Annotated in this window: 52 protein-coding genes and 2 tRNA genes (2 of these 54 only partly in view); 32 read left to right on the top strand and 22 right to left on the bottom strand. The window is 59.4% G+C overall.

The features are described 5' to 3' along the window. Positions 1-86, top strand: the 3' portion of a protein-coding gene (locus QBL02_RS03550; protein ID WP_282724977.1) for an HTTM domain-containing protein. 970 nt of this gene lie to the left of the window's left edge; the window shows 86 of its 1,056 coding nt (coding positions 971-1,056); its start codon lies off the left edge, out of view; it ends in the stop codon at positions 84-86. A gap of 32 nt (positions 87-118) precedes the next feature. Here the strand turns inward: QBL02_RS03550 and QBL02_RS03545 are convergent, their stop codons facing one another. After that, positions 119-409, bottom strand: coding sequence for a hypothetical protein (locus QBL02_RS03545; protein ID WP_282724976.1), 291 nt, complete (start codon positions 407-409; stop codon positions 119-121). Positions 410-720: 311 nt separating this feature from the next. Between QBL02_RS03545 and QBL02_RS03540 the strand changes: the two genes are divergently transcribed. The 3 genes from QBL02_RS03540 to QBL02_RS03530 are packed head-to-tail and all read left to right on the top strand — an operon-like array spanning position 721 to position 2,892. Next, positions 721-1,461 (top strand): ABC transporter ATP-binding protein, encoded by a 741-nt coding sequence (locus QBL02_RS03540; RefSeq protein WP_282724975.1) that lies wholly within the window; start codon positions 721-723, stop codon positions 1,459-1,461. Next, entirely contained in the window at positions 1,458-2,192 is a 735-nt protein-coding gene (locus QBL02_RS03535) for an ABC transporter permease (RefSeq protein WP_282724974.1), read from the top strand. The genes QBL02_RS03540 and QBL02_RS03535 overlap by 4 nt, the downstream gene beginning before the upstream one ends. A 58-nt stretch (positions 2,193-2,250) precedes the next feature. Beyond that, entirely contained in the window at positions 2,251-2,892 is a 642-nt protein-coding gene (locus tag QBL02_RS03530; protein WP_282724973.1) for a nucleoside triphosphate pyrophosphatase, read from the top strand. Between the two features lie 75 nt (positions 2,893-2,967). Here QBL02_RS03530 and aztD read toward each other — a convergent pair whose 3' ends face one another. The 4 genes from aztD to aztB are packed head-to-tail and all read right to left on the bottom strand — an operon-like array spanning position 2,968 to position 7,225. Continuing rightward, positions 2,968-4,167, bottom strand: a complete 1,200-nt coding sequence (gene aztD / locus QBL02_RS03525) for a zinc metallochaperone AztD (protein WP_282724972.1) — start codon at positions 4,165-4,167, stop codon at positions 2,968-2,970. 21 nt (positions 4,168-4,188) lie between these two features. Further along, on the bottom strand, positions 4,189-5,097 hold the full coding sequence (gene aztC / locus QBL02_RS03520) for a zinc ABC transporter substrate-binding protein AztC (protein WP_282724971.1): 909 nt from the start codon (positions 5,095-5,097) through the stop codon (positions 4,189-4,191). A 41-nt stretch (positions 5,098-5,138) separates the two neighbouring features. Then, on the bottom strand, positions 5,139-6,353 hold the full coding sequence (locus tag QBL02_RS03515) for an ABC transporter (RefSeq protein WP_282724970.1): 1,215 nt from the start codon (positions 6,351-6,353) through the stop codon (positions 5,139-5,141). Further along, on the bottom strand, positions 6,350-7,225 hold the full coding sequence (gene aztB, locus QBL02_RS03510; protein WP_282724969.1) for a zinc ABC transporter permease AztB: 876 nt from the start codon (positions 7,223-7,225) through the stop codon (positions 6,350-6,352). Before aztB ends, QBL02_RS03515 begins: the two co-directional genes overlap by 4 nt. Positions 7,226-7,284: 59 nt before the next feature. Here aztB and QBL02_RS03505 point away from each other — a divergent pair, with 59 nt between their 5' ends. Continuing rightward, positions 7,285-7,905 carry a metal ABC transporter ATP-binding protein gene (locus tag QBL02_RS03505; RefSeq protein ID WP_282724968.1) on the top strand — a complete coding sequence of 207 codons (621 nt, stop codon included), beginning with the start codon at positions 7,285-7,287 and terminating at the stop codon, positions 7,903-7,905. A 109-nt stretch (positions 7,906-8,014) separates the two neighbouring features. Here the strand turns inward: QBL02_RS03505 and QBL02_RS03500 are convergent, their stop codons facing one another. The 10 genes from QBL02_RS03500 to QBL02_RS03455 form a co-directional block, all read right to left on the bottom strand. Further along, a complete protein-coding gene (locus QBL02_RS03500; protein WP_282724967.1) occupies positions 8,015-8,845 on the bottom strand; it encodes an aldolase/citrate lyase family protein in 831 nt (276 codons plus the stop codon). Further along, positions 8,830-9,615: a fumarylacetoacetate hydrolase family protein gene (locus QBL02_RS03495; protein ID WP_282724966.1), complete on the bottom strand. Its 786-nt coding sequence runs from the start codon at positions 9,613-9,615 to the stop codon at positions 8,830-8,832. Before QBL02_RS03495 ends, QBL02_RS03500 begins: the two co-directional genes overlap by 16 nt. A 12-nt stretch (positions 9,616-9,627) precedes the next feature. Next, positions 9,628-10,875, bottom strand: a complete 1,248-nt coding sequence (locus QBL02_RS03490) for an aminotransferase class V-fold PLP-dependent enzyme (RefSeq protein WP_282724965.1) — start codon at positions 10,873-10,875, stop codon at positions 9,628-9,630. A 37-nt stretch (positions 10,876-10,912) separates the two neighbouring features. Then, positions 10,913-11,704: an amino acid ABC transporter permease gene (locus QBL02_RS03485; protein WP_282724964.1), complete on the bottom strand. Its 792-nt coding sequence runs from the start codon at positions 11,702-11,704 to the stop codon at positions 10,913-10,915. Then, the gene (locus tag QBL02_RS03480) at positions 11,701-12,363 is read right to left on the bottom strand and encodes an amino acid ABC transporter permease (protein ID WP_282724963.1); all 663 of its coding nucleotides are present in this window, start codon (positions 12,361-12,363) and stop codon (positions 11,701-11,703) included. The genes QBL02_RS03485 and QBL02_RS03480 overlap by 4 nt, the downstream gene beginning before the upstream one ends. A gap of 91 nt (positions 12,364-12,454) precedes the next feature. After that, positions 12,455-13,351 carry a glutamate ABC transporter substrate-binding protein gene (locus tag QBL02_RS03475; RefSeq protein ID WP_282724962.1) on the bottom strand — a complete coding sequence of 299 codons (897 nt, stop codon included), beginning with the start codon at positions 13,349-13,351 and terminating at the stop codon, positions 12,455-12,457. Positions 13,352-13,482: 131 nt separating this feature from the next. Beyond that, positions 13,483-14,211 carry an amino acid ABC transporter ATP-binding protein gene (locus tag QBL02_RS03470; protein ID WP_282725276.1) on the bottom strand — a complete coding sequence of 243 codons (729 nt, stop codon included), beginning with the start codon at positions 14,209-14,211 and terminating at the stop codon, positions 13,483-13,485. Positions 14,212-14,403: 192 nt separating this feature from the next. After that, positions 14,404-15,318 carry a LysR substrate-binding domain-containing protein gene (locus QBL02_RS03465; RefSeq protein WP_282724961.1) on the bottom strand — a complete coding sequence of 305 codons (915 nt, stop codon included), beginning with the start codon at positions 15,316-15,318 and terminating at the stop codon, positions 14,404-14,406. Between the two features lie 224 nt (positions 15,319-15,542). Continuing rightward, complete coding sequence (locus QBL02_RS03460) at positions 15,543-16,169, bottom strand: trimeric intracellular cation channel family protein (RefSeq protein WP_282724960.1); 627 nt, start codon at positions 16,167-16,169, stop codon at positions 15,543-15,545. Between the two features lie 65 nt (positions 16,170-16,234). Next, a tRNA-Arg gene (locus QBL02_RS03455) sits at positions 16,235-16,308 on the bottom strand. A 154-nt stretch (positions 16,309-16,462) separates the two neighbouring features. Between QBL02_RS03455 and QBL02_RS03450 the strand changes: the two genes are divergently transcribed. Further along, positions 16,463-16,999: an adenine phosphoribosyltransferase gene (locus QBL02_RS03450; protein ID WP_282724959.1), complete on the top strand. Its 537-nt coding sequence runs from the start codon at positions 16,463-16,465 to the stop codon at positions 16,997-16,999. Positions 17,000-17,082: 83 nt separating this feature from the next. Then, complete coding sequence (locus QBL02_RS03445) at positions 17,083-18,834, top strand: AMP-binding protein (protein WP_282724958.1); 1,752 nt, start codon at positions 17,083-17,085, stop codon at positions 18,832-18,834. 19 nt (positions 18,835-18,853) lie between these two features. Here QBL02_RS03445 and QBL02_RS03440 read toward each other — a convergent pair whose 3' ends face one another. Next, positions 18,854-19,864, bottom strand: coding sequence for an o-succinylbenzoate synthase (locus tag QBL02_RS03440; RefSeq protein WP_282724957.1), 1,011 nt, complete (start codon positions 19,862-19,864; stop codon positions 18,854-18,856). Positions 19,865-19,898: 34 nt separating this feature from the next. Here QBL02_RS03440 and QBL02_RS03435 point away from each other — a divergent pair, with 34 nt between their 5' ends. The 4 genes from QBL02_RS03435 (at position 19,899) to nusG (ending at position 22,217) form a co-directional block, all read left to right on the top strand. Next, a complete protein-coding gene (locus QBL02_RS03435; RefSeq protein ID WP_282724956.1) occupies positions 19,899-20,825 on the top strand; it encodes a 1,4-dihydroxy-2-naphthoyl-CoA synthase in 927 nt (308 codons plus the stop codon). A 158-nt stretch (positions 20,826-20,983) separates the two neighbouring features. Further along, positions 20,984-21,059, top strand: a tRNA-Trp gene (locus QBL02_RS03430). A gap of 49 nt (positions 21,060-21,108) precedes the next feature. After that, positions 21,109-21,384, top strand: coding sequence for a preprotein translocase subunit SecE (gene secE, locus QBL02_RS03425; RefSeq protein ID WP_282724955.1), 276 nt, complete (start codon positions 21,109-21,111; stop codon positions 21,382-21,384). 65 nt (positions 21,385-21,449) lie between these two features. Then, complete coding sequence (nusG, locus tag QBL02_RS03420; RefSeq protein ID WP_282724954.1) at positions 21,450-22,217, top strand: transcription termination/antitermination protein NusG; 768 nt, start codon at positions 21,450-21,452, stop codon at positions 22,215-22,217. Between the two features lie 115 nt (positions 22,218-22,332). Here the strand turns inward: nusG and QBL02_RS03415 are convergent, their stop codons facing one another. Together QBL02_RS03415 and QBL02_RS03410 are read right to left on the bottom strand one after the other, a co-directional pair. Further along, positions 22,333-23,199 carry a MurR/RpiR family transcriptional regulator gene (locus tag QBL02_RS03415; RefSeq protein WP_282724953.1) on the bottom strand — a complete coding sequence of 289 codons (867 nt, stop codon included), beginning with the start codon at positions 23,197-23,199 and terminating at the stop codon, positions 22,333-22,335. Positions 23,200-23,242: 43 nt separating this feature from the next. Next, a complete protein-coding gene (locus QBL02_RS03410) occupies positions 23,243-24,295 on the bottom strand; it encodes a serine hydrolase domain-containing protein (RefSeq protein WP_282724952.1) in 1,053 nt (350 codons plus the stop codon). Positions 24,296-24,392: 97 nt separating this feature from the next. On the opposite strand from QBL02_RS03410, the gene QBL02_RS03405 reads away from it, so the two are divergent. The 18 genes from QBL02_RS03405 (at position 24,393) to QBL02_RS03320 (ending at position 48,945) form a co-directional block, all read left to right on the top strand. Further along, on the top strand, positions 24,393-25,328 hold the full coding sequence (locus QBL02_RS03405) for an N-acetylmuramic acid 6-phosphate etherase (RefSeq protein ID WP_282724951.1): 936 nt from the start codon (positions 24,393-24,395) through the stop codon (positions 25,326-25,328). A 50-nt stretch (positions 25,329-25,378) separates the two neighbouring features. After that, the gene (locus tag QBL02_RS03400) at positions 25,379-26,665 is read left to right on the top strand and encodes an extracellular solute-binding protein (RefSeq protein WP_282724950.1); all 1,287 of its coding nucleotides are present in this window, start codon (positions 25,379-25,381) and stop codon (positions 26,663-26,665) included. Positions 26,666-26,718: 53 nt separating this feature from the next. Further along, on the top strand, positions 26,719-27,669 hold the full coding sequence (locus QBL02_RS03395; RefSeq protein WP_282724949.1) for a sugar ABC transporter permease: 951 nt from the start codon (positions 26,719-26,721) through the stop codon (positions 27,667-27,669). Further along, the gene (locus QBL02_RS03390; protein ID WP_282724948.1) at positions 27,669-28,586 is read left to right on the top strand and encodes a carbohydrate ABC transporter permease; all 918 of its coding nucleotides are present in this window, start codon (positions 27,669-27,671) and stop codon (positions 28,584-28,586) included. Before QBL02_RS03395 ends, QBL02_RS03390 begins: the two co-directional genes overlap by 1 nt. Beyond that, entirely contained in the window at positions 28,583-29,563 is a 981-nt protein-coding gene (locus QBL02_RS03385) for a BadF/BadG/BcrA/BcrD ATPase family protein (protein ID WP_282724947.1), read from the top strand. Before QBL02_RS03390 ends, QBL02_RS03385 begins: the two co-directional genes overlap by 4 nt. Positions 29,564-29,593: 30 nt before the next feature. Continuing rightward, positions 29,594-31,009, top strand: coding sequence for a carboxylesterase family protein (locus QBL02_RS03380; protein ID WP_282724946.1), 1,416 nt, complete (start codon positions 29,594-29,596; stop codon positions 31,007-31,009). Between the two features lie 219 nt (positions 31,010-31,228). Further along, entirely contained in the window at positions 31,229-31,657 is a 429-nt protein-coding gene (gene rplK / locus QBL02_RS03375) for a 50S ribosomal protein L11 (protein ID WP_282724945.1), read from the top strand. Positions 31,658-31,669: 12 nt separating this feature from the next. Next, positions 31,670-32,359, top strand: a complete 690-nt coding sequence (gene rplA / locus QBL02_RS03370; protein ID WP_282724944.1) for a 50S ribosomal protein L1 — start codon at positions 31,670-31,672, stop codon at positions 32,357-32,359. 143 nt (positions 32,360-32,502) lie between these two features. Continuing rightward, positions 32,503-33,627, top strand: a complete 1,125-nt coding sequence (locus QBL02_RS03365) for a serine/threonine-protein kinase (RefSeq protein WP_282724943.1) — start codon at positions 32,503-32,505, stop codon at positions 33,625-33,627. After that, positions 33,624-39,542, top strand: coding sequence for an Ig-like domain-containing protein (locus QBL02_RS03360; protein WP_282724942.1), 5,919 nt, complete (start codon positions 33,624-33,626; stop codon positions 39,540-39,542). The genes QBL02_RS03365 and QBL02_RS03360 overlap by 4 nt, the downstream gene beginning before the upstream one ends. Before the next feature lie 46 nt (positions 39,543-39,588). Then, on the top strand, positions 39,589-40,575 hold the full coding sequence (locus QBL02_RS03355) for a MoxR family ATPase (RefSeq protein ID WP_282724941.1): 987 nt from the start codon (positions 39,589-39,591) through the stop codon (positions 40,573-40,575). Positions 40,576-40,739: 164 nt separating this feature from the next. After that, positions 40,740-41,933 carry a DUF58 domain-containing protein gene (locus QBL02_RS03350; RefSeq protein WP_282724940.1) on the top strand — a complete coding sequence of 398 codons (1,194 nt, stop codon included), beginning with the start codon at positions 40,740-40,742 and terminating at the stop codon, positions 41,931-41,933. Beyond that, positions 41,930-44,407, top strand: coding sequence for a transglutaminase domain-containing protein (locus QBL02_RS03345; protein ID WP_282724939.1), 2,478 nt, complete (start codon positions 41,930-41,932; stop codon positions 44,405-44,407). The genes QBL02_RS03350 and QBL02_RS03345 overlap by 4 nt, the downstream gene beginning before the upstream one ends. Further along, positions 44,400-46,016 carry a DUF5684 domain-containing protein gene (locus QBL02_RS03340; protein ID WP_282724938.1) on the top strand — a complete coding sequence of 539 codons (1,617 nt, stop codon included), beginning with the start codon at positions 44,400-44,402 and terminating at the stop codon, positions 46,014-46,016. The genes QBL02_RS03345 and QBL02_RS03340 overlap by 8 nt, the downstream gene beginning before the upstream one ends. A 23-nt stretch (positions 46,017-46,039) precedes the next feature. After that, positions 46,040-46,825: a protein phosphatase 2C domain-containing protein gene (locus QBL02_RS03335; protein ID WP_282724937.1), complete on the top strand. Its 786-nt coding sequence runs from the start codon at positions 46,040-46,042 to the stop codon at positions 46,823-46,825. Continuing rightward, the gene (locus tag QBL02_RS03330) at positions 46,822-47,418 is read left to right on the top strand and encodes a hypothetical protein (protein WP_282724936.1); all 597 of its coding nucleotides are present in this window, start codon (positions 46,822-46,824) and stop codon (positions 47,416-47,418) included. Before QBL02_RS03335 ends, QBL02_RS03330 begins: the two co-directional genes overlap by 4 nt. 74 nt (positions 47,419-47,492) lie before the next feature. Next, positions 47,493-48,323, top strand: a complete 831-nt coding sequence (locus QBL02_RS03325; protein WP_282724935.1) for an NAD(P)-dependent oxidoreductase — start codon at positions 47,493-47,495, stop codon at positions 48,321-48,323. 31 nt (positions 48,324-48,354) lie between these two features. Continuing rightward, positions 48,355-48,945 (top strand): TetR/AcrR family transcriptional regulator, encoded by a 591-nt coding sequence (locus QBL02_RS03320; protein WP_282724934.1) that lies wholly within the window; start codon positions 48,355-48,357, stop codon positions 48,943-48,945. Positions 48,946-49,019: 74 nt separating this feature from the next. Here the strand turns inward: QBL02_RS03320 and QBL02_RS03315 are convergent, their stop codons facing one another. From QBL02_RS03315 to QBL02_RS03300, 4 genes are read right to left on the bottom strand one after another with little or no spacing between them, the layout of a single operon-like run. Next, the gene (locus QBL02_RS03315; protein WP_282724933.1) at positions 49,020-49,880 is read right to left on the bottom strand and encodes a CoA ester lyase; all 861 of its coding nucleotides are present in this window, start codon (positions 49,878-49,880) and stop codon (positions 49,020-49,022) included. 2 nt (positions 49,881-49,882) lie between these two features. Next, positions 49,883-50,380: a MaoC family dehydratase gene (locus tag QBL02_RS03310; RefSeq protein WP_282724932.1), complete on the bottom strand. Its 498-nt coding sequence runs from the start codon at positions 50,378-50,380 to the stop codon at positions 49,883-49,885. Beyond that, entirely contained in the window at positions 50,377-52,428 is a 2,052-nt protein-coding gene (locus QBL02_RS03305) for an acetyl/propionyl/methylcrotonyl-CoA carboxylase subunit alpha (RefSeq protein ID WP_349238628.1), read from the bottom strand. Before QBL02_RS03305 ends, QBL02_RS03310 begins: the two co-directional genes overlap by 4 nt. 5 nt (positions 52,429-52,433) lie before the next feature. After that, positions 52,434-54,029 (bottom strand): carboxyl transferase domain-containing protein, encoded by a 1,596-nt coding sequence (locus QBL02_RS03300; RefSeq protein ID WP_282724930.1) that lies wholly within the window; start codon positions 54,027-54,029, stop codon positions 52,434-52,436. Positions 54,030-54,176: 147 nt separating this feature from the next. Here QBL02_RS03300 and QBL02_RS03295 point away from each other — a divergent pair, with 147 nt between their 5' ends. The 3 genes from QBL02_RS03295 to QBL02_RS03285 form a co-directional block, all read left to right on the top strand. Next, positions 54,177-55,328: an acyl-CoA dehydrogenase family protein gene (locus QBL02_RS03295; RefSeq protein WP_282724929.1), complete on the top strand. Its 1,152-nt coding sequence runs from the start codon at positions 54,177-54,179 to the stop codon at positions 55,326-55,328. Between the two features lie 292 nt (positions 55,329-55,620). Continuing rightward, positions 55,621-57,558, top strand: coding sequence for a DUF3556 domain-containing protein (locus QBL02_RS03290; RefSeq protein WP_282724928.1), 1,938 nt, complete (start codon positions 55,621-55,623; stop codon positions 57,556-57,558). Positions 57,559-57,569: 11 nt separating this feature from the next. Further along, positions 57,570-57,671, top strand: partial view of an NAD(P)/FAD-dependent oxidoreductase gene (locus tag QBL02_RS03285; RefSeq protein ID WP_282724927.1) — the beginning only. Its footprint extends 1,308 nt past the window's final position; 102 of the gene's 1,410 nt are visible here — the first part of the coding sequence; its start codon is at positions 57,570-57,572; its stop codon lies off the right edge, out of view.

The following is a 57,671-nucleotide window of genomic DNA, read 5'->3' as shown; positions in this document are numbered from 1 at the left end:
TCATTCGGGACCGAAGTTGGAAACGACTCACCAGCGGTTTTAGCCGGCGCTGGAACGACGCCATGCGGGCGCCTGAGCCCGCGTAGCGATCTTGTCGCGCAGGAATGCTGGTGCAGCGTTATCGTCGAGGTTCGATTTCTTCGGAGAGGGAGCTTTGCAGCAACAAGATGAAGGCGTCAACCCGTTTTGCTAGGTATCCGATGTGAAAGCTTGCGGTCCGAAACTTTGCTGTTTTGAGGAGTTCTAGGAGTTCAGCCTTTGGCGCGTCGTGTTGTAGTTTCTGCACGATGAGGTCGAGAAAATCATCGACATCGTCAACGTTGTATCTCTCTCGGAACTTCGTGATAGAGAATTTTGACTGCTGAATCTGCGCGATGAGATCATCACGAGATGGAACCACATTTGACATAGGAGAGCCTTTCGCTGCTGGGCACTCATCGTAAGTCATCTAGCGGCCGATCCTGACAACCAGCAACGGGTTGCCGCGGATCGAAACACACTGTTTCTATCGAGATCGTCTCTTTCAGCACCGAAAAACCAGTGTGTTTCGCGAGAAGCAGTGTGTCTCGCCAAAGCGTGCCCGCCTCACGCTGGGGCACCCACCACCGCCCAATGTGCCGATCCCGCCGAAAACAAGCGATATTTGCGGCAAGTATCTGTTGTTTTCGACGGGATCGGTACTTCTCGACGATTGCGGGGTCGCGGGCTTATGCTGATGCCGTGAACGCTAATGAGGCCGTTATCTCGGCCAAGGCTCTTACGGTGCGGCGCGGTCGCCACACCGTGTTTGACGGTGTCGACCTTGAGATTCCGCGTGGCCAGGTGACCGGCTTGCTCGGTCCCTCCGGCTGCGGCAAAACCACCCTGATGCGCAGCATCGTCGGAGTGCAAGCCGGAGTCGATGGCGAGGTGCTGGTGCTTGGCGAATCGGCGGGTTCGCCCAAACTGCGAAAACGCGTCGCCTACGCCACCCAGGCAGCTTCGGTCTATGACGATCTCACTGTCGCACAGAATCTGCGCTATTTTGCGCGGGTGCTCGGTGCCTCCAAACAGGACGCCGCGCGGGCGATGAGTCTGGTCGGCCTTGAAGCTCAGGCGAAGCAGCGGGTCGAAGCCCTCTCGGGCGGTCAACGTGGCAGGGTTTCGCTTGCCGTTGCGCTGCTGGGCAATCCGGAACTCATCGTGCTCGATGAGCCAACGGTGGGTCTTGACCCAGTGTTGCGGGCCGAGCTCTGGCAGCTCTTTCGAGAGCTCGCCGATAATGGAGCGTCACTCCTGGTGAGCAGCCATGTGATGGACGAGGCGCTACGCTGCGACCGCCTATTGCTGATGCGTGCCGGTCAGATCGTGGCAGACACCACGCCGCAAGAACTTCTGCAAAGCACCGCTACGAACGACCCAGAGCAAGCGTTCCTTGCGCTTATTGCCGCGCACGAGCGCTCAGGCGGTGACTCGCGATGAATATCAACCGAAGTTTCGCAACCGCCGGTCGTGTACTGCGACAGCTCAGCCATGATCCGCGCTCCATTGCACTCATGCTGCTCATGCCGAGCCTGCTCGTGGGGCTCTTCGCCTGGTTATTCAGTGACCAAGAGGGTGCCTTTGACCAATTCGGCGGCCCGATCCTCGCGCTCTTCCCCTTCATTTTGATGTTCGTGGTGACCTCGGTAACCACTCTGCGCGAACGTCGATCGGGCACACTCGAACGACTCATGACGACGCCGCTTGCAAAGTCAGATTTTATTGTGGGCTATGCGATTGCTTTCGGACTGATGGCGATTTTGCAGGCACTCATCACCGTAGGGTTTGCGGTATGGGTGTGTGGGCTGCAAATTGATGGGCCGAGTTGGCAATTGGGCGCGGTAGCGGTGCTTGATGCCTTGCTTGGCACGGGGCTTGGACTATTTGCGAGCGCTTTTGCGCGCACAGAATTTCAAGCGGTGCAGTTTATGCCGGTGTTCGTGTTTCCGCAGATTCTGCTCGGTGGCCTGCTGATGCCGCGCGATCAGATGCCAGATATTTTGCAGCGTATTTCAGACTGGTTGCCACTGAGCTATGCCATCGATGCGGTAAACGCGGTTTCGGCCGGCGACGAGGGCTGGGATCTTGGCAAACCACTCGTTGTTATTGCCGCGGTCACCCTGGTCGCGTTGATTCTTGCTTCGCTTACGCTGCGTAGACGCACGCCGTAGCCCTCCTTTTTTTCATCGTTGGATCGCTTCGTCAAAGCGGGGTGAATATGCTGGGGGCATGCGCCTCTATCTCGCCTCGACCTCGCCCGCTCGACTCGCAGTGCTGCGCGCTGCAGGGATCGAACCAGTGTGCTTCTCGCCTGAAGTTGATGAAGAAGCTGAAGTTGCTGCTCGTGAGGCGCAGATCGGTCGCGCGCTTACCGCGCCAGAGCTCACTGAGTACCTTGGCAGGTTGAAAGCGGAAGATGTGGTGCGCCGCCACGGCCATGAAATCGACGGCTTGGTGCTCGGTGGCGACTCCGCTTTTTTGCTTGACGGTGAAATTCTGGGCAAACCGCACGAGCCAGAAATCGCGTTGGCCCGGGCAAAACAACATCGCGGGCAGACCGGTGTGCTGCACTCAGGTCACTGGGTGATCGACCACAGCGGGGGATCGGTGCGGGGTGCGCAGGGTGCAGTGGATACTGCAACCGTTTCACTCGCCGCAGATGTGAGCGACGCCGAACTCGAAGCTTATGTTGCTACGGGAGAACCGCTCGAGCTCGCGGGCGGGTTTGCGATTGACGGTCTCGCCGGTGCGTTCATCGAACACATCGAGGGCGCGCCAAGCTGCGTGATCGGGCTTTCGTTGCCAGCTCTTCGCCGGCTGGTGGTAGCGCTGGGTCACGACTATTCGAAGCTCTGGAACCTCAGCGCCTAGCCGGGTGACAGCACCCGGGGCGCCCTGCGATCCAACGTAAAACGTGAGCGCAGGACACCCCAAGGTGAGAGGCACTTATCCCATCGCTACCGCGAGCTCATTTGGCGTGAAGTCGAACTCAGAACTCGCAAGGATTTTGCCGCTCTTGAGGTCAACCGCATGCACTGAGTTCGTGGCCGGTTCGGTGATGTAAGCGATGTCGCCGTTTACCTTAATCGCGGGGTGAGCGTCTTGCCACTCGGCTGGGCCCTGCCAAGGATCGACCACAGGGTACGAATCGGTCAGCTTGCCGCTTGCCGGATCGAGCACATGGATTTGGCCGTCGTTTGACAAAATGTAGGCCAGATCGCCGGGCCCGCGCGCGATATCGCGGAAGGTGTAGCGCACCTCGGCAGGAAGATTCACGACCTCGTAGCTCTGCTTCTCGGTGTCGATCAGGGTGACCGCGCTCAGCAAGTAACCTTCAGCGTCTGGATCATTCTTGTAGTCACCAACCACGAGCGGGCTAGTTTCTGAAACAAAGGCGTTGCCCATGCGGCCGTAGCTATCCGGTGCGGTGAGCTTCGTGAACTCGCCGTTGGCGTAGAGCAGTGCGCCGTTTTCGCAGCCGAACACCACTACCTCGTTGGCGGCGGTACCCTCGCCGTGGATTCCGGGGCACTCATTGCTGACGGCCTCTTCGTGCCAGTGGTCATCATGCGGGTGCAGGGCGGCGGCACCACTTCGACCATTTGAGTCGCCAACGGTGGTGAGCAGGGTGCCATCGCGAAGCACAATTGATACGCCGTGGTGCGGTGCCGCAGCGGTGTACGTCGAAGTTTCAGCTGGCGCCTGGTATCCACCCGCGAAAGCAGCGGTATCGAGCACGGTCGTGGTGCCGGTGCCATCGTCGTAGAGTACGGTCTTGCCCTCGTGGGCGACTACGTGGCCAGCGGTTTTGGCATCAAAAACCAGATCGGTGAGTTTCAGGTCGGCGGTATCAAGCATCTGGAACCCGGCTGAGGTGGTGACCGCAACCGTGCGCTTATCGCCGAAGGTGTTCAGGCGAGTGAATTCTTCGGTCGAGAATTCTTGGAGCACCTCTAGGGTTTCGGGATCGAGCACGGCGATACCGCCCTCGTACGAAACTGCGACGCGGCCCTCGGCAGCTCCCTGGCTGCTGCTCGGGTCGTCCGCGGTAGTGCTTGCGGCGGTGCCACTAGCGCACGCGGTCGCGAGCAGCGTGATTCCTGCGAACGCCGCGGTGGTGGCGATCACTCGGAAGTGTGATTTCATTGTGTTCCTTTCGGGTGGTGCTCAGCTGTTGAGCCCGTTGGTAATGCGCTCCGTATTGGCTCGCATCATGGTCAGATAGCTGTCGGCGCCCTCTCCGGGCTCTGTCAGCGATTCGGTAAAGAGTTCTACGACACTCACGTGCACTCCGGCCTCGCTTGCGAGCACCTGCACCAAGCGATCGGACTGTGAAGCTTCAGCAAAAATTGTTGGCACTCCGGCTTGCTCAATCGCGATACTCAGTTCGCGCAAGTCCGCGGCGCTCGGCGATGCGAGCGTGGTGCCGCCTGGAATCACCGCGCCGACTATCGTGAAGCCGAAACGCTCGGCGAGATAACCAAAGACGTGGTGGTTTGTGACGAGGGACCGGCGCTCGCGCGGTATCGAATCAAATGATTGCTGCATCTGCGTGTCAAGCTGCTGCACTTCGTTTCGATAGCGCTCAGCGTTGGATCGTATGGCTGCGGCGTCAACGCCAACAATTTCAGAAAGAGCAGCCTCAAGGCCGTTGACCACGTCGAGCATGCGTGCTGGGTCAGTCCAAAAATGGGGGTCGGGTGTGCCTGCGGCGTCCGCGCTGCGGTAATTCAGCACTGAGATGTGTTCACCAGCCACAAATTGCTTCACATCTTGAGCGGCGGCCCGGTCGAGGTGCTGTTGTAAACCTTCTTCGAGACCGAGGCCGTTTGACACAATCAGATCGGCCGAGCTGAGAAGGGCAGCCTCCTGCGCCGAAATCTCGAAGGAGTGCGGGTCGGCATTCGGCTTCATCAGTGTGGTGACGTGAGCCTCATCACCGGCGATCTCCTCAACCACATCGCCGAGGATGTTGGTAGTCACTACGATCTGGGGAACATCGTTTGTGCTGACCGTCGCGCAAGCGGTGAGACTTACGCTCAGCAAGAGCGCGGCGAGTGCGCTGAAAGAAGTCATGGCTGCGACGGCGCCGCTTCTTTGACGGAGAGATCCTTGGTTCACCGGCCAACCTCCATCAGCCAAAATGGTGTGGTCGGAGTCTCGAGCGTTCGGGCAACCCGGACCTCACCCGAATAGGCAATCTCGTGTACCAGGCCTGCGTTCGGGTCATTGACGTAGGCCCGCTGATCGTCGACCAGGAGTGAGGTGCTCTCGGTTACCTCAGTTAGGAGTGCGTCAGTTGAGCCAACGAGTTCTCCGGTGCTCGCAAGATAGACCTGTACACGCCCGTCGGCACTGAGCGCGAGCACGTGACCTTCGGCATCATCAACAGCGGTGACTCGCGTTAGTGCGGTGTCGCTGGCCACAAATTGCCAGCTTTGCTCGCGAGTGTTCAGCAGCCAGAAACCATCGTCTCCGGCAAGAGCAGCAACGCTGGGCCGGCCTTTTCTCGCTTGAAACTCACCTGCTCTTGGTGCGGCGATATCGGCAGGATAGGGCAACATTTCGATCGAGGGATCGGTGTTCTGTCCGGTCCCGAGGTTTGCCAATACGGCTCCCTCGGCGCAGCCAATGATGAGGGCCGCTCGGGTCGTGATTGATCCTTTCGGCTCAGTGCAAGCAATGGCGTGATCGCTTTCGCTACCGTCTGCTGAGTGCCAGATCAGTTGGTTGCCGTGGCTTACGAGGGCGCCGTCGCCAAGTGGGGCGGTGACGCCGATGCCTGATCCCACGTGTACTCGAAATTTCTCGTCGAGGCGTCCTTCGGCAAGCGCTGAGTTGTCGAGCAACACCGCATCGCCCGAACCGGCGAAGTAGATTCCGGTGCCGCCAGCTGTAGAAAGCATGCTGGTTGTGACGGTGGCGGGGCCTTCGCCCGCCAGGTTGCCGAGTGGTTGAAAGTCGGCGCGGTAGTAGTGAAAATGGTCCACGTGATCCCAGGTCCACCGGCCGGAGTCGATTACTGCAATCCCGTTGGCGGTGGTGATAAATCCGTAGCGTCCATCACTCGCGAGGGCGAGGGGCTGCTGCTGCTCGCCAACTTGTTCGGCTTCATCGTTGAGTAGGTCGAGTAAGCCGATCTTTCCGGTGGAATCTATCGAGACAAGGGCGAGGGGCGGCTCGGCAACTTCTTCGGCACCACTGATCTTGCCGTGACCACTGCCGACAGAGTCGGAAGCGGGGTCGGTGGTGTGGGCGTGGGGCTGTGAGGTGCAGCCAGCTAGCGCAACGATCACTAGCGGTAGTGCAATGAGCGAGTGTCGCAAGTTCATTGTGATGCCCTTTCTGGGGTTGGAGTGGGTGAGCCGATGTTTGCGAAGCGCACGGTCAGGTGCCGGGCAAACGAGGAGGCTGCGGCAATAAGGATCGCCGCGCCTGCGATAGACGCCCCAGCTGCGGTGCTGAAGTGCCACGAAACAAGCAGTCCGATCGTCACCGCGACAGTGCCTGCGACCGCGGCAAGCAGCATGATTGCCGGGATTCGCTTGGTCCATGGCCTTGCGGCGACTGCTGGTGCGAGCAGTAGGCCGACCACGAGCAGCGTGCCGACCGCTTGGAATGAAGCGACCACGGCAAGGGTGACGAGTCCGACGAGCACTGTTTGTGCCAGACGGGGTGTGAGGCCGAGAGTGCTGGCGATCCGCGTATCGAATGCTGCGGCGACAAATGCGCGATGAAACATTGTGGCCACAACGATGGTCACGGCAAGCGCGATTGTCAGCATGATCACTTCGCTGTCTCGGATGGCCAGGATGTCACCAAATAGCAGGGCGGTGGCATCGGTCGCAAAACTGCGTGAGTGCGAGACGATGATCACGCCGAGCGAGAGCATGGCGACAAACAGTAGGCCGATGCTGGTGTCGTAGGAGAGTTTGCCTCGTCGCTGTAGCAGGCCAATGGCCGCGCTCATCACGATGGCGCTTGCTGCGGCTCCAAGAATTAGTGGAGCGCCGGTGACTGTGGCAATGGCGACTCCGGGGAGCATGCCGTGACCGATTGCTTCGCCGAGAAATGCCATTCCGCGAATGACGACCCAGGTGCCAACGATGCTGCAGATGGCAGCGACGAGTATGCCGCCAGTTAGGGCACGCGCAAAAAAGTCGGCTTCGAATGGCGCGAACCAGGCGTCGAATATCGGGGTCATGAGAAATCACTATAGAGTAAAAATGAGAATCATTATCAATTAAGGAGCGAAAGAAAACTATGCCAGAGGTGCTTTTCCTAAACGGAGTGAGCTTTGCCTACGCCGAAACTGACGTGCTGCACGAAGTATCGCTCGCCGTGCGCGGCGGAGAAATAACCGCGTTGACCGGGCATAACGGATCAGGCAAGTCGACGCTGCTCGAGATTATTGCTGGCGTACTCAAGCCGAAATGCGGCACGGTCTCACAACACGAAGATCTTGCCCTGGTGCTGCAACGACCGAGTGCGCCAGAAAGTCTGCCGCTCACCGCGCGCGAAGTCGTAGCCATGGGCACCTGGAAGCGTGGCGCACGACTGAGTCGCGCCGCCGCGCGGACCGCCGTTGACCGTGCGCTTGAGCGCGTCGACATGTCACAGTACGCAAACCGGCCGCTGGCAGACCTCTCTGGCGGTCAACGCCAACGAATTTTCCTGGCGCAAGGAATAGTGCGACAACCTGGCGCTCTGCTACTTGACGAACCAGCCACCGGTCTTGACCGAATGAGCTCTGCTCGCACACAGAAGATTCTGCGCGAAGAAGCTCATCGCGGCGCGATAGTGCTGTGCGCCACGCACCACGATGAAGCCATCGAGCAGGCTGACCGAACGATCAGGCTTGAGGAGGGTCGCGTAGTGGGTTAATTGAGCATTCCGAGAAAAGCCACGTCGTCGATGAAAGCTCCGCGCTGAGCCTTGAAAGAGTCATCGTCCTCGGTAGATTTGCTCACGAACTCAAGAAATCTTGAGGAGCCTAGTAGCTCGCCCGAGCTGCCACGGAGGTATCGCCTGGGGATCCAGCGCTCTGTTTCACAAAACGTTCTGCGAGAGCCTCCGTGCCACGCGCCAGCAAGGCAACATCGGCACCGACGAGAATGAAATCGACACCTGCCTCAATGTAGTTGTCGGCCCGTGCCGGGTTGAACGCATTCACGCCCACCGGCTTGCCCTCTGCGTGCACAAGCTCAATCGTTCGCTCAACAGCCGCAACAACTTCTGGGTGTTCCTGGTGACCGAGCAACCCCATCGAAGCGGCCAAATCACTGGGGCCAATGAACACGCCGTCAACGCCCTCAACTGCGGCGATTTCGGCGGCATTGGCCACGCCCTCAGCAGTTTCAATCTGCACAAGCACGGTCAGGCCCGCTCTCGCCTCGGCAAGATAATTGTCGATTCTGTTCCAGCGGGCCGCGCGAGCTAACGCGCTACCAACGCCGCGGATTCCGTCAGGAGGGTACGCAGCAGAAGCGGCAACCGCCTTTGCCTCGGCAGCCGTATTCACCATAGGCACCAACACAGATTCAGCGCCGAGATCGAGCACCTGTTTCATGATCACCGGATCTTTACCCGGCAGCCGAACCACCGAGTGCACGGGGTACGCGGCGCTCGCCTGCAATTGTGCGAGCACCGATTCGAGGCCGTTCGGAGCGTGCTCGGTATCAATCAACACCCAGTCAAGACCCGCACCCGCGCAGATCTCGGCGGCGATGGGGCTACCGGAGCACACCCAAACGCCGACTTTCGCTGCACCGTCTTCGTTGAGTTCGGCCCGAAAAGAGGCAGCAGGGGCTATACGAAGCGACACGTGACAGCACCCATTCCGTGAAACTCTGCATGCATCACATCGCCAACTTCGGCCCACACCGGCCTGGTGAACGAACCACTGAGAATGACCTGACCGGCCTCAAGGCGCTCACCATGCGGGGCGAGGCGGTTCGCAAGCCATGCGACGCCGGCGGCGGGGTGACCGAGCACCCCACCAGAGAGTCCAGTTTCTTCGATCACTTCATTGCGGTACAACATGGCGCCCTGCCAGCGCAGATCGATTGACTCAGGAGCAACCGGGGTTCCGCCGAGAATCATCGAGCCAAGAGCCGCGTTGTCGCAAATTGTGTCGACAATGGTGCGCCCCTCCATCTCGATGCGAGAATCAAGAATCTCGAGAGCTGGCACCACGAACTCCGTTGCGCGAAGCACATCGTGTGTGGTCACCCCCGGGCCGGAAAGATCTTCCCTCAGCACAAAAGCCAGCTCGACCTCGACTCGGGCTCCCGTATACTCCTCATGCTTGAGCACCACGCCTGACTCGTACGCTTGATCAGCGAAAATAACACCGTAGTCGGGCTCGGTGATTCCGGTCGCCACCTGCATAGCGCGCGACGTCAAACCGATCTTGTGCCCGATGACCCGGCCACCAGCAGCAACCCGAGCGTCGCGCCAAGCGCGCTGTACCGCGTAGGAATCTTCGACGGTCATTCCCTCGAAACGGGGCACGAAGCGCGCTGCCGGCACGCGGGTACGGGCGGCCTCTGCGAGTTCTTGGGCGATTTGCTGGTGCACGGCGGCGTCAAGCATGGGGTGTTCCTCTCAGGCTGCTGGGGTGGTGAGCAAGTGCGCGGCTGTTGAACGAGCCGATGAAGGGTGCGCGTCGATGGTGTCCCAGAACACGCCAAGTGCGTCGCTCGGGTGCTCCACGCCGTGCCGACGAAGCGCGTCAACGAGCGCAGAAAGTGCGGTCTCGGCAACTCGTTCGCGAGCGGTTTCGGCCATGTGGCCAAAGCGAATGACCTTCCCAGCCCAGGCTGCGCCGAGCCCGCCAGCAGCCGCAATACCGTGGTCATTGCTGAGCACGGCGAGCACCTCTGCTGCCGAGATACCCTCTGGCGGAGTGAGCACCGTCACCGTTTCTGAGCGGCGATCTTCGGCATCGAGAAAACCAAACCCTAGCCGTGCTGCGGCGGCCTGAAACGCGCGGGCAACCCGCTCGTGACGTGCCTGACGTTCGGTGAGCCCTTCTTCGAGCGCCAGTTCGCATGCTCGTTGCAGCGCAAATACGCCGTGAGTGTTCATCGACCAGTTCATTCGGCGTGCGCCGAGTGCCTGTGCGCCGCCGCGTTCGCGCGGAAGCCAGGTGTTCCACCAGCGAGCGAGGTCAAGGAAGTATGAGCGAGCAATGCCGGTCGGGCGAGCGTGCAGTGCCTCAATCGCCCTGTGCCCGAGACCAATAATTGCGAGACCGGTCATCCCGCCAAGGGCCTTTTGCGAACCCGAGACCACGACATCGATATCTTGTGTGGCCATATCGAGTGGTGCGGCACCGAGCGAGGCAACAGCATCGACCATCAGGAGTGCACCGTGCGCGTGACAGCGTGCTGCCAGTTCGGTGAGATCTTCTGGGGCAAAGCGCAACCCTGTGCTGGTCTCGGTTTGTGCCACCGAAACCATAAATGGCTGGTGCTGCACGATTGCCGCCTCGATCGTGTCGAGGCTTGATCGATCACCGGGCAGCGCGCAAACGGTAGCCGTGGGGATCGCTTGCGACGCCATAACGTCAAGAAACATGCCACTGAATACGCCGGTGTCAACAACCAAGACAGGCCGTTCGCCATCGGTGAGGCTCGTTGCAACAGACTCGAGCCCGCCACGCCCGCTTACCGGCAGCACGACAACCTCGCCATCGGCTGGCACCCCGAGAATGGTGCGCAGCATGTCGCAGGTGCGATCAAACTCAACCGTGAATTCTGGGTCGGAGTGGTGGATCACTGGCCGCATGGTGGCCTGCAACACCCGAGGGTCAATCTGTGTTGGGCCTGGCTGCAGCATGAAGCGGGACATCGGACTTCTTTCGTAGCAGAGTAAAAGGGGCGGTGGATCAGCGGCGGCCGCGTGCGAGCCGGCGTTCGAGCCAGACCGCAAACGCGTTGACCGCGAGGTTGATCACGATAAAGATGGCGGCACCAACGATGAAGGTCGGCAACAGGTTGTGGTAGGCGCGGCCCACCTGGTTGATGGCGTACACCAGCTCGTGGAACGACACGATGTAGCCGAGGGCAGAATCCTTCAGCAGCACAATCACCTGGGACACGATCGTGGGCAGCATGGTGCGGAACGCTTGCGGCAACAGGATGAACCACATGGTGCGGAATGAGCTGAGCCCGATGGAGAGGCCGGCTTCGCGTTGACCGCGAGGTACTGCGTTAATGCCGGCACGAATAACTTCGGCGAGCACCATGCCGTTGAAGAGTGCGAGTCCGCCAGCCACCGCAACAAACGCCGAGACGTCGAAGATCATGAAAATGGCAAACATGATCAGCAGCACGGGGAGGCCACGGAAGAACTCAATGCACACGACGGCGATGGTCCTGATCCAGCGTTTATGCGAGAGCCGCATGAGCGCGAACACGACACCAATCACCAGTGCAAAGAAAGCGCCAACGAGTGCTGACTTCAGCGTGTTCAGGAGGCCTTCGAGAAGCACTCGCTGAATGTCGCCGTAGAGAAAGGGTGTCCATTTTTCGGGAGCGAGTTGCCCGGTTACCTGGAAGCGATACACCACATAGGCGATTACCGCGGCCAGGCCAACCCAGACAACTGCTGAAACGATGCGGTTGCGCCGACGACCGAGTGGGCCAGGCGTCTCGTAGAGTGCGCTGAGGTCGCTCATCGCTGCACCGCCATTCTGCGTTCGAGTACGGAGGAGAGCCAGCCGAGGCTCAGGGTAAGAATCAGGTAGGCGGCCGCAGTTGCCACCAAGAGGGTGAGCACGAGGTCACCTCTGATCTCGACGGCATTGCGCATAGCCGAGATGAGTTCTTTGTTGTTGAATGCCGACGCGATCGACGTGTTTTTCACCATCGCGATCACATGGTTTGCAATTGGGGGCACGACCGCACGGATCGCCTGGGGCAGAATCACGAGGGTAACGCTTTGCGAAAAGGTAAGCCCGATGGATCGCGCAGCCTCAGCCTGGCCTACCGGAATGGTGGCAAAGCCAGAGCGGATCGCTTCGCTAATAAAGGCTGCGGTGTAGCAGGAGAGGCCGATCACCGCGTAGATGAATGAGCGAGTCGCGGTGTCGTCACCGAACTTTACGTCAAGGTAGGGCAGGCCGAACGCGCAAAAGAAGAGTACGAGTGTCGACGGAGTGTTTCGCATGACAGTGACGTATGCGCCAGCTGCTCCACGCAGAACGGGAATCGGCGAAATACGCATGATCCCAAGTAGGGTGCCAAGCAGCATCGAGAAGACGAAGGTCCATGACGCGAGTTTGACTGTCCCCCAGAATCCGGAGACGAATAGCTGCACGATAGTTGCGGTATCCATGGGGTTCACTTCCTCTCACCGGTGGTGGTGGCCGGGGCCCGAAGGCCGGGTTGTTTCCGTGGGCGGGCACTGCCCGCCCACGGTCCGGTCGCTAGTAGCGATCGATTTCTGGGATGTTTACGATCGTGGTGTCGCCGAGGGTCGCCTCGAACATCTTCTTCCAGGTGCCGTCTTCGGTGGCTGCCTGGATGGCATCGTTTACCGCATTGCGGAACGCGTCGTCACCCTTTGGTACGCCGAGGCCCAGCAGTTCGGTGCTGAAGCGCTCACCCACTACGCGGAACTGGTCGCCGTACTCTGCAGCGAAGCCGCGCAGCATAACGTCGTCGTGGGTAACCGCGTCAACGTTGCCCGACTCGAGGTCGATCATGCACTTCGAGAGTGCGTCGTAGGTGACCAGCTCGATCTCTGGGTGGTCTGCCTGCATTCGCTGAGCTGGGGTTGCGCCGTCGACTGAGCAGACCTTTTTGTCTTTGAGGTCTGCAACGCCGGTGATGTCGCTGTCGTTGGCTACGAGCAGATCCTGGCCTGCTTCGAGGTATGGCCCAGCGAAGTCAACAACCTTCTTGCGCTCGTCGTTGATGGTGTAGATCGCGGCGACCATGTCGACCTTGCCCTGCTGCAGGAAGAGCTCGCGGTTCGGTGCGGTGATCTCCATAAAGGTGATCTCTTCAGGTGCGAAGCCAAGGTGAGCCGCGATCATGCGGGTCATCTCGATATCGAATCCTTCAGGGGTTTGCTGGCCTGGCTTCTTGTTGCCAACGCCTGGGTAGTCGAACTTCACGCCAACGGTCAGCTGACCCTTTTCTTTCGCGCGGGTCCACGTTGGTGAGTCGGCAAGATCGAAGTCGGTGTTGACGTCGTAGCTCAGTGCTGCGGTCTCTCCAGTGGCTGGCTTGCTTGGGTCGTTCGGTGAGCCTGCTGCGCAGCCGCTGAGCGCCAGCGCGCCAGCTGCAACAATTGCGGCCAGCGAAATGAGCTTCTTCATAGGGGGTTTCCTTTGTTCGGTTGGCGCCCGTCGGTGGACAGCCAAATGAGTGCGCCAGGGCGCAGGTCCAGTCCGGTGTGTGCCGGTGGGTCTTGGTGCTCTCGCCTATGCGAGGGGCCGCTTTGTTGCGGTTAGTGGGTCAGGATCTTCGAGAGGAAGTCGCGTGCGCGCTCGGTCTTTGGTGCGGTGAAGAACGGCTCTGGCTCTTGAATCTCGTGGATCACGCCGTCTGCCATGAAGACAACGCGGTTCGCCGCCTTACGAGCAAAGCCCATTTCGTGGGTGACCGCGATCATGGTCATGCCGTCTCGTGCGAGACCTTCCATGACGTCGAGCACCTCATTGATCATTTCTGGGTCGAGCGCGCTGGTTGGCTCGTCGAAAAGCATGATCTTCGGGCGCATTGCGAGCGAGCGGGCGATAGCTACTCGCTGCTGTTGCCCGCCTGAAAGCTGTGCGGGGTATTTGTCGGCTTGCGCTGCAATACCTACTCGTTCGAGCAGGGTCAAAGCTTCTGTCTTGGCGTCTGCGGCTTTGGCGCCGCGCACCTTGATCGGGCCGAGCATGACGTTTTCAAGAATCGTCTTGTGCGCAAAGAGGTTGAACGATTGGAAGACCATGCCGACGTCTGCCCGAAGCTTGGCGAGTGCGCGGCCCTCTTCGGGGAGTTCCTGACCGTCAATGGTGATCGAACCTGAATCGATGGTTTCGAGCCGGTTGATTGTGCGGCAGAGGGTTGATTTGCCCGATCCTGAAGGCCCAACGACCACAACGACCTCGCCCTTAGCGACCTCGAGGTTGATGTCTTGCAATACGTGCAGCGAACCAAAGTGCTTGTTCACATCGGTGAGCTTCACCAGCGGTTGTTGGCTGTTCGTAGCGTTCGTCATTGAAAGATCCAGTCGTTGAGAAAGCAGTGGAGTGGCACCGCGAGTGGCTGCGGTGCCCTGTGTCGTTCGGCGGGGTATTGCCGCGAACGGTACTGAGCCAAACTAAATGACTAATTGTTGATCTTGCAAGTTTTGAACGCTTTAAATGATGCCTAAAAGGTATCAATCTTCGTCGAGAGAGGGCAGCTCAGGTGCCTGATAGCTGCTCAGAATGTCTACAACGTGCTCAAGCGCGGGGTTTCGATTGTCGCGATGCCAGAGCGCGTGCAGTTCAAGAGGCTCACCGCGATACGCGGGATCGAGTGGCAGGTAAGTTACGCCGTCCACCTGAATTCGACGGGTTGATCCAGTGACCAGCGCCACTCCTCTCGCCGCTCCGACAAGCGATACGACAGTGACGTTCTGGGTGACCTGCTGCGTTGATCTCGTCGCGGTTTGACCGAGAAACTGGCGCACGTGATCGGTGAAATAGCGAGCGCCCGCAGGGTCGTAATTGATGAGGTCTTCGCCCTCGAAATCTTGGGGAACGAGCGGGCGGCCAAGGCTCGCCAGTGGGTGATGCTTAGGCACCGCGGCCACCATGACATCGCGCTGCACAATGATCGATTCGTGATCAAAGCGGTTCGGTGTGGGCCTTGCTAGGCCAAGATCAAGCTCTACCTGCAGGCGCTCTTGGATACCTTCTGACGAGTCCTGCTCTTTCAGGATCACCTCAACATTTGGCAGAACGGTGTTTATTCGGGCGAGCAGGTCGCCCAGAATGCTGACACCCGTTACTGGCGTGAAACCGAGTTGCACAATGCCGTAGGAGCCGCTTCCGGCCCGCCTGGTGAGTGTCGAAGCGTCTTCGGCGTACGCGATCAGTCGCCGGGCTTCAGTGAGAAACACCTTGCCCGAATACGAAAGCTGGACATTGCGGTTGTCTCGATCGAAGAGCCTTGCGCCGACATCGCCTTCGAGTCGCTGAATGAGACGGGTGAGCGGTGGCTGCGACATGTGTAAGCGCTCTGCTGCACGGCCAAAGTGCAGCTCCTCAGCAACAGCAATAAACGCTTTGAGCTGATCGAACGTGAACATGGTTCCCCTTGCCGCGCCCCTGGCGCACGTTGGCTTCTTTGCGACGCGGCTAGCGCGAACCTCCTCAGCGTAGGGGAGGGGCGCACTGCCCGGGGCTCACACCCGGCATGCTTTTACTCATTGTTACCTAAATTGGCATCAATCACCACGATCAACACCCCGGATAGGCGCTCGAATGCTGCCGGTCTCGTTGAAATCGTTCTCCGGCGAGTGAACGGTGCGCACTAATTGCTGCGGCGAGGTTTTGGCAGGTGCCAACCTCGCGCGTAAGAGGTGAGCCTGAGCGCAATGGCCAGCACTCCGCCGACTGTCGCGGCGATGAGGAGATGACCGGTGAATTGAGTAATCACTGTCGCAACCGTCGCGCCCAGTATTGCCGAGACGGCATAGAGCTCACGAGTGAGGACACCCGGCACGTCATTTACTAATACGTCCCGAATCAGACCTCCGCCGATCGAGACGACGGTGCCGACAAACACTGCGGTAATAAAGCCGACCCCACTCTGTGAAGCGATCGCGGCACCATAGGCAGAGAAAATTCCGAGCCCCAGCGCATCAAACACAATTTCGAAAGTGCGAATCTTCGAGAGTCTGGGGTGAAAGAAGAACACTGCGAGAGAGCCGACGAGTGCTGTTGTCCAGTACGGCCAGTGAGTGAATGACACCGGTGGGTGAACCCCAAGGATCATGTCACGAATAACGCCGCCGCCGATTCCCGTGGCGAGTCCGACTACGAGCACTCCCAAAAGGTCGAGATTGTGGCGAACGCCGACGAGTGCTCCTGAGATGGCAAACGCAAGAATTCCAGCGATCCATAGACCTTCAAAGACCCATGTTCCAATTTCAACCATGTGAAAATTTTATCTCCAGCAAGAAAACAAAAAGACCCTCACCGCGAACGGTGAGGGTCTAGCTGTGCGCCCCAAGGGATTCGAACCCCTGACCTTCTGATCCGTAGTCAGATGCTCTATCCAGCTGAGCTAGGGGCGCTCTGTTGATCTCTCAACTCGTAAAACATTACCCGATGAATTTGTGAATGTGAAATCGAGGTAACTCCGCGTGTCGCCAAAGTCTGCGCCGCGCCAAAACTGGTCAGTAATGCCACAGTGCAACGACAGTCCGGCCGAAGAGGTACCCTTGCAAGGTGCCAAGCAATGCATTGACCCCTGCCCTTGCCCGCGCTGAGAAGTTGATCCGCGAGATCCCTGACTACCCGAGCCCGGGAATTCTCTTTCGCGACATCACTCCACTGCTCGCAGACGGCGAAGCGTACAAAGCGACGATCGAAGAATTGATCGCACCCTTTGAAGGACAGTACGACGTTATTGCCGGCCTCGAAGCACGCGGTTTCCTGCTCGCGAGCGCGGCGGCCTACGCCTCGGGCAAGGGTCTCGTGCCGGTGCGTAAAGCGGGCAAGCTGCCACAGCCTGCGATGAGCATCGACTATTCGCTCGAATACGGCACCGCAACCATCGAAATGCACGCCGACCTCGAGCCTGGCGCACGTGTATTGGTGATCGACGATGTGCTCGCCACCGGCGGCACCGTCGCTGCAACACTCGAAATGCTGGAGCACCTCGGCTACCCAGTCTGTGGCACCGCAGTGCTCTTTGAAATCGCCGGTCTCGGCGGCCGCGAACGGGTCAGCGACCACAAGCTACACACCGTTTTTAGTTCTTAAGCCACCCGGTTTTCGTGAAGGCTCGCTGCAAATAGCGAAGCGGATCACCGGGCGGTATACCCCGCGGTGCGAGAATGGTCAGCATGACGTTTTCGCAAAACGACCACCAAAGTGCCGCAAGCCAGGCGTTTTTTGACGCCCGCGATCAGTTGCTCGAACTCGCGAGTGATCCGGTTGCGGCGAGGCGCGACTTCATCTGGCCAGACGTCGGCGCGCACTTCAACTGGGCGCACGATGTATTTGACGTGATCGCCGAAGGCAACGATACGACGGCTCTCTGGATCGCAGAGGCTGGTCGCGAAGAAGTGAAGCGTAGTTTTGCCGAGCTGAAGCGTCGCAGCGACCAGCTTGCGCACTGGCTGCTTGCGCAGGGCGCACGCAAGGGTGATGTTGCGATGCTGATGCTCAGCAACCGCCTGGAGCTATGGGAAATCATGCTTGCCTCGCTCAAGATCGGCGTCGTGATCCTGCCCACATCGGTGGTGCTTGGCCCGCACGAACTCGTTGACCGCGTTGAGCGCGGCAAAGTGAAGTGGGTATTTGCGGCACCAGACGACGCTGTGAAGTTCACGCAGGTGCCAGGCAGCTACCGTGGTATTGCGGTCGGCTTTGACGAGGCGAGCCAAGATCAGCGGGCTGCGCTCTATGATTGGGCGAACTTCGAGGAATCGCGATCCGCTTCGCTCGCACCTGTGCCAAAACTCACCAAGAGCAGCGACCCATCACTGATCTACTTCACCTCTGGCACTACGAGCTTGCCGAAAATTGTTGAGCACTCGCATACGAGTTACCCACTCGGGCATCTCAGCACCACCGCGTGGATTGGGGTGCGGCCTGGCGATGTGCACTCAGTGGTGAGCGCACCAGGCTGGGGCAAGCACGCTTGGTCAAGTTTCTTCTCGCCGTGGAATGTGGGCGCGACGATCTTTGTGCTGAACTACACCCGCTTCGACGCCGACGAATTCGTCGCCGAGCTTGACCGTGCTGGCGTGAACACGTTCTGTGCCCCACCTACAGTCTGGCGCATGCTGATTCAGCATCAATTGCAGCAAAAGCCGCACGGCCTTCGTGAGTTGCTCTCGGCGGGCGAACCGCTAAACCCCGAGGTGATTGCCCGCATTCGCGAGTGGTGGGGCCTTGAAATTCGCGATGGGTACGGGCAAACCGAGACCACCGCACTGATCGGTACTTTGCCCGGTGAAGCCGTGGTGCCTGGTGCAATGGGCCGCCCGCTGCCTGGAGTGCAGGTGCGGTTGCTCGACCCGCTCACCGGTGCCGAAACCGAAGAGGGCGAAATTTGTTTGCCGCTCGATCCAGCGCCCCCAACAAACCTGATGCCGGGCTATTTCGGCAATGCAGAGGCGACCGAAAAAGCAATGCGCGGGGGAGTGTTCCACACCGGAGATGTTGCGCAGCGCGATGAGTCGGGCGTGCTCACTTTTGTTGGGCGCACCGACGACATTTTTAAATCAAGCGATTTCAAGGTGTCACCATTTGAGGTCGAAAGCGCATTGCTTGAACACCCGCTGGTAGCCGAAGCTGCGGTCGTGGGCGCACCAGATGACACTCGTTTGAATGTGACGAAGGCATATGTGGCTCTCTCGTCTGGGGCTGTCGCCGATGGCGAAACTGCCCGCGAGATTCTGGCGCACGCACGTGTGGCTATGCCCGCCTATATGCGTGTGCGCCGTGTCGAATTCTATGAGCTGCCCAAAACCGCTTCGGGCAAGATTCGCCGTGTTGAACTGCGTCAGCGCGAGGTGGCTGCGTTCAACGAGGGCACTCGAATCGATACCGAGTGGCGCGAAGAGGATTTTCCGAATCTAAAAAAGTAGTCGGAGCGCGTGGTGGGTGTTATCCCGGGCACTCTTCGGCGAGCACCCGGTGGCACGCAGAGATTCTCTCGTGCCACCACTTTGTGCGCCCGGGGGCGGCTTCGTAGTGCTCGAGTTTTTTAGGGTCGAGGATCGCTCGGCGTGCGTCGATTGAGCCGTGCCTGGCAAGCAGCGGCTCGGCAGCGACATCGCCCTCAAGCAGTGCAACAGTGCCGAGGCCGCAGGCGCCCGCAAGCACGCCTTCCGGTAGCGCAGCAGCAAGATGCAGGCCCATGCCGATGCCAACTGAGGTGTCGAGCGCACTCGAAACCACGACGGGTAGTCCCGCTGCATCAATAATGTTGAGAGCGCGGTGAAGGCCACCGAGTGGTTGAGCTTTCACGATGAGCAGGTCTGCCGCGCCCGATCGCGCAACAGCGAGCGGATCATCGGCTTTGCGCACGCTCTCGTCAGCGGCGATCCGTACGAGACCGCTCAAGCGTTCGCGTACAACGATGAGATCCTCGACGCTCATGCACGGCTGTTCGGCGTAATCAAGCTCGAAGGGAGCGAGCGCTTGCAGCCCCGAAATTGCTTGCTCGGTGTTCCAGCCGCCATTGGCGTCGATGCGAATGAGGGCGCCATCTCCCATTGCTTCGCGTACGGCGCGCACTCGGGCAATATCGTCGGCGAGGCTTTGGCCACGTTCGGCCACTTTCACCTTTGCTGTGGTGCAGCCCTCGAAACGCGTGAGGATCGCAGGCACCTGTTCAGCCGAAATGGCAGGCACTGTCGCATTGATCTGAATTCGCTCGCGGCGCATGGCAGGGAGCGTGCCCCAGCCATACTCAATAGCTGCCGCGAGCCAAGAACTTGCCTCTGCCGTTTCGTACTCAAGAAAGGGCGAAAATTCGCTGGCACCATTCGGGGCGTCAAAGATCGCAGCCTCACGAACGCTTACGCCGCGAAATCTTGTTCGGGTTGGAATCGAAACGACCCGCACGCTATCGAGCAGTTCATGCAGCGGCGGCAGATTGATCGTGCTCTCCATGTTTCGATGATGCCATGAGCAATAGGCTGGGGTCATGAGCGACAACGGCACAGTGCAGGTTTCAGACCTCTTTGACCCCACCGAATGGCAAACCGCGCCCGGTGCGGAACAGTACACAGACATTACTGCGCACCTGAGCCGTGACGGGCGAATTGCGCGTATCGCTTTTGATCGACCAGAGGTGCGCAATGCTTTTCGGCCGCACACTGTCGACGAGCTTTATGATGCGCTTGAGCGGGCGCGAGTCAACCCTCGTGTCGGTGTCGTGCTGCTCACCGGTAACGGACCGTCGCCGAAAGATGGCGGCTGGGCCTTCTGCTCTGGTGGGGACCAGCGTATTCGCGGGCGCGATGGATACAAATACAGTGATGATGAGACGAGTGTCGGGCCAGAGGGTCTGGCTCGGGCCGGTCGCCTGCACATCCTTGAGGTGCAGCGCCTGATCCGCTTTATGCCAAAGGTCGTCATTGCTCTCGTGCCTGGTTGGGCGGCCGGCGGTGGGCACTCGCTCAACGTGGTCTGTGACCTGACGATCGCCAGCCGTGAGCATGCCATGTTCAAGCAAACCGATGCCGACGTCGGCTCATTTGACGCTGGTTATGGCAGTGCTTATTTTGCGCGCCAGGTTGGCCAAAAGAATGCGCGTGAGATTTTTTTCCTTGCGAACGAATACGACGCTGAACGAGCTCGCGAGATGGGCGCCGTAAACGCTGTGGTTCCTCACGACGAGCTTGAGCGCACGGGTATTGAGTGGGCGCGCACGATTCTCGGCAAGTCGCCAACTGCCATCCGAATGCTGAAGTTTGCAATGAATGCTGTCGACGACGGCATTGTTGGCCAGCAGATTTTTGCTGGTGAAACGACTCGTCTGGCCTATGGCACCGATGAAGCAGTTGAGGGGCGTGACTCTTTCTTGGAGAAGCGTGATCCCGACTGGAGCCCGTTCCCCTACCACTATTGAGCGCGACGCGCGCGGGTGCATCGCAAATCTCTCCTCAGTTTTACAAGCATCACTCGATCGCGTACACTCATTCAAGGTAGTTGACTTCTGCCATACTTTTTTATGCCTGAACACTCCGGTGAGAGGGTGAAAAAGTAAGCACGGCAGAGCTGCTCCATAGGGCGGTGGCGCAATTGGTAGCGCAACGGTCTCCAAAACCGTCGGTTGCAGGTTCGAGTCCTGTCCGCCCTGCCAGGCCTGGTTCCCCCGCGAGGGGGCGCCAGGGCAGATGAAAGGAACGCCAATGAGTAGCAACGAAATCGACGGAAACGTCGGCGGCGACCTCGTTGAGCGCGCTAAGGCTGATCGCGCCGCGAAAAAGTCGTGGATTGGCCGCGTTGTGCTGTTCATTCAGCAGGTGATTTCCGAGCTGAAGAAGGTTGTGACTCCAACCCGCAAGGAGCTCATCAACTACACCCTCGTGGTACTTGGCTTCGTTGTTGTGATGATGGCACTGGTTTGGGCTCTCGACCAGCTCTTTGGTTGGGCCACACTCTTTACTTTCGGCACTCCGCTTTAAGCCTTAGGTAGTGTCGACGCGCTCGGCGCGTGAATCATAATCGACCTCAATCGAAAGAAAGTCAGATGACGAGCGAACAGAGCAACACTCCAGAAGCCGAGCTCGACGCTGCCCTCGACGCGCTGATTGCGCCTGCCGAAGGCGAAGAGAGCGTTGCAGACGAGCAGGCTCCCGCTGTTGAAGGTGAGCAGGCCGAGGCCGGCGAAGACGAGCAGGCAGCGAGCGACCCGTACGCTGAGTTCAAGCGTGAGCTTCGCACCAAGCCTGGCAAGTGGTACGTCGTGCACAGCTACGCCGGCTACGAGCGCAAGGTGAAGTCAAACCTGTGGAACCGTCGCGAGACGATGGGCGCGGTTGACGACATCTACGAGATTCAGGTCCCCATGGAAGAAGTCATGGAGGTCAAGAACGGCCAGCGCAAGATGGTGACTCGCGTGCGTATCCCGGGTTACGTTCTCGTGCGTATGCACCTCAATGAGAACACCTGGTCGGTTGTTCGTCACACTCCTGGTGTGACCGGCTTCGTTGGTAACGCGCACAATCCTGTGCCACTGCGCTTCAACGAGGCGTTTGAGATGCTGAAGAGCACCGTTGAGCTTGAGCCAGTTCTGGCAAAGTCGAAGGCTGCGGTTACCGCAACCGAGGCTGGCAACATCGAGATCGACTTCGAAATCGGCGAGACTATTACGATCAAGTCGGGTTCGTTCGAGGGTCTGCCAGGCACGATCAGCGAGATCAACCCTGCGGCTGGCAAGCTCACCGTGCTGGTGTCGCTCTTCGAGCGCGAGACTCCAGTGGAGCTCAGCTTCGACCAGGTCACCAAGATGATCTAGTTCTGCTTTCTAAAAAGCCCCGGTTCTTCCGAGAGTCGGGGCTTTTTTGTGTTTGGATGTCGCGACTACGACTACGACTACGACTGCGATCGCTGCTGCGCAGCAGGCCGGGGCGCTAGTGAGAAACCCGGTGCGACTTCACCGCATCGTAGCTGGCTCGCAGCAGAGACTCGGTCGCTGCCATATCCCGCTGCACAAGCCGCACCAGCAGGAAGTCGATCACGGCCATTTGCGCGATACGGCTTGGCATGGCGCCAACGCGCATGCCGTCATCGTGCGCCCAAGTGGTAAGCACATGGTCTGCGCGCTCAGCCAGCGGCGACTCGGGAAAGTTGGTGATTGCGGCTGTTTGGGCGCCTCTTGACTTTGCAATCTCAAGAAACTGCACCGCCTCAAGGGTGGTACCGGTGTGCGAGATTGCGAGCGCAAAACCGCCGGGCTCTGTAATGCCGATCGAGGTGAGAGCCAAGTGGGTGTCGGCCCACCAGAAACTCGGCACACCAATACGGTGCAATTTAAGCTGCAAGTCTTGGGCCGCAATGCCACTTGATCCAGCGCCAAAAAGGTCAACACGTTTTGCGTTCTTCAGCGAATCGGCAACAGCGTCGAGCTCAGTCGGGTCGATCAAGCGCGCGGTCTCTTCGATTGTGCGTGACTCTTGGTAGGCAATCTTGGCGATGACCTCGGCTGCTGAATCTGAGGGGTCAATCTGTGCCTCAGATACTTGAAAAAACTCGCGTGAAGTTTGTTCGCGGGCAATGGTTGACGCAATGGCAAGCCGAAAATCTTTGTAGCCGCTAAATCCGAGCGCGTGGCACAGGCGGGTAACCGTGCCGGGAGAGGCGTCGCAGTGCTCGGCCAGCTGCGAGATGGTTGATTCGACTACGAGGGTGGGGGTTGTAATGACCGCCTCGGCCACACGTCGCTCAGAGGGTCGCAATTGCGGCGCTTTTTGCTGAAGTGCAATTAGAGCGTTATTCATGGCGGCTCACTTTCTTCGGAGTCTGCTCACTATTCTCTCGGAATCAGGCGAAAGCGGCAGCGACCAATTCTGGGCGAAGGTTGGGCATCGCCATCTGCTCGCGGGTTGGGTGCACACGGTTGCTCAACAACGCGAGGGATCGCTCGCCGCCAGGCTCTGCCAAGAAGATGGTGCCAGTGAACCCTGCGTGGCTCACCGTGCGGCCCGTCACTGCCGCAGTCCATGTCTCGTTGCTGCGCAGGCCGAGGGTCGGGGTGTAGCCGTCTGGGGTCGCGCCGCCAGCGATGGGTTCGGTGAGCCAGTGGTGTACCTCGGGGGCGATGCCTGTCCCGGTACGCAGTGCCTCGGCGAAGCGGATGAGGTCTGGTGCGGTGCTGAATAGGCCGGCGTTGCCGCTCACGCCGCCGAGGGCGTGTGCGGTTTCATCGTGCACTTCGCCGTGCACCATGCCTCGGTGTTCTTGGTACTCGGTCGCGACAATCTGGCTGAGCGCGCGCGGCTCTGCTGAAGCGGTGAGCGGGCGGTAGCCGGTCGAGTGCATTCCGAGCGGGTCGAGCACGTGCGTTGAGACAAGCTGGTCGAGCGAGGCGTTGCCGAGAGTCTCGGCCAGAATTCCTGCCCAGATAAACCCGAGGCAGGAGTATTGGTGAATTGGGTTTAGCAGCTCAATTGGCCGCGCGGTGGCCCGAAAGCGTTCAGCTCCGGGGTCGGCGCTGTGATCGTGCCACGAGGGGGCGAAGCCTGCCGTGTGTGAGAGCAATTGCGCCGCGGTGATGCCGCGTAATCCCTCGGCGCGAAATTCTGGCAGCAATTCGGCAAGTGGTAGTTCAGGCGTGAGCGAGTGGTTGTTGAGCTCGGTGAGCAGTGTTGTTGCCACGATCGGTTTGGTGATTGAAGCCAGGTCAAAAAGTGTGTCGATCTGCACGGGCGATCCTGCGACGGTGCTTGGCGTGCCTTCTTGATCCCACGCGCGGGTAATGCCGCGAGCTGCACGGGCAACCTCTTCGCCATTGCGCATGGCGATCACCGTGACGGCAGAAGCACTTCCGGGTGAAACCACCAGATCGAGGAGTTCGTCGAGGTTACGATTTTGCATCACTGCTTCCATACTTGGATACTTTATTCCAAGAATTCAAAATTTGTGATACTTTTTCACAAACACGTCGGGGTGAACGAGGGGACACGGAGGCAGCATGTCCGAGGAAGACAAGCGAGCAGCTGCGGTGGCGGTGCTCCCGCCGACCGAACATCGGCTTGCTGCCTCAGCAAACTTGGATCTCATGCCAAGCCTCGAGGTGCTGCAGCTACTCAACAGCCAGGACCGAATCGCAGTTGAAGCAGTCCAAGCCGTGCTGCCAGAGCTTGCCGAACTAGTCGACATCGCAGCCGAACGTTTTCGGAGCGGTGGAAACATCCACTACTTCGGTGCCGGCACCTCAGGCAGGCTCGCGGTGCTCGACGCCGCAGAACTGCTACCGACATTTAATCTGCCGAACGGCCGCGTGGTCGCGCATATCGCTGGCGGCGAGCGTGCTTTCGTGCAGGCAGTCGAAAACGCAGAAGACTCAATCCAAGAGGGCTCGCTCGCGGCAGACACGCTCGGCGAGCACGACGTTGCAATCGGTTTTGCGGCAAGCGGAAACACCCCATACGTCGGCGGTGCCCTCACCAGGGCGCGCGAGCTCGGTGCAGTGACGGCGCTCGTATCGAGCAACCCGGGTGCCCGGCTTGAGCCATTGGCCGACATTCACATCTGCGTTGATACTGGCGCAGAGGTGCTCACAGGATCAACCAGACTCAAAGCAGCCACGGCCGAAAAACTCGTGCTCAACGGTTTCTCGACCGCACTCATGGTCGCAGTCGGACGAACCTGGTCAAACCTGATGGTGTCGCTTGTGGCGACAAACGACAAATTGCGTTTGCGTACACTTCGCATTCTGAGCGAGGCCACCGGGCTCGACCAAGAAGCGGCCGAGGTTCTGCTGTCAGAGGCAAACGGTGACCTGAAAACCGCGATTGTGATGTCACTGGCCTCAGTCGAGTGTGACGAAGCAGGCGCGGCACTCCAGCAAGGTAAGTCTTCAGTGCGTGCAGCACTCGAAGTGTTGCAAAGCCCAGCAACAAACTGAGAAGAATCCCCAAAACATACGTAGATAAATCTGAAATCAAAGGAGATGACATGAAACACGCACGGAAGATGATGGCTGGCGGCTTGATTCTGGGTGCTGCACTGGCACTCAGTGCTTGCGCGCCAAGCGCCGGGTCAAATAGTTCAGGCTCGGGTGAAGACGTGACCCTGAAGGTCTGGTCATGGCGTACCGAAGACGTTGAAGCATACAACCGTATCTTCGACGTGTTCGAAAAGGAGAACCCGGGCATCACTGTCCAGTTCGAAGCCTTCCAGAACACTGAGTACAACCAGATTCTGACCACCGGTCTTGCTGGTTCTGACGGGCCAGACGTGCCAATGGTGCGTGCCTACGGTCAGTTGCAGCCAAACATCGAGGCCGGCCAGCTTGTCGCGATCGACGACAAAGTCGAGGGGCTTGACGCGATTCCAGAGAGCCTGATTGCTGGCGCAAAGGGTCGCGAAGACGGCAAGACCTACGCCGTGCCGCTGGCAACTCAGACTCTGCAGATGTTCTACAACAAGCAGATCTTCAATGAGCAGGGCCTCAAAGTTCCAACCACTTGGGATGAATTCATCGAGGTCAATGACAAGCTGCTCGCGGCTGACGTCACCCCGATCGCGCTCGGCGCAAAGGACGACTGGATTCTGCCGATCTACGCTGACATCGTAGGCAGTGCACGCTACGGCGGCTCGGACTTTGAAGCAAAAGTACTCTCGGGTGAAACTGACTTCAACGATCCAGACTACGTTGCCTCGCTGCAGCTGATCACCGATCTTGAGAAGTACCTCACCCCAGATGTGATCGGCGTGAGCTATACCGATAGCCAGATCCAGTTCACCTCGGGTCAGGCGGCACAGTTCCCAGGCGGCTCCTTCGAGATTGGTACTTTCCAGTCGCAGGCACCAGACATGGAGTTTGGTTCGTACCAGGTACCGACGCCGCCAAACTCGGTGCTTGACGCGCCAGTTACGCCGGGCTACGCAGACGGCAACTTCGCGGTGAACGCGCAGTCGAAACATCAGGAAGAATCGATCAAGCTGATGAACTGGCTGGCGACTCCTGAGTTCGGTCAGCTGGTTGCAGACGAGCTGAACCAGTTCTCTGCGATTCCGGGTGTGAAGTACAGCGATCCTGTGATGAAGGAAGCCTGGGCGAACTACGAGAAGAACAGCTCACCATACCTGCTGCTCGTGGACTTCCGATACGGCGAGCCTCTTGGCACCGCAGTTCTCGGCAAGGAAATCCAGAAGATGTTCCTGAAAGAGACCGATGCTGCCGGCGCCGCGAGCGCACTGCAGACCGGTGTCTCGCAGTGGTTCACTCCCGGCGAGTAACCACACACTTCTTACCTAAACACAACACAACTACACGCTAGGAGGACGAAGACATGTCCGTGACCGCGAGCTCATCAACAGCACGCCGAGGTCGGGCTGGGGTCACCCTGCCGCGTCGAGTCGGACTGCTCTTCGTCCTCCCCGCGTCTATTCTTTTTGCGGTGTTCCTGGCCTACCCACTGCTGACCGCGCTCAGCTACTCCTTCTTTGGGTGGACCGGGATTAACCGCGAAGGATTTGTCGGACTCGACAACTACACAACTCTCTTCACGAAGGCACCGTACGCGGAAGACATTCCGAACGCCTTCGTGCACAACATTCTGCTTTTTGTGGGAGCGATGGTGTTCCAGAACACCATCGGCCTTGGTCTCGCCACGCTCCTGCATCGCCTGCCGCGATTTAAGCGCTTCTTTCAGACCGTCTACACACTGCCCTACCTGGTGTCTCCGCTCGTGATCGGTTACCTCTGGTCGCTCATGCTTTCGCCGCTCTTTGGGCCGGTGAACGCAGGCCTCAAGGCAGTTGGCCTTGGCAATCTTGCCCAGCCGTGGCTCGGCAACCCAAGCACCGCTATCTGGGTGATCGTTTTGGTCACTGCCTGGCAGTGGATCGGTTTTCCGGTGTTGCTCTATGGTGCGGCCCTCGGCGGTATCCCGGCCGAACTCGACGAAGCGGCAAAGATCGACGGCGCAAATAATTGGCAGCGGTTCCGCTCCATCACTCTGCCTCTGATGATTCCGGCAATCGGCACGGTCAGCGTGCTCACCTTCATTGGCGCGATGGAATCGTTCCCGATTCCGTATGCTCTTGGTGGATCACAGGGCAACCCCGCACGCGCTACAGACGTATTGAGTCTGCTCTTCTATCGCACCGCGTTTGAGTCTGGTTCGTCGAACGCGATTGGCACCAGCTCCGCGATCGCAACGCTGCTCTTCCTCTTTATCTTCGGAGTTTCAATACTCATCACCGTGCTCATGCGTCGCGCCGAGCGGAGGCTGTTCTAATGACAATCACTGAAACTCAAGCGCTGCACACCAGCGAGGCCAACCGCAATCGCCGCCGCGCAAAACGACCCAAGCCAAGCAACAAGCGCCCCGGAGAGCGGGTAACGTTTGGTTCGGTTTCGGCAAATGTCTTTCTCTGGGTGTACGCGGCCATCTCAATTGCACCACTGCTGTTGATGCTTTCGAACTCATTGCGCACCACCCAAGATATGGCCCGTGACCCGCTTGGGCTACCGCTGAGCCCAACCTTCGCAAGCTATCAAAAAGCGTGGATCACTGCGTCCTTCGACACCTATTTTGTGAACTCGATTTTTGTGACGGTCACCTCGGTGCTGCTCTCAACGGTCGTTTCTTTGCTCGCGGCCTATGCCTTTGCCCGCACGAAATCTCGCATGTTCACCCTCATCGAGTCGACCTTCCTGTCTGGCCTCATGCTGCCGGTGTACCTTGCGATTTTGCCGCTGTTCTTCTTGCTCGATTCGCTCGGCATGATTTCGAACCTATGGAGCCTGATCCTGGTCTATGCTGCACTCGGCATTCCATTCTCAACCTTTGTGCTCTCCAGCTTCTTCAGGCAACTGCCGATTGAGCTCGACGAAGCTGCACGACTTGACGGGGCCGGATCATTCCGCACCTTCTGGTCCTTGCACCTGCCACTAGTGAAGCCAGCGATTGCGACAGTGATTGTGTTTCGTTTTGTGCCGGTCTGGAACGACTTCTTCTACCCGCTCATCCTGATTCGCGACCAGTCTGCCTACACAATTCCGGTGGGCGTTACCCGCTTCTTCGGCGAGTACCAGACCGACTGGGCCACTCTTTTCGCCGGACTCACAATTGCTACGATTCCACTTGTGGTGCTGTTCCTGATCGCGACGAAACAGATTGTTTCTGGTCTTACTGCCGGTATGAGCAAGTGAGCCAGCCGACGCTGCTTGCCATTGATATCGGCGGCTCCGGCAGCCGGCTGGCGCTGCTGCATGCCGGAAAACGTCGGGAGCTCACCGGCTCACGAGTTTCGGTACGAGGATCAGGCGACGGTGTTGCCCGTCTCACCAGAGAGCTGTGCCAGAGCGCGCGCGATGCCTGGCCAGAGGAGTTCGCTGCGGTGCGCGCACTCGGGCTTGGCTCAACCGGACTCGCCACTCTCGTTGCAGACCCTGGAGCGCTGGCGAGGGAGCTCTCGGACACCCTCGCAGGGGCCACACGTGCGGTTCAGCCACCAGCGGTGGCTGTGGCGATCGACGGGGTGACCGCACACCTTGGCGCTCTAGGCGGAGCAGATGGCGCGGTTATTGCTCTCGGCACCGGGTCGGTGGCAATCGGTCTGTGCGAGCAAAGCTGGCGTCGTGTTGACGGTTGGGGCCATCTGCTGGGTGACCGGGGTAGCGGTTCCTGGATCGGCGCGCAGGCGTTGCAGTCCGCGATGCGCTGCTACGACGGCGTTTCTGACGCGGGTCGCGCTCTGCTTGAGGCGGCTCGTGCGCGGTTTGGTGACCCATATTCGTGGCCGGCGCAGCTCTACACCCGCGACGACAGGGCCGGTGTGATGGCCGCCTTTGCGGCAGAGGTTATCCAACTCGCAGGTGAAGATTCCGAGGCTGCGAGGATCATTGCCGAAGCCGCGCGGAGTGCAGCAGAAAGCGCGCTTGCCGCGCTCACGCCCACCCAGCCACCAGTGGTCGCGCTTGTTGGTGGTCTCACCGGGAGTGACAGCTATGTCTCGAAAATCTCGCGCGAACTCGCCGCAGCGCGCGCAGATGTACAGCTTGTTGTAGCGCACGGCGATCCGCTTAATGGTGCGGTGCGTTTGGCGGAGCTCGCCGCGGCGGGCGCCGTGAGTCAGGAAGCTCCATTCGTTTGGACTTCGTGGGATCGCCACAGTTCAGACTGTTGAAGTCACCTGTTCGACACATAGACTTCGAGCATGGCAATGACGCATCCAACAACCCGCATCAGCACAGGTGAACTGATTGGCCGAAGCGAAGACGGCATTGAACGTTTTCTCGGTGTGCCCTACGCGGCAGCACCGTTTGGTGAGCGACGCTTTCGCCTACCAGAACCGGCGGTGGCATGGTCAGAACCTCGCGACGCAGCAGAATTTGGCCCAGCGGCTCCGCAGTCTGCCTATCCAGGACGCCTCGGCACGATCTTGCCGAGTATTCACCGACCTGGCGATGACATTCTGACAGCAAACATTTGGGCTCCTGAAGGCGCCGAATCTTTGCCAGTGGTGATGTGGATTCACGGTGGTGCATTCGAGCGTGGCGGCGCTGCGATTGAAATTTACGACGGGACCTCGTTCGCGAAGTCTGGCGTGGTGTTCGTCTCAATCAACTATCGCCTCGGTGCCGAAGGATTCTCGGTGCTTGAAGACGTGCCGCGAAATCTTGGCCTAGAAGATGCTGCAGCGGCGCTGCGTTGGGTGCACCAAGAAATCGCTGCCTTTGGCGGCGACCCCGCACGTATCACCGTGATGGGTGAATCTGCCGGTGGTTCTCTCACCGCAGCTCTCACCGCGCGAGCGGACACTCGGCCGCTGATGGCCGGAGCTATCGTGCAGAGCGGCCCAACAAGCGCCGAACCCGAAGCCAAGGGTGCGAAACTGAGCAACGATCTTGCGAAGCGCCTCGGCGTTCCTGCGACAAGAGCAGGGTTCGCATCAGTCACACCAGAAGCGATTCTGATGGCCAGAGTGCAACAGGCGGCGGGCAAGTCAGTGCTCTCAGGCGCGCCATCGTACGTGCTCACTCTTGACCAGCAATCTCTGCCGATCACACCGGCGCAGGGGTTGATCGAGAGCGAGATGCCGCTGGTGATCGGTGCGAATACGCAGGAATACCGCCTCTGGTTTGCGCCAGAGGCGCTCGCCGCAATCAGCGGGTTCAAGTTTTTCCTCGCGACAAAAGCGATGAAGATCAGTAAGGCAGCCGTGACGGCCGCAAAACAGGATTGGCCTGCAGAAAACCACGGTGAACTGCTCGGTCAGCTGATCACCGATCGTTTGCTTCGAGGCCCGGCGATCCTTGCCGCGCGAAATCGTCAGGCGCCAAGCTATGTTTATGAGTTTGCTTGGCGGACGCCGAAGCACAAACTTGGTGCGGCTCACGCGCTCGAACTTGGTTTCACTTTCGATGCTCTGCAAAGCGATGACGCGAAAATGATGGCCGACAGTGCGCCCCAGCAACTCGCTGATCTGATGCACGCAGATTGGGTGTCGTTTATTAAGACAGGTGCGGCCTCTTGGACCCGGTTCGCGGCTGACGAGCAGGTGCGAATCTATGACGAACAGTCTCAGGTGGTAGGGCTGCCCCGCAAGCAGGCGCTCGACGCGTTGCTCTGAGGCTTGGCTTGACGCGTTGCTCTGAGGCTTGGCTTGCCGCGCTGAGGCCCCATCAAGCTGCTGCAGGCGTCTCAGCTGGCGAGAAACGCCGAGATGACGTAAACTTGAGTGGTTTGTGGGTGTAAGCATTTTGCTGCGCGTACAACACACCGCGATCGGGAACGGCTCGATCTGCGGGAGAGGCCGGTGAGAACCCGGTTTCGACGAAAGGAAACAATCATGGCAAAGGCCAAGAAGGTTACCGGTCTGATCAAGCTTCAGATCGCTGCCGGCGCTGCCAACCCAGCACCCCCCGTGGGTCCTGCGCTGGGTCAGCACGGCGTCAACATCATGGAGTTCTGCAAGGCCTACAACGCGGCCACGGAGAGCCAGCGTGGAAACATCGTTCCCGTTGAGATCACCGTTTACGAAGATCGTTCGTTCGACTTCGTACTGAAGACCCCACCTGCTGCTGAGCTCCTCAAGAAGGCTGCTGGCGTGCAGAAGGGTTCGGGAACTCCTCACACCGTCAAGGTTGCTAAGGTGACCGCTGATCAGGTCCGCGCGATCGCCGAGCAGAAGCAGGCTGATCTGAACGCAAACGACCTCGACGCAGCTTCGAAGATTATCGCTGGCACCGCCCGCTCAATGGGCATCACGGTCGAGTAAGGGGCACGGATCATGGCACAGAAGTCAAAGGCATACCGCGCCGCCGTCGAGAAGATCGAGGCTGGCAAGTTCTACACTCCTACCGAGGCAGTTGCTCTCGCCAAGGAGACCGGTTCGGCAAAGACCGACTCAACCGTTGAGGTTGCAGTTAAGCTCGGCGTCGACCCACGCAAGGCAGACCAGATGGTGCGTGGCACCGTCAGCCTGCCACACGGCACCGGTAAGACCGCTCGCGTTATCGTTTTCGCAACCGGCGCAGCCGCTGAGGCAGCTATTGCTGCTGGCGCTGACGAGGTTGGCGGCGACGAGCTGATCGAGAAGGTCGCTGGCGGCTGGACCGCATTCGACTCGGCAGTTTCGACCCCAGAGCTCATGGGCAAGGTTGGTCGTCTTGGTAAGGTTCTGGGCCCACGTGGTCTCATGCCAAACCCTAAGACCGGCACCGTTACCCCTGATCCAGCTAAGGCTGTTGCTGACATCAAGGGCGGCAAGATCGAGTTCCGCGTCGACAAGCACTCGAACGTGCACTTCATCGTTGGCAAGGCTTCGTTCTCGCCAGATCAGCTTGGTGACAACATCAACGCTGTGCTCGACGAAATTGTTCGTTTGAAGCCATCGTCGTCGAAGGGCAAGTACGTTCTGAAGGGTGCAGTTTCGACCACCTTCGGTCCTGGTATCCCACTCGACGTCAACGCTCTCTAAGCGTTACGCACGAAAACATCCCCTCGACTTCGGTCGGGGGGATGTTTTATTTTAGGCATTTGTGTAGCGCCGCAGCTTTGCTTGAGAGCGCGCCGGTGATTTGCCTGTCAGTCTTCGTTCCGCACTCGAATAGAATTGTCAGCGTGTCTGCTCAATCTCAGCCCCTGCCTCCGCGCATTACTGGGCTGGGGTATGTCCGGCCGCTAGGTAGCGGCGGTTTTGCAGACGTATTTCAGTATGAACAAGACATGCCGCGGCGTATTGTCGCCGTGAAAGTTTTGAAAACGGCGGTTCGAGAAGCGCGAGATCGCTCTGACTTCGAATCAGAAGCCGACGCAATGGCGCGGCTTTCAAGCCATCCGTCGATTGTCTCGATCTATTCGGCCGGTGTCTCTTCAGACGGCCGCCCGTACTTGACGATGGAATTTTGCCCCGAATCCATGCGGGTGCTGACAATTGGCAAGCCGGCACCACTTGCCGTGGTGCTCGACGCTGGCGTTCGGTTGGCCGGTGCGCTTGAGACGGCCCATCAGGCGGGCATCATGCACCGCGATATCAAGCCGTCGAATGTGCTGCTCACCACAACAGGCAGGCCGGTGCTTACCGACTTTGGTATCTCCATGCTGCAAAACCAATTCGCTTCAGACGACAAACGCCACGCGCTTTCAATTCCGTGGGCAGCTCCAGAAGTAAACAATGGCGCAAGCACAGGCACGGTCGCCAGTGAAGTGTGGGCACTCGGAGCCACGCTGTACACCTTCGCGGCGGGCTTCTCGCCGTTTGAGCATGCCGAACGGGCACAAAACACCGAGTCGAAGATGAAGGCTCGAATCTACCAGGCCAAGTACCAGCCCATTCCTGGGGCACAGGGTTATCAGCCCTTCGACGAGGTGCTGCGAACCTCAATGTCAGCAATGCCAGAGCGGCGTTTCTCGAGCATGCAAGAGTTCGCCGAAGCACTGCGTACCCTGCAACGCAGCTACGGTTTTGATGTCACACCGCTGGATCTGGTGCGACCCGACTGGGTCGCCCCGGCAGCAGACTTCAGTGCGCCACGCGGACCGGTCGTCACCACGGTGCGAACGGCCACGCGAGCCCAACAGCGGGCCGAACTCAGAGCGCAGCAACTGAGTGAAAATAGCGATGGCGTGCTCATCGATCGCCCGAGGTCGCCGCTCAAAGCTGGCCTAATTGGTGCTGGCATTGGTGTTGTCGTAGCGGGGCTCGCGGTCACGTTTGCTGGGCTCGCATTTGGGTGGTTTGGATGAGCAAGTCACGCCCTCCACGCGGGAACCCTACGAAACGCAGGCTTGCCGGCTGGATCGCAGGCACCCTCTCACTCGCCCTCGTGGTTACCTTTGCGGTCATTTCTGATGGTTTTGATTCACGTGAAACGCCCCGTGAAGACCCATCGGTATGGGTTGAGCGGGCTGCCGGACAATACGCCAGAGTGAACACCGAAACGGCAGAAATCGATACTGTGCGGTTGGCCGAGAGCCCAAGCAGCGTGGTGCAAACTGCTGACCTCGGTGTTCTCTTGACGCAGGGCTATGCGCGCGCCAACATGATTAGCGCTGCCGCGCCCAAAGACATTCAAGATGATGGTGCAGCGAAGAACGCTGCAGAAATCGGCGCGCCTGAGCAGCGCGAAGACACCGCGGCGCTGAACGAAAGTGCTGCAGCCAACACCCCTGATACCGAGTCCAATACCAACCGCGACAGCTCAAGTATTCGCACTCCTGACGGCACACAGCAGGTGATTGCTGCGGGTAATCGGATGCTCTTTTTCACGCAGAGCGGCGCGAGTTATCTCGCTAAGGTGAAGCCTGCAAGCGGCGGTAGCCCAGCAAAACTTGAACAACCTCAGCTGCTTGATCCGCTGACTGAGCAAAGTCAGAGCGGCGGCGAAAGCGCAAAACCAGAACAGTACGCGGCCAACGCGGTGGCCCTCGATGCTGAAGGTAATATCGCGCTCTTCTCAAAAAACGAGCAGAGTATTCGCCGCTACGACGCTGTAAGCGGGCAGTGGCAGAGTTCTGAAATGAATGTTGGAGCCGAGGTTCCAGCCGACGACGTTCAATTGGCGCTAATTGGCGGCAAATGGGTGCTTTTTGACTCGGCGAAAGGCCACCTCTGGCGCGAGGGCGAAAAACAGCAGATCACTCTCACAATCACCGGTGGCGCCAAGCTGCAATCTTCAAGCAGCAAAGCCGGCAGAACCCTGATCTCTGACGATAACGGACTCTGGGCGGTCAGTGCGGCCGGAAAACCCGAACGCATCGTCGTAGCTTCCGGTATCGCTGCGCAGCCAAAGCAGGTAGGCGAGCAGATGGTTGCCTCTTGGGTGGGGCAAAACGAAGCGAGAATGTGGAGCAGCGAACAGGGCGAAACTGAGCTTGCCCTTGACCCCAACGTCGAAGACCTCAGCAACGCTGAACCAGAGATTCGCACCAACGGTAGTCGAGCAGTAGTCGCCGAGTTGCGCAGCGGCATGATGTGGACAGTGCCAGAAGGAAAGCTGATCCCGGTCGAACAGTGGGCCCTGGTAGACCCACCAAAGCAAGAAACCGGCACCATCGTAAAACAAGACGTGACCGAGCAAGAACCACCGGTTGCTGTCGACGTTGCATTTGGTGTTCGCGCGGGCGAACCGGCGCTCCTACCAGTGCTGCTCAACGATTACAGCGCAAACCGCAAAGATGTGCTCACTGTCATTCCAGACGGACTCGGAAATGACCTCGATCCAGCGTTCGGAACAATCTCAATGCTGAGCGACGGTCAGGGCATTGTGCTGCAGCCTTCAGCAGGAGCAAGCGGAAGCGCAAACTTTCAGTACCGCATCACCAACGGCGTGACCGAATCTGAGTTCGCGACAGTGACACTAACCGTCGCCGAAGAATCGGCGAACTCTGCCCCTGAATGGTGCCCGGTCGAAGGGTGCCAGCGAGCCTGGCCAAGCCCAGAAATCGCTCCCGGCGGCACTCTCGTGCTGCCCGTGCTTGAGGGTTGGGTTGACCCAGAGGGCGACCCCATGATGCTCGCCGGTGCTGAAGTCAGCAATCCAGAAGACCCGATTCGAGCACTCGTCACAGCGGATGGCAAACTGGCGATTCGGCACAATGACCCCAACGCGGCCGCAGGCGACTCGATCGTGCGAGTACGGGTGATGGATTCAAGAGGCGCAGAAGCCGAACGTGATCTGCGCGTACGGGTTCGCACCGGTGCAGCCATCGAATTCACACCAGCCGCCTCGACCGTGAAGATCGGCGAAGCGACCTCGCTTCGACCGCTTGAACGGGTAAGCGGTGGTTCTGGCGCCTTCCAACTGGTGAGCTCAACCGTGCAGCAGGGATCCACTACAGCCACCGCGAACTCAGGCACCGGCGTCATTGAAGCCGTCGCGAGCGAACGCGGTAGCTCAACCATCGCGGTCACCGTGCGCGACACCATTACCGAGCAAGAAACCACCGGCATTATTCGAGTTACCGCGGTGGATCGCCGAGACGCTTTCGCTGTGCCGCCGCTGCGCGCATTTGTTCGCCCGCTGGCCGACAGCACGGTAGACGTGCTCGCCGCGCTGCCGAGTTCAAACTCGCGTGCCCTCACAGTGCGCTCGGCGACGGTGCGCGATGGGCAATTGCGCGCCGATGTGATCGAGCACTCGAGCGTGCGCGTTTCAGGATCAACCGCGAGTGGTATGGCCGGGCGTATCGGTTCGGTTGATGTGGTGATTGCTGAGGGCGAGCAGACCGCCCAGGGCAGGCTCACCGTGTTTCAGGTCGATGATGCCAGCGCTGGCGTGATTGCAGTGAGCGATACGGCGACGGTGCGAGCCGGCTCGGTGGTTGATATCCCTGTACTCGACAACGACGTTGCGCCACCAGGCGAACGGCTTGTGCTGCATCCAGAAATTGGTGGCTCTGGCGCTGAAGGAGAACTTGCGTTCGCCTCTGGCAGCCGCATTCGTTACCTCGCACCTAACGCCCCCGGCGTCTACACCTTGAGCTACACAACCTATGGCGCTTCGAGCCCCGAACAGCTTGATGTTGGTCAGGTTCGAGTCACTGTGCTCGCCGAGGGCTCAAACCGTGACCCCCAACCGGCAACAGTGACTGTTCGTCTGGCTCCGGGTGAGCGGGTGAAAGCAACGATTCCGCTTTCGGGTGTCGATGCAGATGGTGACCGTCTACGGCTGGTGGCCGTTTCTGCGCCCGAAGACCCGCAGATTTCGGCGAGTATTGTGCCGCGCAGCAGTGCGGTGCAGGTTGAAGCCTCTTCGAGTGCGCAACGCGGTACTCAAATTGTGAGCTACACGGTTCGTGATTCTTTCGGTGGTGAAGCCGCCGGCAAGCTGCGCATCATTGTGACGGAGCCTGATCCGGGTGGTGGTGCTCCCGTTGTCTATAGCGATTACGTCAGAATTGCTCGCGGTACGACAAATCCCGCTACCGTTCGCCCGCTCGATAATGATCTAGACCCGTCAGGCGGCGCGCTACAGCTTGTTTCAGTTGAACCGAATGTGCCCGGCGGTGAGGGATCACCTGCCTATCGCGAACTGGCTGCTCGCTTAGATCTTTCTGATCTGAAGCATGGTGTGGTTCGAGTGACCGGAGGCGAAGAACTGGGCACGGTTTCATACCGTTACACGGTTCGCTCTTCGAAATCGAAGAGCACCGCCGACGGCCTGATTGTTGTGCAGGTTTCTGAGCGAATCGGCCAGCAGGCTCCCGCGGTTACCGACACTGTGCTGGCGGTGCGTGACCGAGCGGATTTTGAACGAAGCGGCATCGACGTGGTAACTGATCGGGTGCGCTGGGCCAGCGGCGACGTGTCGACGCTGAAACTCTCGCTTTGGGGTGCTGCCGAGTCAAAATATTCGGTACGAGGATCATCTATCGTCGGGGCGTATCGGGCTGAGGGCGATCTGGTGCCCTTTAGACTCTCCGGCACTGATTTCACCGGTCATGAGGTTGAGACTTTCGGCTTCCTGATTGTTCCGCCACTTGATGAGTTGCGTTTGTCACTGAAGCCTGGGGCGGGCACCATTTCGGTTGCCGAGAACAAGAGTGTTGATGTGAACTTGAACACTCTGATTGATCTTGGGCCGCGTGACAAGATCGAGCTAGACCAGACGAGTTTCAGTACGCAGCGGCAGCAGGCGAGTTGCACGGCCATTGGTACGACCACGATTCGATACCAGGCAGGCCGCGAAGCTCCGTGGAGTGATAGCTGCGTGGTGCGGGTGAAACTTGAAGAGCAGCGCAGTTTTACGCTGTTGCCTATTCCGGTCACGATCATCCCTGACGACCCTGCGGTGCAACTGAACCCACTCACCCGAACGATTGCTCCGGGCAGCACCGAGACGATCAACCTTGAAGACATGGTTCAGTGGCAGGGTGGCCGTGAGGGATCACTCGCAAAGTTGCGCTGGCAACTCAGCGGTGGTAGCTCAGCCTTTGAGATAAGCAATTCAGGCTCAAAAGTGCAGGTTGTCGCCAGAGCAGATGCGACCCCCGGCTCACAGGCAGTGCTTTCGGTGAGCGCGAGCGGTGCGGGAGACAGCCAATCACTACTCACCCTCCGAGTAGGCGAAGCGGCTGTTGACGCACCAAAGGGCGGCACAGTTGCGCTGCGCTGCACCGTCGGATCGGACTGTAGCACTCCGCTAGTCGGGGTTTCTGGTGAGTACGATCCTTTCGCTGGCAAGAGCGGTGGCGGTTTGACCTTGGTCTCAGTGAATGACGGCGGATGCCAGTTCGGGACTATGCAGGCCTCTGGAAACTCAGTCAATGTTCGCTGGGCCGATCCGCGGGGCCCTGGCGGTCGCTGCACTGCGAGCTATGTGGTTCGTGACGCGCAAAATCGTGTTGGCAACGGCACAATCGAGTTTGACGCGCAGGGTGTTCCTCGCGCGCCAGTGGGTGTTACGGCTACCGGTGCTAGCGGTGACAGCGTCACACTCTCGGTTGCGCTTAGCGGCGAAACCTCACACCCTGAAGTTACCGGCGTGAAGCTGATGGCCGGTGGCTCTTCAGTTGGCCAGTGCACACTCGGTGGCGGCCAGGCGACGTGCACCGTGACGGGGCTTACACCAGGCGTGCGGCAGACCTACCATGCTGTTGCGACGAACTCGGTTGGCGATTCAGCTCAGAGTAGCAATGGGGTGGAAACCTGGGCATACCGGCCACCAGCACCGCCAAAGATTTCTGGCGGCGAAGCTGTGCGCTGGCTCGACAACACCGACCCTTCGGTGGGACGGGTGCGAATTCAGGTTGGCCCAAGTAGCGCCGAACGGCGAGTGCTCGTTGTTGATGGCAACGAAATTGCGATTTCGAGTGACCAGATTTATACGCTGCCCGCTACCGGAACACCTCGTGAGGTGCGGGTGTACTCCCTTGATGCGCCAAACATGATTCCGCCGGCGTACACCGGTGGCGACGGAGGCAAGGGCGATTCGGCTCTCTTGCCGGGTGGCGCCACCCCGATCGGCGCGCCGATTGCCGGTGAGGTCACACTCACGCTCTCTGGTTCGAACCGCACAGAGTGGTTGATTGAACACACTGGTTTCGGTAGGAACGGTGGTGACGAGCTGAGCTTTGCGTACCGTATCGAAAGCGGCAGCTTCGCGCGGGATCGTCAGAGTGGTGCGAATCTGCCCGAGCACCGGACTTTCATCGGCACAGTGAAAGCGTCGAACTCGTATGGAACAGCCGGGCCAATCTCTTCCGAACCGCAAACCAGCGGCGTGAAACTGCCAACTCTGCAGGGCAGCTACACAACGAACCCGGCCCCCACTCGCCTTGGCGATTGGTCATTTGAGTATGCGGCTGGAACAGTGAGTTATAGCCCATCGCCAAGCGGCGAAGTCACGGCGAGCACAATTGTGCCCGGAACGCCTAACGGCACCGTGACACAGTGTGCGCCGGGCGGCTTGAACTGTTCGGACCAGGGCAGCATTAGCGCAAGCGGCCCCGAACCCGTCAGCGTCACGCTGCAGACGTGTGTGCCCTGGAATGGCACTGATTTGCCAGATCACGCCACAATGCTGCAGCACATCACAAGTGCTGGTTCGCTGCAGGGCCTGACACTCGTTGCCTCGCCAGACCGCAAGATCACCCTTGATTGGGCCGGAACCCGAGACCAAGCCGTCTTTACCGACGGCCTGTGCACACCGACCCCATAACGAACACCCCGACTTTATTAGCCGCAAGACAGTACAAAGGAACCGCATGAGCATTCAGCAGAACGGCACAGCTCCGCTCAGTGACGAGCGTGCAACATGGGCAGGGGAGACGCTGCGAACAACCGCAGACGGCATGGAACAGGCCATTCACGGCAAACGTCGTGTGATCGAGCTTGTGCTGGCCGCTCAGGTTGCCGGTGGGCATGTGCTGCTCGAAGACGTGCCAGGTACCGGAAAGACGGCGCTCGCCCGCACGCTTGCGCAGGTTATCCAGGGTAGTTCTTCTCGTGTGCAGTTCACGCCAGACCTATTGCCGGGTGACGTTACGGGCATTACGGTGTTTGACCAACGCCAGGGTATTTTTGAGTTTCATGCTGGTCCCATCTTTGCGAATGTTGTGCTCGCCGATGAGATCAACCGTGCCAGCCCCAAAACTCAATCGGCGCTGCTTGAGGTGATGGAAGAACGCCAGGTAACCGTTGACGGCAAAACTCATCCGGTCGGCACCCCGTTTATGGTGATTGCCACGCAGAACCCTGTCGAACAGGCGGGCACCTACCGCCTGCCAGAGGCTCAGCTTGATCGATTTATGATCAAGACCAGCATTGGGTACCCAGATGAAATGGCAATGCGTCGAATTCTGCAGCAATCAGCTGCACCCGTCGCTGTGCAGCCGGTCATGAACACCGGCAGCCTCGTGCAGCTGCAAGATTTCGCGCGTCAGGTGTATGTGAGTCCGCTGATTGCCGACTACATCACCCGCCTCGTCGAGGCCAGCCGCAATGCGAGCGAGGTGCGACTTGGCGCGAGTGTTCGTGGCGCGCTCGCGCTTCTGCGCATGGCGACTGCGTGGGCACTCGTTCAGGGTCGAGCGTTCGTGGTGCCAGATGATATTCGCGGGCTTGCGACTTCGGTGCTCGCGCACCGTCTCGTGCTCGAACCCGAAGCAGAATTTGACGGTGTCACTGCCGAACAGATTATCGGCCAGTTGTTGCTCGATGTGCCAGAACCGCAGGAGAACGGCAGCGAGTGAAATCAGAAGGCACCCGTAGCCGGCGCCTGATGCACACCGGCACGAACACTCGAACTCACACGCGCCTAGGGCAAACTGGCCCTGGCGCCGGTGGGGAGTTTTCGCGACGCCGTGTGCAGTTCAAACGCTGGTGGCGGCGCACCCAGCGCAGGCTCAACCGGCGAATGGGAGCAATCACGAGGGCGGTAACGCCGCTTGGCTGGTTCGTGATCGCTCTTGCCGTGGTTGGGGTTGTGCTTGGAGCCACCCTGGTCTGGGTGGAAGCTTGGTTCGTCGCGATTGTTTCAGCAGCGCTCCTACTGATTGCCGTCCCATTCTTGGCAGGGTCGAGGGCTTATCGAACCGTGCTTGAGGTGAGTCGCAACAGTGTGGTTGCCGGCGGCGAGGTGCAGCTCAGCGTTGAGGTTGAAAACACCGTTGCCCGGCCGCAGCTTCCCGCGGTGATCGAGCTGCCTGTGGGCAACGCTTTGCGTGAACTTACGGTTCCGCTGCTTGGCCCTCACCAGCTAACGACTCTTCCGGTCACTGTGCCAACTGAACAGCGAGGGGTCATCGTCGTTGGCCCGCTCACTGTCGCCAGACAAGATCCACTTGGTCTTTTGCGACGCGAAATGACCTGGCGTGATCTGCATAGAGTGCACGTGCACCCGCACACAGTCGCGTTGCCACCGAACTCGGCGGGTCTTGTGCGTGATCTTGAGGGTCAAGCGTCGAAACGATTGACCGACAGTGATCTCTCGTTCCACGCAGTGCGAGAGTATGTGCCGGGTGACGCTATGCGTCACATCCACTGGAAGAGCACCGCCAAGACGGGCCAGCTCATGGTGCGCCAATACGAAGAATCACAAACTGCAAGACTTGCCGTGCTGTTTGACGCCCGCCGAGACGAATACGCGAGCGACGAAGAGTTTGAACTGGGTGTGAGCCTCGCTGCTTCGGTTTCGCTGCACGCGGTGAAGGAGGGACGCGAACGGTTTGTGGCCTCCGGCTGGGTTCCTGGCAAACTGAGGCCAAGTATCGACGGTCTCGAAGAGCTTCCCTCAGGTGACCAGAGGCAATTGCTTGATTCTTGGTCTGAGCTTCGTCAGGCCCCTGACGCGCCCGCGATTGAACATCTTGCGCGTGGCCTTGCACACTCAACTCGAGATCTTTCGATTGTTGTGCTGGTGACGGGTTCGAACCCTGAGCTTGCTCGACTGCGCCGCGCAGCCATGCCGTTTGCAGCCGATGTGCGTGTGCTGATCCTGCGCGCAGAATTGCTGGCCGAACCGGCTGCTCAGCGGATCGACTCGCTCACTGTTGGCACCCTCGGTGCTGTTGGTGACTTGCCTCAATTGATGCTGCGAGGTGCTTTGTGACCGCGCTGTCTAGGCGAATTGGCGCCGTACTGGCGGCGTTGCTTGCCACGGTACTCGGTGTGCTTGCGGCTTGGCCGATCTATCAGAGCGTGGCGCTTATCATCGCCGGTGCCACTGGTCTTGTGATCGGTCTTGCTATTGCGATGTTCAGCGCAAAACGAATGGGCATGTTTTCTGCCGCCGGTCTGCTGTTTGCTGCCTTTGTATTGACGGTGGTGCCGGTTGCGGTGCCACAAGCGTTAGATCGAATGCCAGAGGGGTTGCTGCGCGGGCTCATCGACGGCGTCGCCGGAATTGTGCTCGGCTGGAAGCAGCTCTTGACCCTTACGCTGCCGGTCGGCAGCTATCAGGCGGTGCTCGTGCCCGCCTACCTGGTGTTTTTGCTCAGCACCTTTCTAGCGGCCTCGATTGCACTGCGCAGCGAGAAGCGGGCCGCGCTAGCGGCTATTCCACTTCTCGCCCCAGTAGCTTTTGGCACAGTGTTTGGGTCGTCTGTGCTCAGCCAGAGCGTGGCGATTGGTCCAATAAACATCGTTGCTCCGCGCGAATTGGCGCTGTGGTGCGTGGCGGCCGCGCTCGGGGCCGCCTGGGTTTGGTTTGCAGCTGGCGCCGAACGTCGCGCCGCACTGCGCAGGGGGCGTGACGTTAGCGAACGCCGCAGCGGGGGCAAAACCTTGCGTGCCGTGTTTGCCTCGGGCACGGTTCTCGTTGCCATTGCGCTTGGTCTTGCGATCGCTCCAGGTCTCGGAGATGCCGGAAGGCAGGTGCCGCGAGACAGCATTGACCCTGAGATTCTTTTGCGCGAGCGGACCAGCCCGCTGGCCGGTTATCGCGGCTGGAAGAGCGACGAGAAGATTGACGCATCGCTCTTTTCGGTGGCGCTTGGGGCGAACTCTGCGCCGGAGGCGAAGCTGCCACCGCGACTTCGAATCGCGGTACTGGACGCATATGACGGTGTTGATTTTCACATCAGCCCGAATCAGGCGGGGCGATTCACACGCTTCCCAAGCGGTGACCGGCTGAGCGATCCGGTTCAGGTGGATGTGCAATTTGGTGAGGGCTACGGTGATATTTGGGTGCCGGTTGCTGGGCTTGGCTCGGTACCCGCTTTTCACGGTCCGCGGGCTTCAGATCTCGCCGACGCGTTTTTTGTGAATCGAGAAACTGCGGCGGCCATTGCTGTGCCCGGAGGGGCAAAGACCCTGGGGCTCCAGCCCGGAGACAGCTTCACAATGACGATGCAGGGCAGCGAAGACGGCAACCTCAGCGGTGGATCGCCCGCAGCACTCTCGTCGATTAACTTTGAGGCGATGCCTGAGCTGGTTTCTTGGGTGAACACGCAGGATCAACCGGCCAACGCGACTGGCTTGCTCGAATTGATCGAGCGCTTGCGCAGCCGGGGCTACCTGAGCCACTCGATCAGTGAAAGCGACCGCAATTGGCTGAGTCGTCTTGAACGGGAGTATGGCACTCGCTTCGAATCAAGCACTGGAGGGCACTCCACAGCTCGGCTTGAGCAGCTTTTTAGCCAGCTGAATAATCAGGAACGAATTGCCGGCGAGGGGGCACCAGCTGAGATGTTGGTTGCCGCGGTCGGCGACGACGAACAGTTTGCTGCTGCTGCCGCACTTATTGCGCAGATGCTGGGTTTTGAGTCTCGTGTGGTCCTTGGGGTTCGGCTTGCTGACACGCCAGAAGTGCAGGGTGTGCCGAATTGTGTGGAAGAGTGCACAGGAGACAATCTCGCCGCATGGATTGAAGTGCGAGATACCTCGGGGCAGTGGCAACCAATCGATGTCACCCCGCAACTCACTATGCGCCCCTCTACCTTGGAAGAGGGCGAGCAGCTTCCGGAGTATCCGACCACGCCTGAAGAGCGGGACGTGAAAGAAGTCGACCCGCCGCTTGGCATGGGTGAGCAAAACGATGACTCTGAAAATGAGAGCGAAGAAAAGACCCAAGCCTGGATCTTGCCGGTGCTACGCGCGACTGGTTTGAGCCTCGCGGCGCTTGCTTTGCTCGCTCTCCCGCTGCTGTTTTTGCCTTTTGTAAAGAAGCGGCGAGCCCGAGGTAGACGTGCCGAACCGCACACTGAATTGCGAGTGCTTGGCGCTTGGCAGGAGCTCGTTGACGGCGCTGTTGATGCTGGACTGAAGATTCCGCCAGGCGCAACCAGAGCTGAGATTGCCGAACTCATCGACAGTGATGCTGCGCGTTGGGCCGCCGAGACTGCTACGCGAGCGGTATTCTCAGCGCAGGGTGTGAGCGAGCAAGAGGCCGAATGGATGTGGGCGGCAGTTGCTACCGAAAACAAAACTCGGGCCGCAAAGATGACCCGCGTGCAGCGAATTCGTGCAAAATATGCGCTGAATTCATACCGCTTCAGCATTGTGAAGTGGCGCACCAGTGCGGCAGAATCAGCAACAGCGTCTCACGATTTGAAACAGACACACAAGGAGTCCCTCAATGGATAACTACTCGACTGGCACAGGAGTCGCCGTGGTTATTGCCGCGGTCTGGTCATTGCTCGCGGTCGGTGTGCTTGTTTGGTATTTGTGGGCAATGGCGAGGCTGTTCCCGCGTATTGGCCTGCAGAGTCGCGACGGCTGGATCCCGTTCTGGAACCAGTGGAAGTTGCTTGAGCGTGTTGGTCTGCCCGGCTGGGTCGTTCTGCTCACCTTTGTCGGGCTCGGCATCGTGCCTGGCATCATGCTGATTATTGCGATGTACCGTCTCGGCAATGAGTACCGCGCGGGGGTTGGCTACACGGTTCTCGGTGTATTTATTGCACCACTCTGGGCGACACTTTTTGCCAATCATGTCGGCGAGAACACTGCGCCTGTTGGCGCAACTCGGCAGCCAGCGAACTCGCAGTATGCTGCTCAGCCGCAGGCAGGTTTTGTGCCGCCGCAGGCGCCAGCTGCGCCAAGCGCATTCGCTGCTGCGGTGGCGCCCAGCCCATCTGCTCCGGGTGTGCAGGCCCCTGTTGCCCCAACAGCTTCACCGGCACAGTCTTGGCCGGTAGGACTGCAGCCAGCTGTAGTACCGCAGGGCCAACAGGCACCTGTCGCCCCGCAGCATGCATCGCCGCTCGGCGGTGAGACCGAGGCTGACTACGCCCGTCTGGCGGCGGAGAGCTTCCGGAGTGCGCCGGCAGCACCGCTTGGTTTGCACGAGACACCAACTCCGTTTTCGTGGACAGCCGCTCGTGCGGCTCAGGAACAGGCCGCTCCGATTGTGTTGCCGGAGCCAGTGGTGCCACCAGTGCATCCCCTCGCTCCTGCTGCTCCTGCGGCACCTGCACCAGTTGCATCGGCTGCCGCTCCTGCGACACCTGCTGCTCCGCCCGCTGCTCCTGCTGCCACCTCAGCGCCCCAGGCCGCTCCTGCTGCTCCTGCTGTTCCCGCAGCCGCACCGACGTTTGCGCCACCCGCCGAAGCTTCGGCGGTTATCGCCGAGCCTCCCGCTGCACAGGCGCCGGTTGATCCAGCGGTGACTCCCGAGCCGGCTACGGTAAGTCCTGTTGCCGTGGCCCCTGCCCAGCCAGAACCCTCGGCGCCCGCCGTTGCGCCAATGATTGTGCCACCCGCGCCGACTCCAGCCGCATACAAGGCAACCGGCATCACCGGCAAGGTTGAGCCGCTGCCCGATTCGATGCTGCCTGGAGCTGCTCACGCGGCCCCAGAAAATTCGGCGACTTCAGACGACGATCAATTCGATCTTGATCACACAATTGTTGCGCCGCGACGTTTGCAGCAGCAGTGGGTGCTTGAACTGCCAGACGGCACTGAGCTTCAGCTATCGCCAGATACCGTGGTGGGGCGCAGGCCAGAAGCTATCGACGGATCAGCGGTACTCGCAATTGCTGATCGCACTCGTACGCTCTCGAAGTCGCACGTGCGCTTGACCCGCGATGGCGAACGTTGGATCGTAGAAGACTTGAACTCGACCAACGGTTTGGTATTGCTCAACGAAGACGGCAGTGAAAGCGAACTCATGCCCGGTGTGCGGGCTGAGGCAACCGAGCGCATGCTTTTTGGCACGCTCGAAGTCAAGCTGCGGCTCATCGGTGAATCTGCGTGATTCTGCCCGGCACTGAGCCACGGGTGAAACTCGAGGTGGCGGCACTGACCGATCGCGGCTTGCGGCGAGCGGTCAATGAGGATGCCCTTTTCGCTGCCGATCCGTGTTTTATCGTCGCTGACGGTATGGGTGGTCACGATCAAGGAGCTGCTGCAAGCAGAGCTGCAATTTCGGCGTTTAGCGAGGCCTTCACCGCCCCTCGCGAAGCCACCATGCAGCAGATCGAGGCTGCCCTTGACGAGGCGAAACGTCGCGTGCAAGCAATCTCAGAGCGAAGCGAACGCGGGGCCGGGTGCACACTCACCGGCGCGATTCGTATCGAGCACCAGGGGCAACCGCACTGGTATGTGCTGAATGTTGGCGACTCCAGAGTGTACTTGCAGCGTGGCGGGCGATTGCAGCAGCTCACCACTGACCACTCGCTGCAATCGGAGCTGTTTGCAGAGGGCGATAGTCAGGCTGCGTCGACGCCGCGCAACATCATTACTCGGGCGCTTGGGAGCACTGATGATGAGCATGATGCGTGGTTGTTGCCGGTTGAGGCCGGTTCACGGCTGTTGGTGTGCTCGGATGGTTTGAGCTCAGAAATCAGTGATGTCGAAATTGAGACGGTACTGGCTGAGGGTGGCGAACCGGCAATGCTCACGGCTGAACTTGTGCGCCGCACACTTGCGGCCGGTGGTCGGGACAACATTTCAGTGATTGTGCTTGAGGTTGTGTCTGGCGGTGTCGCGGCACAAGCGTCCGAATCGGCCGGTGAAGATGCGGAGTGGGCGACGCTTGAAATTACTCGGCCGGGTTCACGATGACCCGCGAGTTCGAACCGGAGGGTGAGATTCCCGAAGTTGCTGAAGACCGCACAGTTGTGGTCTCGGGCGACGACACCGTGGCGATTTCAAACGATCGCACTCGGGTCGCGGCGAAGAATGGGCGTCGCGAGCGTCGGATCGCCGAGCGTGCAGAGCAAGAAGATGCGGCGCGCCAGCAGTCGTTGAGCCGGTCTGATCCTGCGCCGCCGGTTAAGCAGCCCCTGGCCGAGCGTGAGCTTCTCCAGATCGTTGATTCTGGTCTTGACCCGCATCGCCCAATTGCACTGGCACCGGGTGTCGCTCCGTGGGAGGTTGCTGCGGAACGCGGTGTCTCTCGGGGGCTGCCGGTGAGCTATGGCGCAAGGCCGAGCAGTGAGATGCCACTGCAAACGGGGCGAGATGAGATTTTTCGCCGTGTGGGGCTACCGCCAGCGCAGACCGAAACAACTGTGGTGCAGGGGCGCGATCAGCTGCCATCATTGAAAGAGCGTGATCGTCGTCGCAAGGTGACAACCCTCGCTGTGTATTTTGGTGTGATCGTGATATCTGTCGTTGGGCTTTATGCTGTAGCGGCTATTGCTTTTGAATGGTAGATTCGCAACACGGTTACGGTGCAGTAACTGAAATTGCATCGCGCTTTGCGCGGTCGAACTTGAAGGGGGAGACTATGTCACTCGCTGGTAAGACAATGCTTATGAGCGGTGGAAGCCGCGGAATCGGTCTCGCGATCGCGCTGCGGGCTGCCGCCGACGGCGCGAACGTCGCCATCATCGCTAAAACGGACACCCCACACCCAAAACTTGAGGGCACGATTCACACCGCGGCCGAGGCTATTCGCCAAGCGGGCGGTCAAGCATTGCCGATTCACGGTGACGTACGCAACGATGAAGATATCGCGCGAGCTGTTGAACTTACCCTTGCCGAGTTTGGTGGCATTGACATCGTGGTGAACAACGCGAGTGTGATCGATCTTTCTGGATCACTTGATCTTGCCGAAAAGAAATACGACCTGATGCAAGACGTGAATGTGCGCGGCACCTTCATGCTCTCTCGAGCCGCTATTCCGGCACTGAAAAAATCCGAGAACCCGCACATTCTTTCGCTTTCGCCGCCACTGAATATTTCACCAAAGTGGCTCGGTGCGCACACTGGCTACACCATGGCGAAGTACGGCATGACAATGGCAACTATGGGTATTGCAGCTGAATTCGCTGAGTCGGGGATCGCGGCGAACTCGCTCTGGCCGCTCACTACCGTTGCAACCGCAGCAGTGCAGTTCTCTCTCGGTGGCGACCAAATGATGCGGGTTTCGCGCACGCCAGAAATCTGCGCAGACGCCGCCTACGCCATGCTTACCAAGGACTCTCGCAGCTACAGCGGTCAAACCTTGGTAGCAGAAGACGTTCTGCGCGCCGAGGGTGTAACGGACTTCTCAGGGTATGCAGCCGTACCAGGTACCCCAGACGATCAGTTGTTCCTCGATATCTTCCTCGACTAATCGACACAACTAGAAAGAAACACTCGACTCCGTGACAGCAACATGGCGTGCAACGCAGAAAGCCAATAGGCGTGCTGCGCTCATGCGCGCATCAGCAAAGATGTTCGCAGAGCGCGGCTACAACGCCGTCTCGACTGTAGAGCTTGGCGAAGCCGTCGGCATGAGCGGCCCGGCACTGTACAACTACTTTCCAAGCAAAGAGGCGCTGCTCTGCGAACTTCTCGTAGACGTAAGCACCAGACTGCTTGCGGGCTGCCTCGAGATTGTCGGTGACGAGTGCTCGCCGCAAGAGACTCTCGACGAGCTGATTGCGTTCCATGTCGAGTTTGCAACCTCAGAGCCAGACATTATTGTGCTGCAGGATCGTGAGCTTTCTAGCCTGCCAAGTGACGCAAACCGAAAGGTGCGTCGATTGCAGCGCGAGTACTTGCGCGAGTGGCAACAAGTGCTGTGCGCGATTCACCCTGAAATTGATGAGAACGAAGCGCAGACGCGGTTGCTCGCAACGGTCGGATTGTTGAACTCAACTCCACACAGCGCCGCTGCCAGCGGTAAGCGTGCCGGCGCGATTCTCAGTGCGATGGCGAGCGCCGCCCTAGCGGCACCCGCTGCCGACCGTTAGCGGCCTGAATAGACATATGTCTCGGCCGCTCGTCGTGAAGGCAGCGAGTAGCCGAGACATATGAGTATGTGCGCCTAGCGGCTGAGCATCGCTCGTGCCTGGCGAAGAACCGGTTCGTCGACCATCTTGCCTTCAAAGCGAAAAACGCCGGGCTGTCTTGTCGCTTCGTCGAGTACCCGTTCTGCCCAGGCCATCTCTTCTGGCGAAGCTGCGTAGGCCGAACGCAGAATAGCGGCCTGCGACGGGTGAATGCACGCGGTTGCATCGAAGCCGCTCGCGCTCGCATCAGTGGCTTCGGCGCGCAGCCCGTCAGCGTCGGGAATGTTTACGAAAACCGAGTCGACGGCTAGCTTGCCAGCGGCCTTGGCTTCGATCAGCATTCGTGTGCGAGCAAAGCGGGCGAAATCTCGATAAATGCCGGTTTGCGCGCCGTCTGCGGGATCGAGCCGGGAACTCTTGCCACCCATACTCGCCGCGAGGTCTTCGGCGCCCCACATTAGGGCAAAGACGGCCGGGTGCGCGGCAATCTCAGCGACACGGGCGATACCCGCAGCAGTCTCGCAAAGAGCGAGTACACGATACCCGGCCTTCTGCAGCGCATCGAGTTGGGTGGCGCTCTCTGCTTTTGCGAGCATAAGCGTGCGATACGGAGTTTCGGCAACGGCGGCAAGATCGAGCGGGTGGTCGATAGTGTCTGCCGGGTTCACCCGCACAATCACGCGCGCTGGATCAAGCGCACCTTCGTCACCGCGAGCGCTTGCTGCCCCCGCCGCCACGAGTTGCTCGCGCGCACTTGCCTTGTCAGCAGGCGCAACCGCATCTTCAAGATCAAGAATCACACTGTCTGCTGCTGAAAGCGCTTTCGCGTATCGATCGCCACGATCAGCCGGGCAAAAAAGCAGAGCCGGGCCCTGCAAGCTGAGGTCAACTGCCATGACTAAGCCGCACCGCCTCGAACTTGGTCCTTTGGCTGGCACTGCATCAGTGTTGAGCGGGTAGCGATCGCCACCACCTTGCCAGTCTGGTTGCGCATTGTGTGCCGGAACTCCACGATGCCTTGGCCGGGGCGTGAACTTGACAGTCGCTTGCCTTCGATTCGGGTTTCGGCGTAGAGGGTGTCGCCCACTCGCACTGGCGCTGGGAAGGAGACCTCGCCAAAACCAAGGTTTGCGACAATGGTTCCGAGTGTGAGCTGCGAAACCGAAAGGCCAACCAAGGTTGAGAGCGTGAACATGCTGTTTACGAGAGGCTCACCAAATTCAGTGTGTGAACTCCATGCGGCATCTAGGTGCAGCGACTGGGTGTTCATGGTGAGCGTTGTGAAGAGCACATTGTCAGCCTCGGTCACTGTGCGACCTGGTCGATGCAGGTACACCGTTCCCTCTTCGAACTCCTCAAAGTAGAGCCCGCGCTGTTCAATTCGTTTGTCAGTCATGATGCCTCCTCGGTGGTTGCATCTTCAGTATGCACCTGGATCACTGCGAGTGTCTGCCCCCGCGAGACCTGATCGCCGACTCCGGCGCGCAGCGCGACGGTGCCAGCCACGGTAGCTCGAAGTACGTGCTCCATCTTCATTGCTTCAACCACGATTACTGGATCACCCACCTCAACCTGTGTGCCGTCGCTTGCGTGCACCAGCACTACGGTTCCGGGCATTGGTGATTCAAGCTGTGGGCCACCGGCCGCGGCGTCATCACCGCTGTGGCTTACTCGATACTCGCTGATTTCAAACACAGCGCCATCATGGGCAAGTAGCACGGTGGCTGTTCCTGAACTGCGTTGCACCATCGCGGTAATCGTGCGCGTAGTTCCATCGATGGTTGTGCTGTACTGGTGTGCGCCCAGTTCTTCAAGCTTTGCACCTGTGCTGAACGCGTCGACCGTTACGGTGTCTGCCTCTGCGTCAGAGAGCGAGCGTGTCAGTGAGACGGTGTGCTGTTCGCCTGCGCTGACTAGTGCGTGGGTGCGCGGCGCAGCCGAGCCGAGGCGCCAGCCGCTGACGCTTGCCCACGGGCCGGTCGCGGTGCTCGCTGCTGTTTCACGTGAAGCGCTGGCGTTCTGTGCGTCGGCGCGAGTGTGCTCGATCAGCAGCGCAGCTTCTGCGAATTCGCGCTCGCTCGCTGCAGCGTATTCGAAGCTGTCTTGAACCCGTGCGATCAAGCCGGTGTCGAGATCTCCAGCGACAACTTCTGGTAGTTCGAGCAGCAGTCGCATGAACTCAATATTCGTTGGAAAACCAAGCACTGCGGTCTCGTCGAGCGCGTGAACGAGGCGGCGCCGGGCGGCTTCGCGATCTTCACCCCAGGTGATGATCTTTGCGAGCATTGGGTCGTAATCAATCGAGACATTGAGCCCAGACTCGATTGCGGTATCAACACGTACGCCTTCGCCGCTTGGATGGGCCACGTGACTCACGTGGCCGCCGGTTGGCAGGAAGCCAGCGGCGGGGTCTTCGGCGTAGAGACGAGCCTCAAAGCTGTGGCCGCGCAAGACGATGTCTTGTTGTATGAGCGAGAGTGCTTGACCTGCGGCAATACGCAATTGCTGTTCGACTAGATCGACGCCAGTGATCTCCTCGGTCACCGGGTGCTCAACCTGCAGGCGAGTATTCATCTCCATGAAGAAGAACTCGTCTGGTTGAGAAGCCTCAACGATGAACTCAACAGTGCCTGCGCCCTGGTAGCCGACACTGCGCGCGGTCTCGCAGGCAGCCTCACCGATTGCCGCCCGAGTGCGTTCGTCAAGTAGTGGAGAGGGAGCCTCTTCGATGACCTTCTGATGGCGACGCTGCAGCGAGCATTCTCGTTCGCCGAGGTGGACTACATTGCCGTGAGCGTCGGCAAGTACCTGCACTTCAATGTGGCGAGGGGTGCTCAGGTAACGCTCAATAAAGAGCGCATCATCGCCAAAACTTGCCGCTGCCTCGCGTCGGGCGGCGGCGATTGAATCAGCGAGCTCTTCTGTTTTGGTGACAACGTGCATGCCCTTGCCGCCGCCGCCAGCACTTGGCTTGATCAGCATGGGGTAGCCAATTGCTGGAGCCTCTGCGAGTAGTTCGGCATCGCTAAGTCCCGGACGCGCGATGCCGGGCACCGTTGGGACACCACGCTCCGAGACGGCAGTCTTGGCCGAGATCTTGTCGCCCATGGTTTCAATCGCATAGGCAGAAGGGCCGATGAAGACTAGGCCGGCTGCCTCGCAAGCACGAGCAAATTCGGCGTTTTCGGCAAGGAACCCGTAGCCGGGGTGAATGGCTTGAGCGCCGACTTCGAGTGCCGCATCAATAACTGCTGGAATGTTCAGATAGCTCTGCGCGGCTGGCGCTGGGCCGATCCGCTTTGAAATGTCGGCAAGCTTGACGTGTCTTGCCTCAGCGTCTGCGTCACTGTAGACGGCCGCTGAACGAATGCCCATGCCGCGCAGGGTTTTCATAATGCGGCAGGCAATTTCGCCACGATTGGCAATGAGAACGGTATTAAACATTTGCATCACATCCTGAATACGCCGTAGCCGGGTGCGTCAAACGGTGCGCGCATCACGACGTCGAGCGCGAGTCCGAGCACATCGCGGGTCTGGTCTGGTTCGATGATTCCGTCGTCCCAAAGGCGAGCGGTTGAATAGTAGGGGCTGCCCTGTGACTCGTATTGTTCGCGAATTGGTGCTTCGAACTCGGTCTGTTCGTCGCTGCTCCACTCGCCGCCAGCAGCTTCGATCTGATCGCGACGAACCGTTGAAAGTACCGATGCGGCCTGTGGGCCGCCCATGACCGACACGCGGGCGCCTGGCCACAGCCACAGGAAGCGTGGCGAGTATGCTCGACCGCACATTGAGTACGTGCCTGCGCCGAATGAACCGCCAACAACTACGGTGAGCTTTGGCACTGATGCGGTCGCAACGGCATTCACCATCTTCGCGCCGTGTTTTGCAATGCCGCCAGATTCGTACTCGCGACCGACCATAAATCCGGTGATGTTCTGTAGGAAGACGAGCGGAATCTCGCGCTGGTCGCAGAGCTCAATGAAGTGCGCGCCCTTCATGGCGCTCTCGCCAAAGAGCACGCCGTTGTTCGCAATGATGCCGACGCGGTGGCCGTGGATCTTTGCAAACGCGGTGATGAGGGTGGTGCCGTATTCGCGCTTGAACTCGGTGAACTCACCGCCGTCAACCACGCGGGTGATGATTTCGCGCGCGTCATACGGCTCGGTGAGAGCTACTGGAACAACATCGAGAAGCGAACCGGGGTGCGGTGCTTGCACGTCTTGGCTTGGAAGCTCTTTGAGTGGCGCGTTTGCTGGCAGGGTTGCCACGATGTCGCGCACAATCTGTAGCGCGTGCTCATCGTTTTCGGCGAGGTGGTCTGCGACGCCTGACACGCGAGTGTGTACTTCGCCGCCACCGAGGTCTTCCGCGGTGACGATTTCGCCGGTCGCGGCCTTTACGAGTGGAGGACCGCCGAGGAAGATCGTGCCCTGGTTTCGCACGATAACGGTTTCATCGCTCATTGCGGGCACGTAGGCACCACCTGCGGTGCTTGAACCCATTACGGCAGCGATCTGCGCGATGCCGTCGCGAGACATTCGAGCTTGGTTGTAAAAGATGCGGCCAAAGTGTTCGCGATCTGGGAAGACTTCGTCTTGCATTGGCAGGAAGGCGCCGCCTGAATCGACGAGGTAGACGCAGGGCAGGCGATTTTCTGCTGCGATCTCTTGTGCGCGCAGGTGCTTCTTGACTGTGATGGGGTAGTAGGTGCCGCCCTTCACGGTGGCATCGTTTGCCACGATCATTACCTGACGGCCATGGATGAGGCCTATGCCCGCGATCACGCCACCGCTTGGTGCGTCGCCGCCATACATCTCGTAACCGGCCAGTGGTGCGACCTCAAGAAACGGGCTGCCCGAATCAACCAGGTGTGAGATACGGTCGCGTGCCAGCAATTTGCCGCGGGCGACGTGGCGCTCGCGTGATTTCTCTGGACCGCCGAGCGCAATGGTTGCGCGCCGCTCGCGCAATTGCGCGACGAGGTCTGAATAGCTCGTTGTCACAGTTGCCTCCTCATTGAATCTGTGCACATCAGGATGTGTCATGCCACCGACATTCTCGAGGGTGGTGTCTCGCTGTGAAATCTAGGTTACTGAGCAATAAGCGAAAAGTCACGGGAAATTATTGGTTGATATGCACTTCCATGTGAGATAACGTCTATTTCAATTACTCACTAATAATCGGGAGTCGCAGTGGAGCACTTCAATCTGAGCGAAGAAGAGTCGGCGCTTGCCGGCATGGTGCGGGAGTTCGCCGAGGGCGTCGTCGCACCACAGGCGTATGAGGCTGACCGCACTCACACCCTGAACATGGACGTGGTCGCCGGCATGGGCGAGCTTGGCCTTTTTGGCTTGCCGTTCAGCGAGGAATACGGCGGGCAGGGAGGCGACTACTTCGCGCTTTGCATCGCGCTTGAAGCGCTCGGCCGAGTCGATCAATCAATGGCGATCACCCTCGAAGCCGGTGTAAGCCTCGGCGCAATGCCGATCTACCGTTTCGGCACCGAGGAGCAGAAAGCAAAGTATCTGCCAGACCTGCTTGCAGGCAAGGCGCTCGCAGGCTTCGGCCTCACCGAACCAGAAGCCGGTAGCGACGCGGGTGCAACCCGCACCACGGCTCGCCTCGGAGGCGACGAATGGGTAATCAACGGCTCAAAGCAGTTCATTACGAACTCGGGCACATCGATCACCCGATTCGTGACAGCAACTGCCGTCACCGGTGAATCAAACGGTCGCAAAGAGATTTCTGCGATCCTGGTGCCAAACGGCACCGAAGGGTTCACCGTCGAGCCTGCCTACGACAAGGTCGGTTGGCATGCCTCAGACACCCACCCACTCACCTTCAACAATGTGCGGGTACCAGCCGAGAACCTGGTCGGCGAGCGGGGCCGCGGCTTCGCAAACTTCCTGCACATCCTTGATGAGGGCCGCATCGCGATTGCGGCGCTTTCGACCGGTGCGGCTGAGGGTTGCCTTGAAGCTGCAGTCGAATACGCCAAGTCACGCACCGTCTTCGGGAGCTCGCTGGCTACCCGACAGGGGATTCAGTTCATGCTGGCCCGGATGCAGCAGCGTGTGCACGGCGCGCGTCTTGCATGGCACCATGCCGCGCGTCTTCGCGACGCAGGCAAGCCTTTCAAGACCGAAGCTGCCCTTGCCAAGCTCACTGCTAGCGACGCTGCAATGGACAACGCGCGCGACGCGACCCAGGTGTTCGGTGGCAACGGGTTTATGAACGAGTACCCAGTTGCTCGCCACTATCGCGACTCGAAGATTCTTGAGATCGGTGAGGGCACCAGCGAGGTGCAGCTGCTGCTGATCGCTCGTGCACTCGGAGTTGCGTAAACTTCACCCCACAAAGCCCCAATAGAAAGCGCTCTCTCGCCATCGGCGAGGGGGCGCTTTTGGTTTTTTGTGAAGCGCGGTGGCAAAACAGTGCAGACTGCACAAGTCGGGTGCGCAAGATGTACAGGGCCGTACATCGGGGCAGGGTGATCCTCGCCGATGCTTGTCAGCACGCGGTCAGATTCGCGGTCACGTGGCGTCAACGACGATGAGGCACCTGGCGGGGGATCGGTCGCTCGAATACGACGCTGAGCGTATTCGCCAATCGAAACCCTGCACCAAAGGAGATGACATGGGCTTCAAAGAAGGACACTTCCCGCCGGTCGACCCGGCGACATTTCTTAATTCACCACTGCAAACTCGCGTTCGCGCGCTTGCCCAACACTGGGGTGAATACGGATTCGGCACGGCCCGAAACATCAATGTGATCTACATTTTCAAGATTGTTGTGCTTTATGCGCTCGCCGGAGTTGCCGTCGCAACAATCGGCGTCAGCGCGTTTTGGGAAGTGAACATCTGGTGGAACGACCCCATCGTGTACCAGCGTCTTGTGGTCTGGACCGTGCTGCTCGAAGCCCTCAACCTCGCTGGATCTTGGGGGCCTCTCGCAGGCAAATTCAAGCCAATGATGGGTGGTTTCCTGTTCTACTCAAAACTCGGCACGATTAGGGTTCGCCCGTTCTCCTGGGTGCCAGGCACTGCTGGCCACACTCGTACCGGACTTGATGTCACGCTCTACTATGCGTTTCTCATCTCGCTAGTCGCCGCTCTTGTGCTGCCAGGCGTGCCAAACGCTGAAGTGACTGCCTGGATGAGTGACACCTGGGGCAAAGCGGGTCACGGGCTGATCAACACCGTGCCGCTGTTCGCAGCGATGGCGTTCTGGCTGTTGCTTGGCCTACGCGACAAGATTTTCTTCTTGGCAGCTCGCGCCGAACAATACCTGCCGCTCTTCCTGTTCTTTGCAGTGCTGCCTACGCTCGGCACGTTTGCCGACATGATCATTGCAGGCAAGCTGGCCATCGTCACCTCGTGGGTGGGGGCCGCGGTTGGCAAGTTCGGCCGTCACTTCACTCTTGTGATTCCGCCGATGCTCAGCAACACCCCGTTCTGGGCTCCAAAGTGGTTGAAGCGTTCGATGTATCGCAATTTTCCAGACGACATGCGCCCGTCAAAGGTGGCAAGTCTTACCGCTCACGTGCTCGGCACGATTGTAGAAATCGCGGCACCGCTAGCGCTGCTTTTCTCGACCAACAGCACCGTGACCTGGGCCGCTGCGATTTTGATGGCGTGCTTCTGCCTGTTCATCATTTCGACTTTCCCACTGGCTGTGCCGCTTGAATGGAATGTGCTCTTTGGCTATCTCGGCTTCGCGCTGTTCTTGGGATTCCCTGCACAGGCAGGTTTCTCAGTTGGTGATTTCTCAAGCCCGGTATTGCTGATCGGGGTGCTCGTGATCCTGCTGTTCTTCCCGATTCTCGGCAATGTGCGCCCGGACAAGGTTTCCTTCCTTCCTTCACTTCGGCAGTACTCCGGCAACTGGGCCACTGCGCTCTACACGTTCACGCCCGGTGCCGAAGCCAAATTGAACGCGGTCACTCGGCCCTCAAGTAATCAGATCGATCAGTTGCAGGCCATGGGATACCCCTATGTTGCAGCCGAGATCACGCTGCAACAGACCATCGCATGGCGGGCAACTCAGAGCCAGGGTAAGGGCTTGTTCTCGATGCTGTACACCTATCTGCCAGATGTTGAATCGCGCACGATTCGCGAAGGCGAGTTCTTGTGCAACTCAGTAACCGGCTTTAACTTTGGCGATGGTCACATGCACGGCTACCAGCTGCTGCCAGCGTTGCAGGAGATTTGCAACTTCGAACCGGGTGAGCTGATTGTCGCGTACGCTGAGTCACAACCGATCCATAAGGGCACTCAGGAGTGGAAGCTGATCGACGCGGCAACCGGCGTACTCGCCGAAGGTACCTGGAATGTCGCAGAGATGGTGGATCAGCAACCGTGGCTAGAGCGCGGCCCGATTGCGCTACCCGAAAGCTACTTGCGTCCTGACTCAGAGTGGCCAAGTTTTGTGATCGACCGCAGGCCAGAGTTCTGGCAGGCAACTGACACGGCGGTCGCGCGCGTAGTGGGTCAAGCCGAAGAAGCTGTGGCCGATGCCGCATCGATTCCGGCTGCTGCTGCGCCGACAGACCCGACGGCACCTGGCGAACGCTAGCGGCAACGAGTATGACAACAGCGATAGTGGTTGGCAGCGGGCCTAACGGGCTCGCTGCCGCCACCGTGCTTGCTCGGTCCGGCGTTGAGGTGACGGTGCTCGAAGCATCTGAA

Origin of the sequence: Leucobacter sp. UT-8R-CII-1-4, from assembly GCF_030010235.1 — a bacterium.
Taxonomy (GTDB): domain Bacteria; phylum Actinomycetota; class Actinomycetes; order Actinomycetales; family Microbacteriaceae; genus Leucobacter.
This window is presented reverse-complemented; position numbering and strand designations above follow the sequence as displayed.

Bases quoted from the DNA above. Each gene is read 5' to 3' on its own strand.
- QBL02_RS03545 (WP_282724976.1), bottom strand. From the start codon at position 409: ATGTCAAATGTGGTTCCATCTCGTGATGATCTCATCGCGCAGATTCAG.
- QBL02_RS03535 (WP_282724974.1), top strand. From the start codon at position 1,458: ATGAATATCAACCGAAGTTTCGCAACCGCCGGTCGTGTACTGCGACAG.
- QBL02_RS03530 (WP_282724973.1), top strand. From the start codon at position 2,251: ATGCGCCTCTATCTCGCCTCGACCTCGCCCGCTCGACTCGCAGTGCTG.
- aztD (WP_282724972.1), bottom strand. From the start codon at position 4,167: ATGAAATCACACTTCCGAGTGATCGCCACCACCGCGGCGTTCGCAGGA.
- aztC (WP_282724971.1), bottom strand. From the start codon at position 5,097: ATGACTTCTTTCAGCGCACTCGCCGCGCTCTTGCTGAGCGTAAGTCTC.
- QBL02_RS03515 (WP_282724970.1), bottom strand. From the start codon at position 6,353: ATGAACTTGCGACACTCGCTCATTGCACTACCGCTAGTGATCGTTGCG.
- aztB (WP_282724969.1), bottom strand. From the start codon at position 7,225: ATGACCCCGATATTCGACGCCTGGTTCGCGCCATTCGAAGCCGACTTT.
- QBL02_RS03505 (WP_282724968.1), top strand. From the start codon at position 7,285: ATGCCAGAGGTGCTTTTCCTAAACGGAGTGAGCTTTGCCTACGCCGAA.
- QBL02_RS03495 (WP_282724966.1), bottom strand. From the start codon at position 9,615: ATGCTTGACGCCGCCGTGCACCAGCAAATCGCCCAAGAACTCGCAGAG.
- QBL02_RS03490 (WP_282724965.1), bottom strand. From the start codon at position 10,875: ATGTCCCGCTTCATGCTGCAGCCAGGCCCAACACAGATTGACCCTCGG.
- QBL02_RS03485 (WP_282724964.1), bottom strand. From the start codon at position 11,704: ATGAGCGACCTCAGCGCACTCTACGAGACGCCTGGCCCACTCGGTCGT.
- QBL02_RS03480 (WP_282724963.1), bottom strand. From the start codon at position 12,363: ATGGATACCGCAACTATCGTGCAGCTATTCGTCTCCGGATTCTGGGGG.
- QBL02_RS03475 (WP_282724962.1), bottom strand. From the start codon at position 13,351: ATGAAGAAGCTCATTTCGCTGGCCGCAATTGTTGCAGCTGGCGCGCTG.
- QBL02_RS03465 (WP_282724961.1), bottom strand. From the start codon at position 15,318: ATGTTCACGTTCGATCAGCTCAAAGCGTTTATTGCTGTTGCTGAGGAG.
- QBL02_RS03460 (WP_282724960.1), bottom strand. From the start codon at position 16,169: ATGGTTGAAATTGGAACATGGGTCTTTGAAGGTCTATGGATCGCTGGA.
- QBL02_RS03445 (WP_282724958.1), top strand. From the start codon at position 17,083: ATGACGTTTTCGCAAAACGACCACCAAAGTGCCGCAAGCCAGGCGTTT.
- QBL02_RS03440 (WP_282724957.1), bottom strand. From the start codon at position 19,864: ATGGAGAGCACGATCAATCTGCCGCCGCTGCATGAACTGCTCGATAGC.
- QBL02_RS03435 (WP_282724956.1), top strand. From the start codon at position 19,899: ATGAGCGACAACGGCACAGTGCAGGTTTCAGACCTCTTTGACCCCACC.
- secE (WP_282724955.1), top strand. From the start codon at position 21,109: ATGAGTAGCAACGAAATCGACGGAAACGTCGGCGGCGACCTCGTTGAG.
- nusG (WP_282724954.1), top strand. From the start codon at position 21,450: ATGACGAGCGAACAGAGCAACACTCCAGAAGCCGAGCTCGACGCTGCC.
- QBL02_RS03415 (WP_282724953.1), bottom strand. From the start codon at position 23,199: ATGAATAACGCTCTAATTGCACTTCAGCAAAAAGCGCCGCAATTGCGA.
- QBL02_RS03410 (WP_282724952.1), bottom strand. From the start codon at position 24,295: ATGCAAAATCGTAACCTCGACGAACTCCTCGATCTGGTGGTTTCACCC.
- QBL02_RS03405 (WP_282724951.1), top strand. From the start codon at position 24,393: ATGTCCGAGGAAGACAAGCGAGCAGCTGCGGTGGCGGTGCTCCCGCCG.
- QBL02_RS03400 (WP_282724950.1), top strand. From the start codon at position 25,379: ATGAAACACGCACGGAAGATGATGGCTGGCGGCTTGATTCTGGGTGCT.
- QBL02_RS03395 (WP_282724949.1), top strand. From the start codon at position 26,719: ATGTCCGTGACCGCGAGCTCATCAACAGCACGCCGAGGTCGGGCTGGG.
- QBL02_RS03390 (WP_282724948.1), top strand. From the start codon at position 27,669: ATGACAATCACTGAAACTCAAGCGCTGCACACCAGCGAGGCCAACCGC.
- QBL02_RS03380 (WP_282724946.1), top strand. From the start codon at position 29,594: ATGGCAATGACGCATCCAACAACCCGCATCAGCACAGGTGAACTGATT.
- rplK (WP_282724945.1), top strand. From the start codon at position 31,229: ATGGCAAAGGCCAAGAAGGTTACCGGTCTGATCAAGCTTCAGATCGCT.
- rplA (WP_282724944.1), top strand. From the start codon at position 31,670: ATGGCACAGAAGTCAAAGGCATACCGCGCCGCCGTCGAGAAGATCGAG.
- QBL02_RS03360 (WP_282724942.1), top strand. From the start codon at position 33,624: ATGAGCAAGTCACGCCCTCCACGCGGGAACCCTACGAAACGCAGGCTT.
- QBL02_RS03355 (WP_282724941.1), top strand. From the start codon at position 39,589: ATGAGCATTCAGCAGAACGGCACAGCTCCGCTCAGTGACGAGCGTGCA.
- QBL02_RS03350 (WP_282724940.1), top strand. From the start codon at position 40,740: ATGGGAGCAATCACGAGGGCGGTAACGCCGCTTGGCTGGTTCGTGATC.
- QBL02_RS03340 (WP_282724938.1), top strand. From the start codon at position 44,400: ATGGATAACTACTCGACTGGCACAGGAGTCGCCGTGGTTATTGCCGCG.
- QBL02_RS03330 (WP_282724936.1), top strand. From the start codon at position 46,822: ATGACCCGCGAGTTCGAACCGGAGGGTGAGATTCCCGAAGTTGCTGAA.
- QBL02_RS03325 (WP_282724935.1), top strand. From the start codon at position 47,493: ATGTCACTCGCTGGTAAGACAATGCTTATGAGCGGTGGAAGCCGCGGA.
- QBL02_RS03315 (WP_282724933.1), bottom strand. From the start codon at position 49,880: ATGGCAGTTGACCTCAGCTTGCAGGGCCCGGCTCTGCTTTTTTGCCCG.
- QBL02_RS03310 (WP_282724932.1), bottom strand. From the start codon at position 50,380: ATGACTGACAAACGAATTGAACAGCGCGGGCTCTACTTTGAGGAGTTC.
- QBL02_RS03305 (WP_349238628.1), bottom strand. From the start codon at position 52,428: ATGTTTAATACCGTTCTCATTGCCAATCGTGGCGAAATTGCCTGCCGC.
- QBL02_RS03300 (WP_282724930.1), bottom strand. From the start codon at position 54,029: ATGACACATCCTGATGTGCACAGATTCAATGAGGAGGCAACTGTGACA.
- QBL02_RS03290 (WP_282724928.1), top strand. From the start codon at position 55,621: ATGGGCTTCAAAGAAGGACACTTCCCGCCGGTCGACCCGGCGACATTT.